The organism is Paractinoplanes rhizophilus (genome assembly GCF_042664765.1).
Taxonomy (GTDB): domain Bacteria; phylum Actinomycetota; class Actinomycetes; order Mycobacteriales; family Micromonosporaceae; genus Actinoplanes; species Actinoplanes rhizophilus.
On record NZ_JBHTBJ010000011.1, the window covers coordinates 169620 to 225595 of the forward strand.

At 72.2% G+C, this 55976-nt stretch carries 52 protein-coding genes (2 of these 52 cut by a window edge); 20 read left to right on the top strand and 32 right to left on the bottom strand.

Annotation, left to right across the window (positions count from 1 at the left end; genetic code table 11):
• The 5 genes from ACFQS1_RS17805 to ACFQS1_RS17825 form a co-directional block, all read right to left on the bottom strand.
• Positions 1-714: the 5' portion of an ABC transporter ATP-binding protein gene (locus tag ACFQS1_RS17805; RefSeq protein WP_378969420.1), read on the bottom strand. 330 nt of this gene lie to the left of the window's left edge; only the first 714 of its 1044 coding nucleotides appear in the window; the start codon lies at positions 712-714; its stop codon lies off the left edge, out of view.
• Positions 711-1922: an extracellular solute-binding protein gene (locus tag ACFQS1_RS17810; protein WP_378969423.1), complete on the bottom strand. Its 1212-nt coding sequence runs from the start codon at positions 1920-1922 to the stop codon at positions 711-713. Before ACFQS1_RS17810 ends, ACFQS1_RS17805 begins: the two co-directional genes overlap by 4 nt.
• A 66-nt stretch (positions 1923-1988) precedes the next feature.
• Positions 1989-2969, bottom strand: a complete 981-nt coding sequence (locus tag ACFQS1_RS17815; RefSeq protein WP_378969425.1) for a LacI family DNA-binding transcriptional regulator — start codon at positions 2967-2969, stop codon at positions 1989-1991.
• A 554-nt stretch (positions 2970-3523) separates the two neighbouring features.
• Positions 3524-3781, bottom strand: a complete 258-nt coding sequence (locus ACFQS1_RS17820; RefSeq protein ID WP_378969427.1) for a hypothetical protein — start codon at positions 3779-3781, stop codon at positions 3524-3526.
• Between the two features lie 839 nt (positions 3782-4620).
• Complete coding sequence (locus tag ACFQS1_RS17825) at positions 4621-4854, bottom strand: hypothetical protein (RefSeq protein ID WP_378969429.1); 234 nt, start codon at positions 4852-4854, stop codon at positions 4621-4623.
• Between the two features lie 355 nt (positions 4855-5209).
• On the opposite strand from ACFQS1_RS17825, the gene ACFQS1_RS17830 reads away from it, so the two are divergent.
• From ACFQS1_RS17830 to ACFQS1_RS17850, 5 genes are all read left to right on the top strand, one after another.
• Positions 5210-5617 (top strand): YbaB/EbfC family nucleoid-associated protein, encoded by a 408-nt coding sequence (locus ACFQS1_RS17830; protein WP_378969431.1) that lies wholly within the window; start codon positions 5210-5212, stop codon positions 5615-5617.
• A complete protein-coding gene (locus ACFQS1_RS17835; RefSeq protein ID WP_378969433.1) occupies positions 5614-5937 on the top strand; it encodes a type VII secretion target in 324 nt (107 codons plus the stop codon). The genes ACFQS1_RS17830 and ACFQS1_RS17835 overlap by 4 nt, the downstream gene beginning before the upstream one ends.
• Positions 5934-6815 carry a WXG100 family type VII secretion target gene (locus ACFQS1_RS17840; RefSeq protein WP_378969435.1) on the top strand — a complete coding sequence of 294 codons (882 nt, stop codon included), beginning with the start codon at positions 5934-5936 and terminating at the stop codon, positions 6813-6815. The genes ACFQS1_RS17835 and ACFQS1_RS17840 overlap by 4 nt, the downstream gene beginning before the upstream one ends.
• Before the next feature lie 40 nt (positions 6816-6855).
• Positions 6856-7455 carry a hypothetical protein gene (locus tag ACFQS1_RS17845; RefSeq protein ID WP_378969437.1) on the top strand — a complete coding sequence of 200 codons (600 nt, stop codon included), beginning with the start codon at positions 6856-6858 and terminating at the stop codon, positions 7453-7455.
• Between the two features lie 85 nt (positions 7456-7540).
• Positions 7541-7705 (top strand): hypothetical protein, encoded by a 165-nt coding sequence (locus tag ACFQS1_RS17850; protein ID WP_378969439.1) that lies wholly within the window; start codon positions 7541-7543, stop codon positions 7703-7705.
• A gap of 175 nt (positions 7706-7880) precedes the next feature.
• Here ACFQS1_RS17850 and ACFQS1_RS17855 read toward each other — a convergent pair whose 3' ends face one another.
• A complete protein-coding gene (locus tag ACFQS1_RS17855) occupies positions 7881-8849 on the bottom strand; it encodes an MBL fold metallo-hydrolase (protein ID WP_378969441.1) in 969 nt (322 codons plus the stop codon).
• 217 nt (positions 8850-9066) lie between these two features.
• Here ACFQS1_RS17855 and ACFQS1_RS17860 point away from each other — a divergent pair, with 217 nt between their 5' ends.
• Positions 9067-9945 carry a hypothetical protein gene (locus tag ACFQS1_RS17860; RefSeq protein ID WP_378969443.1) on the top strand — a complete coding sequence of 293 codons (879 nt, stop codon included), beginning with the start codon at positions 9067-9069 and terminating at the stop codon, positions 9943-9945.
• 26 nt (positions 9946-9971) lie between these two features.
• Here the strand turns inward: ACFQS1_RS17860 and ACFQS1_RS17865 are convergent, their stop codons facing one another.
• The 3 genes from ACFQS1_RS17865 to ACFQS1_RS17875 all read right to left on the bottom strand — a co-directional run bounded on the left by ACFQS1_RS17865 (position 9972) and on the right by ACFQS1_RS17875 (position 12707).
• Complete coding sequence (locus tag ACFQS1_RS17865) at positions 9972-11027, bottom strand: NAD(P)/FAD-dependent oxidoreductase (protein ID WP_378969446.1); 1056 nt, start codon at positions 11025-11027, stop codon at positions 9972-9974.
• A gap of 157 nt (positions 11028-11184) precedes the next feature.
• Positions 11185-11697 carry a carbohydrate-binding protein gene (locus tag ACFQS1_RS17870; protein ID WP_378969448.1) on the bottom strand — a complete coding sequence of 171 codons (513 nt, stop codon included), beginning with the start codon at positions 11695-11697 and terminating at the stop codon, positions 11185-11187.
• Positions 11698-11867: 170 nt separating this feature from the next.
• Positions 11868-12707 (bottom strand): NAD-dependent epimerase/dehydratase family protein, encoded by an 840-nt coding sequence (locus ACFQS1_RS17875; RefSeq protein WP_378969450.1) that lies wholly within the window; start codon positions 12705-12707, stop codon positions 11868-11870.
• Positions 12708-12806: 99 nt separating this feature from the next.
• Here ACFQS1_RS17875 and ACFQS1_RS17880 point away from each other — a divergent pair, with 99 nt between their 5' ends.
• Positions 12807-13595, top strand: coding sequence for an alpha/beta fold hydrolase (locus ACFQS1_RS17880; protein WP_378969452.1), 789 nt, complete (start codon positions 12807-12809; stop codon positions 13593-13595).
• A 7-nt stretch (positions 13596-13602) separates the two neighbouring features.
• Here the strand turns inward: ACFQS1_RS17880 and ACFQS1_RS17885 are convergent, their stop codons facing one another.
• Positions 13603-13818: a putative signal transducing protein gene (locus ACFQS1_RS17885; RefSeq protein ID WP_378969454.1), complete on the bottom strand. Its 216-nt coding sequence runs from the start codon at positions 13816-13818 to the stop codon at positions 13603-13605.
• Positions 13819-13942: 124 nt separating this feature from the next.
• On the opposite strand from ACFQS1_RS17885, the gene ACFQS1_RS17890 reads away from it, so the two are divergent.
• The gene (locus tag ACFQS1_RS17890) at positions 13943-14692 is read left to right on the top strand and encodes a GNAT family N-acetyltransferase (RefSeq protein ID WP_378969456.1); all 750 of its coding nucleotides are present in this window, start codon (positions 13943-13945) and stop codon (positions 14690-14692) included.
• Here ACFQS1_RS17890 and ACFQS1_RS17895 read toward each other — a convergent pair.
• The 10 genes from ACFQS1_RS17895 to ACFQS1_RS17940 form a co-directional block, all read right to left on the bottom strand.
• Positions 14673-15434, bottom strand: coding sequence for an ATP-binding cassette domain-containing protein (locus tag ACFQS1_RS17895; protein WP_378969458.1), 762 nt, complete (start codon positions 15432-15434; stop codon positions 14673-14675). The genes ACFQS1_RS17890 and ACFQS1_RS17895 overlap by 20 nt on opposite strands.
• Positions 15434-16468 carry an ABC transporter permease gene (locus tag ACFQS1_RS17900; protein WP_378969461.1) on the bottom strand — a complete coding sequence of 345 codons (1035 nt, stop codon included), beginning with the start codon at positions 16466-16468 and terminating at the stop codon, positions 15434-15436. The genes ACFQS1_RS17895 and ACFQS1_RS17900 overlap by 1 nt, the downstream gene beginning before the upstream one ends.
• A complete protein-coding gene (locus tag ACFQS1_RS17905; protein ID WP_378969463.1) occupies positions 16465-17595 on the bottom strand; it encodes a sugar ABC transporter substrate-binding protein in 1131 nt (376 codons plus the stop codon). The genes ACFQS1_RS17900 and ACFQS1_RS17905 overlap by 4 nt, the downstream gene beginning before the upstream one ends.
• Positions 17588-18784, bottom strand: a complete 1197-nt coding sequence (locus ACFQS1_RS17910) for an aldose epimerase family protein (RefSeq protein WP_378969465.1) — start codon at positions 18782-18784, stop codon at positions 17588-17590. Before ACFQS1_RS17910 ends, ACFQS1_RS17905 begins: the two co-directional genes overlap by 8 nt.
• Positions 18785-19107: 323 nt before the next feature.
• Positions 19108-19794 carry a DivIVA domain-containing protein gene (locus ACFQS1_RS17915; RefSeq protein ID WP_378969468.1) on the bottom strand — a complete coding sequence of 229 codons (687 nt, stop codon included), beginning with the start codon at positions 19792-19794 and terminating at the stop codon, positions 19108-19110.
• Positions 19795-19885: 91 nt separating this feature from the next.
• Positions 19886-20605, bottom strand: a complete 720-nt coding sequence (locus tag ACFQS1_RS17920) for a hypothetical protein (RefSeq protein WP_378969470.1) — start codon at positions 20603-20605, stop codon at positions 19886-19888.
• A 54-nt stretch (positions 20606-20659) separates the two neighbouring features.
• A complete protein-coding gene (locus ACFQS1_RS17925; RefSeq protein WP_378969472.1) occupies positions 20660-21265 on the bottom strand; it encodes a TetR/AcrR family transcriptional regulator in 606 nt (201 codons plus the stop codon).
• A complete protein-coding gene (locus tag ACFQS1_RS17930; RefSeq protein WP_378969474.1) occupies positions 21262-23172 on the bottom strand; it encodes an ATP-binding protein in 1911 nt (636 codons plus the stop codon). The genes ACFQS1_RS17925 and ACFQS1_RS17930 overlap by 4 nt, the downstream gene beginning before the upstream one ends.
• A 7-nt stretch (positions 23173-23179) precedes the next feature.
• Complete coding sequence (locus ACFQS1_RS17935) at positions 23180-24775, bottom strand: acyl-CoA carboxylase subunit beta (RefSeq protein ID WP_378969476.1); 1596 nt, start codon at positions 24773-24775, stop codon at positions 23180-23182.
• A complete protein-coding gene (locus ACFQS1_RS17940) occupies positions 24772-26475 on the bottom strand; it encodes an acyclic terpene utilization AtuA family protein (RefSeq protein WP_378969478.1) in 1704 nt (567 codons plus the stop codon). The genes ACFQS1_RS17935 and ACFQS1_RS17940 overlap by 4 nt, the downstream gene beginning before the upstream one ends.
• 77 nt (positions 26476-26552) lie before the next feature.
• On the opposite strand from ACFQS1_RS17940, the gene ACFQS1_RS17945 reads away from it, so the two are divergent.
• The 5 genes from ACFQS1_RS17945 (at position 26553) to ACFQS1_RS17965 (ending at position 30697) form a co-directional block, all read left to right on the top strand.
• Complete coding sequence (locus ACFQS1_RS17945; RefSeq protein ID WP_378969481.1) at positions 26553-27692, top strand: acyl-CoA dehydrogenase family protein; 1140 nt, start codon at positions 26553-26555, stop codon at positions 27690-27692.
• Positions 27693-27840: 148 nt separating this feature from the next.
• The gene (locus ACFQS1_RS17950; protein WP_378969483.1) at positions 27841-28188 is read left to right on the top strand and encodes a PadR family transcriptional regulator; all 348 of its coding nucleotides are present in this window, start codon (positions 27841-27843) and stop codon (positions 28186-28188) included.
• Positions 28185-29168 carry a permease prefix domain 1-containing protein gene (locus ACFQS1_RS17955; protein ID WP_378969486.1) on the top strand — a complete coding sequence of 328 codons (984 nt, stop codon included), beginning with the start codon at positions 28185-28187 and terminating at the stop codon, positions 29166-29168. The genes ACFQS1_RS17950 and ACFQS1_RS17955 overlap by 4 nt, the downstream gene beginning before the upstream one ends.
• Positions 29169-29310: 142 nt before the next feature.
• Positions 29311-30144 (top strand): alpha/beta fold hydrolase, encoded by an 834-nt coding sequence (locus ACFQS1_RS17960; protein ID WP_378969488.1) that lies wholly within the window; start codon positions 29311-29313, stop codon positions 30142-30144.
• Entirely contained in the window at positions 30137-30697 is a 561-nt protein-coding gene (locus tag ACFQS1_RS17965; RefSeq protein WP_378969490.1) for a TetR-like C-terminal domain-containing protein, read from the top strand. The genes ACFQS1_RS17960 and ACFQS1_RS17965 overlap by 8 nt, the downstream gene beginning before the upstream one ends.
• 90 nt (positions 30698-30787) lie before the next feature.
• Here ACFQS1_RS17965 and ACFQS1_RS17970 read toward each other — a convergent pair whose 3' ends face one another.
• Complete coding sequence (locus tag ACFQS1_RS17970) at positions 30788-31627, bottom strand: S1 family peptidase (protein ID WP_378969492.1); 840 nt, start codon at positions 31625-31627, stop codon at positions 30788-30790.
• Positions 31628-31739: 112 nt separating this feature from the next.
• On the opposite strand from ACFQS1_RS17970, the gene ACFQS1_RS17975 reads away from it, so the two are divergent.
• Together ACFQS1_RS17975 and ACFQS1_RS17980 are read left to right on the top strand one after the other, a co-directional pair.
• Positions 31740-32399, top strand: a complete 660-nt coding sequence (locus ACFQS1_RS17975; protein ID WP_378969495.1) for a response regulator transcription factor — start codon at positions 31740-31742, stop codon at positions 32397-32399.
• A 1-nt stretch (position 32400) separates the two neighbouring features.
• Complete coding sequence (locus tag ACFQS1_RS17980) at positions 32401-33480, top strand: sensor histidine kinase (protein ID WP_378969497.1); 1080 nt, start codon at positions 32401-32403, stop codon at positions 33478-33480.
• 6 nt (positions 33481-33486) lie between these two features.
• Here ACFQS1_RS17980 and ACFQS1_RS17985 read toward each other — a convergent pair whose 3' ends face one another.
• From ACFQS1_RS17985 to purU, 3 genes are all read right to left on the bottom strand, one after another.
• Positions 33487-34647: an LCP family protein gene (locus ACFQS1_RS17985; protein ID WP_378969500.1), complete on the bottom strand. Its 1161-nt coding sequence runs from the start codon at positions 34645-34647 to the stop codon at positions 33487-33489.
• A 373-nt stretch (positions 34648-35020) separates the two neighbouring features.
• Positions 35021-38998: an nSTAND1 domain-containing NTPase gene (locus ACFQS1_RS17990; RefSeq protein ID WP_378969502.1), complete on the bottom strand. Its 3978-nt coding sequence runs from the start codon at positions 38996-38998 to the stop codon at positions 35021-35023.
• A 56-nt stretch (positions 38999-39054) separates the two neighbouring features.
• Positions 39055-39960: a formyltetrahydrofolate deformylase gene (gene purU / locus ACFQS1_RS17995; protein ID WP_378969505.1), complete on the bottom strand. Its 906-nt coding sequence runs from the start codon at positions 39958-39960 to the stop codon at positions 39055-39057.
• A 358-nt stretch (positions 39961-40318) separates the two neighbouring features.
• Here purU and ACFQS1_RS18000 point away from each other — a divergent pair, with 358 nt between their 5' ends.
• On the top strand, positions 40319-42544 hold the full coding sequence (locus ACFQS1_RS18000) for a putative bifunctional diguanylate cyclase/phosphodiesterase (RefSeq protein ID WP_378969508.1): 2226 nt from the start codon (positions 40319-40321) through the stop codon (positions 42542-42544).
• A 42-nt stretch (positions 42545-42586) separates the two neighbouring features.
• On the opposite strand, the gene ACFQS1_RS18005 is transcribed toward ACFQS1_RS18000, so the two are convergent.
• The 3 genes from ACFQS1_RS18005 to ACFQS1_RS18015 form a co-directional block, all read right to left on the bottom strand.
• Complete coding sequence (locus tag ACFQS1_RS18005) at positions 42587-44392, bottom strand: diguanylate cyclase domain-containing protein (RefSeq protein WP_378969510.1); 1806 nt, start codon at positions 44390-44392, stop codon at positions 42587-42589.
• A gap of 62 nt (positions 44393-44454) precedes the next feature.
• Positions 44455-45219, bottom strand: coding sequence for a PIG-L deacetylase family protein (locus ACFQS1_RS18010; protein ID WP_378969512.1), 765 nt, complete (start codon positions 45217-45219; stop codon positions 44455-44457).
• 17 nt (positions 45220-45236) lie between these two features.
• A complete protein-coding gene (locus tag ACFQS1_RS18015; RefSeq protein ID WP_378969514.1) occupies positions 45237-46133 on the bottom strand; it encodes an SMP-30/gluconolactonase/LRE family protein in 897 nt (298 codons plus the stop codon).
• 106 nt (positions 46134-46239) lie between these two features.
• Between ACFQS1_RS18015 and ACFQS1_RS18020 the strand changes: the two genes are divergently transcribed.
• Both ACFQS1_RS18020 and ACFQS1_RS18025 read left to right on the top strand, forming a co-directional pair.
• The gene (locus tag ACFQS1_RS18020; RefSeq protein WP_378969517.1) at positions 46240-46560 is read left to right on the top strand and encodes a PadR family transcriptional regulator; all 321 of its coding nucleotides are present in this window, start codon (positions 46240-46242) and stop codon (positions 46558-46560) included.
• Complete coding sequence (locus tag ACFQS1_RS18025; protein WP_378969519.1) at positions 46557-47639, top strand: hypothetical protein; 1083 nt, start codon at positions 46557-46559, stop codon at positions 47637-47639. Before ACFQS1_RS18020 ends, ACFQS1_RS18025 begins: the two co-directional genes overlap by 4 nt.
• A gap of 35 nt (positions 47640-47674) precedes the next feature.
• On the opposite strand, the gene ACFQS1_RS18030 is transcribed toward ACFQS1_RS18025, so the two are convergent.
• Together ACFQS1_RS18030 and ACFQS1_RS18035 are read right to left on the bottom strand one after the other, a co-directional pair.
• Positions 47675-48667 carry an alpha/beta hydrolase fold domain-containing protein gene (locus ACFQS1_RS18030; protein ID WP_378969522.1) on the bottom strand — a complete coding sequence of 331 codons (993 nt, stop codon included), beginning with the start codon at positions 48665-48667 and terminating at the stop codon, positions 47675-47677.
• Between the two features lie 95 nt (positions 48668-48762).
• A complete protein-coding gene (locus ACFQS1_RS18035; RefSeq protein WP_378969524.1) occupies positions 48763-50688 on the bottom strand; it encodes a rhamnogalacturonan lyase in 1926 nt (641 codons plus the stop codon).
• A 106-nt stretch (positions 50689-50794) separates the two neighbouring features.
• Here ACFQS1_RS18035 and ACFQS1_RS18040 point away from each other — a divergent pair, with 106 nt between their 5' ends.
• Positions 50795-51496, top strand: coding sequence for a ThuA domain-containing protein (locus ACFQS1_RS18040; RefSeq protein WP_378969526.1), 702 nt, complete (start codon positions 50795-50797; stop codon positions 51494-51496).
• Entirely contained in the window at positions 51466-52566 is a 1101-nt protein-coding gene (locus ACFQS1_RS18045) for a Gfo/Idh/MocA family protein (RefSeq protein ID WP_378969528.1), read from the top strand. Before ACFQS1_RS18040 ends, ACFQS1_RS18045 begins: the two co-directional genes overlap by 31 nt.
• Here ACFQS1_RS18045 and helR read toward each other — a convergent pair.
• The 3 genes from helR to ACFQS1_RS18060 all read right to left on the bottom strand — a co-directional run.
• Positions 52546-54678 carry an RNA polymerase recycling motor ATPase HelR gene (helR, locus tag ACFQS1_RS18050; RefSeq protein ID WP_378969530.1) on the bottom strand — a complete coding sequence of 711 codons (2133 nt, stop codon included), beginning with the start codon at positions 54676-54678 and terminating at the stop codon, positions 52546-52548. The two genes, ACFQS1_RS18045 and helR, sit on opposite strands and share 21 nt — an antisense overlap.
• Before the next feature lie 441 nt (positions 54679-55119).
• Positions 55120-55602, bottom strand: coding sequence for a hypothetical protein (locus ACFQS1_RS18055; RefSeq protein WP_378969533.1), 483 nt, complete (start codon positions 55600-55602; stop codon positions 55120-55122).
• A 282-nt stretch (positions 55603-55884) separates the two neighbouring features.
• Positions 55885-55976, bottom strand: the end of a protein-coding gene (locus tag ACFQS1_RS18060) for an HNH endonuclease signature motif containing protein (protein WP_378969535.1). It continues 148 nt past the right edge of the window; 92 of the gene's 240 nt are visible here — the last part of the coding sequence; its start codon lies off the right edge, out of view; its stop codon occupies positions 55885-55887.

A 55976-nucleotide genomic window follows, 5' to 3' on the forward strand; every position in this document is an offset into this window, starting at 1 on the left:
GTTGCGATACCCCATGAAGTCGGCGACATGCCGGTTGGCCGGCCGGGTGTGCAGCTCCTCGGGCGTGCCGATCTGCTGCACCCGGCCGTCGCGCAGCACGACCAGGCGGTCGGCCATCGACAGCGCCTCCTCCTGGTCGTGCGTGACATAAACGGTGGTCAGGCCCAGCGACTGGTGCAGCCGGCGAATCTCGGTGCGCATCTCGAGACGAAGTTTCGCGTCGAGGTTGGAAAGTGGCTCGTCCATCAGCACCAGCGACGGCTCGAGGACGATCGCGCGGGCGATCGCGACGCGCTGCTGCTGGCCGCCGGACAATTGGCCCGGCAATTTCGTGGCGTGCTCGTCGAGGCGTACGAGCCGGATCGCCTCGTCGGTGCGCCGCCGGACCTCGGCCCGCGGCAATCGCCGCATCTGCAGCCCGAAGGCGATGTTCCGGCGCACCGAAAGGTGCGGGAACAGCGCGTAACTCTGGAACACCATGCCGAATCCACGGCGCTCCGGCGGCAGCGTGTCGATCCGCTTGTCGTCCTGCCAGATGCTGCCCCCGGAAAGCGGGAGCAGCCCGGCGAGACAGTTCAGCGCGGTCGACTTGCCGCAGCCGGACGGGCCGAGCAGGGCGATGAACTCGCCCTTCCCGATGCCCAGGCTCAGATCGCTCAGCGCGTCCTTGCCGCCGAAGCGCCGCGTGACCCCATCGAGGCGGAGCCAGCTCACTTCTTCACCTTCGCGCCGCCGATCTCGCGGTCCCATTTGTCGAACGCGGCCACCAGCGACTTGGCGTCCAGCGGCACCTCGAGCGGATTGTCGGCGATGAGCTTCTCGTACTCCGGCCGGCCGAATTCGCCGAGCGCCTGCTGGCTCTCCGGCGGCGCCATCGACAGCGGCACGTCCTTGACCGCCGGGCCGGGGTAGAAATAGCCCTTGTCGTAGGCCTTGGCCTGCTGGGCCGGGGTCAGCATGTCCTTGAGCAGGTTGAGGATCGCGGCCTGCTTGTCCACGTCGACGCCCTTGGGAATCACCGCGTAATGCGCGTCGGTCACCCAGTGGAAGCCGGCGAGCGTGCCGACGGCCGCCTCCTTGGGAACGGTGCCGAGAACGCGGGGGTTGATGTCCCAGCCGGTGGTGCTGGCGATGATTTTCGCCGAGCCGTTCGCGAGGTTCTTCATGGTCTCGCTGGTGCTCGACGGGTAGAGCGTCACGTATTTGTTGAGCTCCGCCAGGTAGGCCCAGGTCTTGGCCCACCCGTTGACCGGGTCCTTCGGATTCTCGTCCTTGAGCAGGTACGGCAGGCCCATGAGGAAGGTCCGGCCGGGGCCGGAGTTGCTGGGCCGCGCGTACTGGACGGCGCCGGGATTCGCCTTGGCGTAGGCGAGCAGTTCCTCGGCGGTCTTCGGCGGGGTCGGCACCTTGGCCGGGAGATACTCGATGAGCGGGCCGGAGGGGTAATAGGTGATGGTCACCCCGAAATCGCCGGCGAGCTTCTGCATGGCCGCGGCGCCCTCCAGGTAGTCGTTCATTCCGGGCACGCGATTCGCGTACGTCGGAAGAACCGGCACCCAGAGGCTCTGGTCGATGCCGGCGGCCAGGCCGTCGACGCCGGTGAGCACGAGGTCGATGTCGACGCGTCCCGCGTTCTGCTGAGCCTTCACCTTGCCGACCAGCTCGGGGGCGGTCGCCTTGGAGTAGGTGACTTTCTCGATCTGGTCTTTGTTCTTGCCGACGAACTCGTCGATCATGCCCTGGGTGAGCTGGAGGTTGCCGGCCACGTCGAGGATGTTGAGCGTCACCGCCTTGCTCGGCTTGTCCGGGACGGGGCCGTCGGTTTTCGCGTTGCTGGAGCCGGGCTTGTCGGGGGCGCCGCAGGAGGCGATGGCGAGTGCGGTAGCGGCGGCCGCCGCAATAAATCCGATTTTCCGGGACATTGGGGTATCCCTTCAGGTTTGGAGCGGTTTTTGGGGGGTTGGCGGGTGGTCTCTTCGGCGGTGTCGTCAAGCGGGGACGGGGCCGGTGGAGTGGCGGACCATGAGCTGGGTGGGCAGCTCACGCCGGGCCGCGGTGGAGCGGTCGGGGCCGGCCAGGAGTTGCAGGAGCAGATCGACGCCGGCGCGGCCGGACTGCTCCTTGGGCAGGGCAACCGTGGTGAGCGAGGGATGGACCATCGCGGCCAGCGGGATGTCGTCGAAACCGAGCAGGCTGATGTCGCCCGGCACCGCCACGCCGCGGGCCGTGAAGCGGTTGAGCAGACCGAGGGCGACCAGGTCGTTGTAACCGATCACCGCGGTCGCCCGGGACGCGAGCACCTGGTCGGCCGCGGCCACGCCACCCTCGAACTGCGGCATGACGTTGCCGATCTCGACGAGCTCGATCTCGGTGGCGGCCGCCTTCAGCGAGCGCAGCCGCTCCCGGTTGGCCCAGGAGGAGCGCGGGCCCGCCACGTACGCAATCCGGCGGTGACCCAACGCCGTGAGGTGGCTGACCGCCTGACGCATCGCATCCGGAAACTCCGGGGTCACCGACGGCACCCGGGCGATGCGCCGGTTGACCAGCACGACCGGAGTGTCGGCCACCAGCGTGCGCAACTCCTCGTCGGGCATCCGGGGTGAGCACAGCACGATGCCGTCCACCTGCTTGGACAGCCGCCGCACCAGCCCCGCCTCGGCCGCCGAGTCCTCATCGGTGTCGGCGAGGAAGACCGCGTAGTCGGCCTCGTGCGCGCGGCCCTGCACGCCCTTGACCACGCTGGGGAAGAACGGGTTGCCGAGATCCGGCACGAGCAGGCCGATGTTGCCGGTACGGCCGGTGCTCAGCCCCCGGGCCGCGCGGTTGGGGTGATACCCGAGACTCGCCGCCGTCCGGCGGACACGCTCACGCGTGTCCGGATGAACCAGTTCCGGCAGGGTGAGCGCCCGCGTGACAGTGGACGCCGAGACCCCGGCCGCCCGGGCCACGTCCTTGATCGTCACTGCCATGCCGCCCCCTGTCCGGAGTTAACGGCAAGTCTGAAATCCATTTCGGATCGATGTCAAGGCATTGACCATGTTCTCTTCAAGATCATGACCAACAGGCGATGATTCCCATGAAAACGTTGGCGATCTTGCTCCACCGACGTGGCTGGCCGCCGGTCCGCCGGTCCGCCCGGCTCGCCGGTCCGCCGGTCCGCCGGCTCGCCAGTCCGCCGGTCCGCCCAGCTCGCCAGTCCGCCGGTCCGCCCGGCTCGCCGGTCCGCCGGTCCGCCGGTCCACCCGGCTCGCCGGCCCGCCCGGCTCGCCAGTCCGCCGGTCCGCCGGTCCACCCGGCTCGCCGGCCCGCCCGGCTCGCCAGTCCGCCGGCCCGCCGGCTCGCCAGTCCGCCACGGCCGTTAGCACCTGCCCGGCCGCGAGTAGCGGCGCGAGCCCGGTGTCCGCGTTGCCCGCGTTGTGGGTCCGCCAAGCCCGCCGGCCGCCAAGCTCGCCGGCCGCCAAGCCGCTCAGGCCGGTGGGCCGGATCGGTTGCTCTACCCACGCGTTTCACCCGGATGTTTCCTTCACGCCGAAGCTGACGGAAAGGTCATCAAGGTATCAATAGTGTGCCGGATGAGAATGGCATGATCGAACAGGTGTTCGAGCTTACCTTCGCATTCCTGAGGTGGAATAATTCTGGTATGCGGCAGCTGGAGTTCTTCACCAAGTCTCAGATAGCAGGAATGCGTGACCGAACCCTTTCGCGCCGCTATTCGCCGACGGCGGAGGCGTTTCGCCGCGAGCATGAGCGGCATCGAGCGTGGGGTCTCGAGCAGCGCCACGCGCGCAAGTTGCGCCGGCCGCGTTCCGAGGCCGAGCCGGCACGGCCGCAGCCACCGGCGGCTGCGGCCGGAGCCGGCCGCACAAGTCAAGCGAGTGCCGGACAGCAGCCGACCGCACCGTCCGCGCCTGCTTCCGGGGCGCCGGTTACGTCTGCTTCCACGACCCCGGTAGCACCTGCTTACGCGCTGCTGGCAACTTCTAAGCCCGAGCCCGGGCCCGAGCCCGTGCTTGCGTCCGCGCCTGAGCCCGAGGCCGCGCCCGAGCCCGAGGCCGCGCCTGAGCCCGAGGCCGCGCCTGAGCCCGAGGCCGCGCCCGAGCCCGAGGCCGTGCCCGTGCCCGAGGCCGTGCCCGTGCCCGTGCCCGAGGCCGTGCCCGTGCCCGTGCCCGAGGCCGTGCCCGTGCCCGTGCCCGAGGCCGTGCCCGTGCCCGTGCCCGAGGCCGTGCCCGTGCCCGAGGCCGCGTCCGTGCCCGAGGCCGCGTCCGTGCCCGAGGCCGCGTCCGTGCCCGAGCCCGAGGCCGTGCCCGAGCCCGAGGCCGTGCCCGAGCCCGAGGCCGTGCCCGAGCCCAAGCCCGAGGCCGCGCCTGAGGCCGTGCCCGAGCTCGAGGCTGCCCCCGCGCTCGTGCCGTCCGTGCCCGAGCCGCCCGCACCCGCGCCGCCGCGCCATCCGAATTCCCGCGGTCCGCGTCTGCTCCCGCCCCGTGCCCGCCCGTGTCCGAGCCGGCGGCTGCGTTCCTCCGCGCGGGCCTGGCCGCGAACCGTGGAACGATATTCGATCGCCCGGCACGGCCAACAATTCGAGGCGTTGCCGACACCGGTTCGACTCGGCGGCCAACGCCATCACACGCCCGGGCCGCTCACGGCGAAGCGCGCGCATTCGGCCGGGTCGGCGACCGTATTCCTGACCGCATTTCCCGCGCGCGAAACCCGCCGGGAATTGCCAATGCCGGCGCCGCGGGAGAAGCCCGGCGGCGCTGTGGTCCGGTCCCGCACTACCAGGCCACAGCGCCGCTCCAACTGCGGGTCAGGCTTCAGGGGCACGACGTTAGTCTGCGCCGCATACTTGATCTTCATCTGCCCTGCCGGTCATGGCTGTCCGTCCGTCGGGTACGGGGTGGTCCGACCAGTCAGCTCCCGCGCAAGGCCGCCCAACTCCGGCGAAAGGCCGCGACCCCCGCCAGCAAGTGCGAAAAGTCGCCGGCACGTGCGAAGGCCGGACGGACGACATGCAAGAGGCCGGCGGGCAAGGGCGAGAGGTGGGCGAGCGCGAAAGGCGCCGCGGACCCGGCGATCGCCTCTCCCGGCCTGCTCGATGCCGTCATCCGGAAGATCCGGGCTCAGCGAGCGACCGCACGCCGCAGCTCAGTCGTCGCCACCGCCGGCGGTTCGGGTGGCTCCGCGCATTGATCTCGTCCGCTAAGGTGTTTCGATGCCTGGCGAAATGGGGGAGGGCAGCACGATGGTCGCCGAGTCGACGCAGGAGTGGTTCCGGGGGCTGGTGCGCGAGACGCAGCAGCGGTTCGGGGAGCTCAGCCGGCTGCAGGAGGAGCCCGAGCGGTTCCGCGCGCGGGTCGAGCGGGACGGCGTGATCGTGCACGTGGCGCCCGGCGGCAACCTTGTCGATCTGCGGCTGGAGCCGTCGGCCATGCGGCTGGGCGCCGAGGAGCTGGCGGCGGCGATCCTGCGGGCCCAGCGCGAGGGGCTGGCGGAAGCCAACCGGCTTTATGCGGCCGCCGTGGACGACGCGACCGGGCGGACGGTGGATGTGTCGGCGCTGGTGACGCAGCGGATCGACACGTCGGCGCTGCGCGACCACGCCGAGGAGCTCGACCGGTGAGCGATCACGTGCATGTCCAGGCCGAGCGGGTGCGCCGGAGCCGCGACTTCCAGCGCGAGCAGGCCGCCAAGGTCTCCGAGATCGCCTGCCGGGTGCGGACCACCGCCACCGTCGGCAACGCGTTCGGCAAGGTCGGGGCGATGGCCGGGCTCGAGTCCTCCTATCTGAGCTGGGTCGAGGGCGAGGCCTCGTCGCTGGAGGAGCTCACCCGCATGCTCACCGATCTCTCCGACGGGCTCGCGTTCACCGCCGACGACTACGACGGCGTCGACCAGTCCGCCGCCGAGCGGGTCGGTCGCTCCTACCGGGCCGGGTCATGAGCGGCACCGACATCGCCAGCGGCTACCAGAACGTCCGGGACACCGCCGGCGCGGTGCTGAACCCGATGGGCGAGGCGATCAACAGCGGCCTCGACTGGCTGCTCACCCCGATCGTGTGGCCGCTGCTGCAGATCTTCGAGCAGGCGGTCGGCGACCCCGACCAGCTGGATCACCACGCCGGCACGTGGAAAACCACGGCTCAGTCGCTGCGCGACCTCGCGTCGGCCCAGCGCGCCGACCTCGACTCATTGTCCGGGCAGTGGCAGGGCGCGGCGTTTGACGCGTACGCGGCGCGCATCCAAGCCCTGGTCCAGGGGTTGGAGGAGGCGGCCGACGAGATGGCGCGCACCGCCGACAGCCTCGGCGACAGCGCCATGGATCTGCGCAACGTCGAAGAGATGATCAAGACGATCATCCGTGAGCTGGTCGAATGGCTGGTCATCACGTGGCTGGCGGCGCAGGCGCTCGCGATCGTGACGGCCGGCGCGTCGGAGGCGGCGGCCGCGGCGGCGTCCGCGGCCGAGACCGGCATCGCGGTCAGCCGGGCCACCCGCCTGCTCGCCCAGCTGCACAAGGCGCTGGAGGCCTACAAGGCGTTCATGGAGGCGCTCAAGGCCCTGGGCACGATGGGCAAGATCGCCGCCTGGACGCTCAACAAGATGTACGGCCCCAAGCACTGGATCAAGGTGGGCATCAAGGCGACGACCGGCCTCGACGGCTCGATCGTCGGCGAGGGCCTGGAGTCGCTCGGCGACCTGGTGATGAGCTCGGCCGCCGACGAGTACGACGACCGCAAGGCCGGCACCGACGGCGACGGCTCGCGCTGGCGCCGCACGATCAGCGGCGTCGTCGACCCGATCGCGGACCGCGTGCCATGACCGCGCCAGAACGCCCGTCAGCCGTGCGGAAGGACAGGCCGTGACCGACGCGGTGGCGCAGAAGTATCGGGAACTGCAGGCCCGGGTGGGCGAGCACCTGCACCCCGGCGAGACGTTCCGCGGCGCCATCTGGGTCACCCGCGCCACGTCCCGCCCGTCGGCCGGGCAGGTCGCCCGCCAGGAGCTGGGCCCCAAGCGCCTGCTGGAGTCGATCGCGAGCGAGGCGATTGGCATCGACGAGGCGTCGACCGGCCCCGACGCGTACGGCGATGACCGTCGCGGCGTCCTCGACGGCCGCCCCGGAAGCGTCGCCGCCCAGCTCGACGCCCAGGTCCCACAGCCGACCGCGGCCCGTGCTCTCGCCCTGACCGACCACCGGCTGATCGTCTTCGAGAAGGCGCCGCCGGCGCCCGGCCCCAAGCGCTCGTGGCTCGCGAAGGCCGGCGATCTGATCCGCAACCAGCCGTCCGGCGAGCCGCTGCCGCCATTGGTCCACCGGTGGGAGGTGCCCCGCCGCGCGGTCGTCTCGGCGACGGTCGGCGGCGGACGTGTCCACCTCGCCTTCGGCGACGGCTCGCGCCTGAGCCTGGTCACCCCCGAGGTCCTCGCGCACCGGTTCGTGTCCGCTCTGGATCATTGACATCCGTCGACCTCTGCTGCCAGAGTCGGCCCCACGCCCGACCGCGACCGTGGGGAGAACCCGCACCCGAAACAAGGAGAAGAGCATGGCGAACGCCACCACCCCGAACTCGGCCGAGCGCGCTCCCGAGGCCGGACCCCGCCCGAAGCCGGTCAACTCGTGCTTCCACCCGGACGACGACCTCGCGGCCGGCCTGGCGCTGCCGCTGACCGCCGCCGAGGAGCGCGAACTGGTCGGCCTGGACCGCTGATCAGACCCGGCGGGGACCGAAAACGATCGGTCTCCGCCGAGGGCTCCCCGAGCCGGGCAGGCCTCAGCGCCGGAGGCGACGACCTGATCGGCCTGAGGGCTGGGCACGGCGATCGGGCCGGCCTGAGGGCGCGGTGCGGCGATCAGACCGGCCTCAGGGCAGCGCGGCGAGCGGGCTAAAGCTCGAACCGGCTGCCCACCGCGTTCGGGCGGAAGGCGCCGGGCAGGGCGGCGGCCAGCGCCTGCTGCGCCTGCCACGACGTGCAGTGGGCCGGCACCAGCACCCGCGGCGCCTCCTCGACCAGGGCGGCGACCGTCTCGGCGACCACCGGGCCGTCGCGCAGGTGGAATCCGCCCAGCAGGGCGTAGAGCCGGGAGACGCCGGTGAGGCGCTTCGCGTACCGGATGATGTTGATTATTCCGGAGTGGCCGCAGCCGGTGAGGATCACCAGGCCGCGGTCGCGGACGTGCAGCACCACCGCCTGGTCGTCGTGCACGGCCCGGTCGGGCGCCCACTCGCCGTCGCGGAAGGCCTGATGCCCGGCGGGCATGCCGGTCTCGAACGGGGTCGTGCGGTCGACCTCGCCGGTGACCAGGACGGCGTCGTCGAGCAGGAACGACGGTTGCCGCTCCTCGGCGATGGTGAAGCCGGCGCCCTCGATCGCCGAGCGGCTCGGCGTCGGCATCTCCAGCGTGCGGTCGGGCGAGACGATGCGCCGGCGCAGCCAGAAGTCGGGATGCAGGAGCACCGGCACGTGGGTGGGGCCGAGCCGGGCGGCCAGGCCGTTGAGTCCCATGGTGTGGTCGAAGTGGCCGTGGCTGAAGACGATCGCCTCGAAGCTGTCCGGCCGGATGGCCAGGCGGTCGAGGTTGCCGACCAGGCCGTCGCGGGTGATGCCGGTGTCGAAGAGGAGGCGGCGGCCGCCTGCCTCCAGCATGGCCGAGAACCCGTGCTCGGCGCGGAGGAAGTCGTAGCTCTGCTTCTCCTCCGCTAGCTCGGCCGGGATGACCGCCAGAGGGCTCGCCGTGCCGTTGAGTCCCCACCGGCGGACGAGACCCTCGTCGGGCAGGAGCGCGTCCGACGAGTTGTCCATCAGGGTCGTGATGTGCACGCCGTCGACCGGCGCAAGGCTGATCTGCTGCACCTCCCGGAGCCTACGCGTCTCGGTGGCCAGGACGCCCGGGCGAATTGATACAGACAAGTGTCGATCCGATGGCATGCTTGATCCGTATCTCCCCGTGAACGGACCGGAGGTGCCCATGCTCGACCGACTTTTCTCGCGCAGCGGACCGGAGGTGCCGCCGGACCTCATGGTTCCCCCGGCGGCCGAGGAGCCCGCCGCGACGGGAAGATTTCCGGCGATGGAAGCGACGGAAAAGCCGGCCGGGCATGAGCCCCCGGTCATCGACGAGCCCACGCAGAAGCTCAAGGTGCTGCCCACCGTCCCGCAGCGGGTGGCCGCCCGGGCGGTCATCGTCTACGAGCAGGCGCCGCGCCGGCCGTGGCGGCTCTGGGTCTTCACCGCCGTGCTCGTCGCGCTGACCATCGGGGTCGTGCTCGGGCAGGCGGAGGCGTTCCAGCCCAGCTCCCGTCGCCCGAGCGCGCAGGCCGCGGTGGTGCCGCCGATCGTGGCGGGCACGGTCCCGGCGCCGGCGCAGCCGCTCACCGCGCCGCTGGGAAAGGCGAAGGCGCTGGTCTTCGAGGTGACCGGGACGGCGACCGTGGTGCACGTCGCGAGCGCGGACCTGGGCGATCAGCTCTACAGCGTCATCGGGATCGGCGGGGGAGCGGCGCCGCGCGTCGTCGACTCGCCGCGCGGGCCGCGGCTCGAGCTGGCGCAGACCGGCGTGGAGGTCCGGCTCACCAGCAAGGTGGCCTGGACCGTACGCCTCCTCGCGCCCGCCACCGACCAGGACATCGACATGCGCGCGGGCGGCCTCGCCGGGATCGAGCTGGGCGGCGTCACCGCCCGGGCCGCGCTGACCCTGCCGAAGCCGAAGGGCACCGTCAAGGTGACCGCGACCAAGGCGGTGAGCGAGCTGCGCGTGGTGACGGTGGGCGCGGTCCCGGTGCGGCTGCGGCTCACCGCGGGCGCGGACGTCGCGGTGGTCGACGGCAAGACCCAACGCAAGGTCAAACCCCGCACGACCCTCACGCCGGGTGGGTGGAGATCTGCCAAGATTCGGTACGACGTGACGACCGCCGCCCGGGTCGGCTCGATCTCGACCGCGCGCATCTGACCGGCCGGCTCCGCCTCGGGTGTCGGTCAGGTGCGGAACCGCGCCACCGAGAGGTCGGCCGGCACGGGTTCGCCCGCGCCGGTCACCGCGCCGGCCGCCAGCCGGGCCAGGGCGGGCGCGATCTGAATGCCGTAGCCGCCCTGGCCCGCCACCCAGAACAGCCCGGGCGCGGCCGGGTCGGCGCCGGTCACCGGCTGGCGGTCGGGGGCGAAGGTGCGCAGGCCGGCCCAGGCCGTCCGTACCGAGCGCAGCCCCAGCGTGGTCGCCTCGTTGACCCGCTCGATGGCGCGGGCCACGTCCTCGTCGAGCGGCCGGGCGTCGCAGGGCTCGCTCGGCGTCTCGTCGGCCGGGGAGACCAGGACGCCGGCGCCCTCGGGCCGGAAGTAGAACGTCTCGCCGACGTCCCCGATGAGCGGCCACGAGCGGTCGACGTCGTCGGCGCGGGCCACGGCGGCGGTGCGGCGCATCGGTTGCAGCCCGATCGGCGGCGCCCCGAGCGCGGTCGCGACCCGGTCGGCCCAGGCGCCGGCCGCGTTGACCACTTTCCCGGCCGCGATCTGGCCGGCCGCGGTGTCCAGGAGCCATCGCCCGCCGTCGTGCCGGCCCTGGCCCACCGCGGCGCGGAGAAGCACCTGGACGCCGCGCCGGCGGCCGCCGCCCAGGTACCGCTGGTGCAGGCCGAGCACGTCGATCTCGAACGCGTCCGGCTCGAGCAGCGCGGCGGCGCACCAGCCCGGCCGGATCGCGGGGCAGTGCTCGGCCGGATCCGAGGCGATCAGGGTGGGCTGCGCCTTCGCCATCGCGTCGAGCCGGTCGAGCTGGCCGGGCGGGGCCACCCACAGCATCGGGCGCGGGGTGAGCAGCCCGTCGAAGTCCGGACGCGAGTCGGTGGTCAGCCGGCGGACCCGCGGGCTGCCGTAGCTCTCCAGGAACATGGCCGCCGAGCGGCCGGTGGTGTGATAGGCGGGCTGGTTCTCCTGCTCGAGCAGCACGACCGTGGCGCCGGCCGCCGCCAGCTCGTGGGCCACCGAGACGCCGGCCATCCCGGCGCCGATGACGGCTACGTCAGCTTCGATCTCCATGGCTCATTGAACCGCGCCGCCGGGCCGGGGCGAGCCCAACCTCGCCGCCGGGCCAGGGCGAGCCCAGCCGCGCCGCCGGGCCGGGGCGAGCCGGCCCGGCGGCTCCACCCGGTCGGGGACGGAAGGGCCGGTCGGGACGGAGCGAAGGCCGCGCCGGTCAGGGGATGGGCGGGAAGGTCTGCTTGATCAGCTGGAAGCTGTCGAAGCGATAGAACTCGCAGTGGCCTCCCGGGCGGGCCTGCAGGTAGAGCGTGTGCACGCCGGTCGGGTTGGTGGCCGGGCCCAGGCGCAGGCTCGACTGGTACCACTGGGCGCAGTCGCCGCCGGCCGGGGTGAACGTGAGGAACGGCGTGGCGGCCGGGCTGTCGAGCCGCAGGTCGATGGTGCCGGCCCCGGTCGCGCAGGAGCGCCAGGTGGCGAATCCGCTGGCGGTGCCGGGCGCGCCGAAGTCGACGCCGTCCAGGCGCAGCCAGTCGCCGCCGGAGAACGCCACGGCGCTGCCCCCGGAGGCGGCGTCGTCGGCGAGCACGCGGACGCCGTGGCCGGCATCGAAGCTCTCGGCCTCGATCAGCGATCCGAACGGGCGGGTGGTGGCGGCCGCGGCCGGGGTGGCGGCCAGCAGCGTGAGCAGGGCGGCGCCGACGACGGTGAACAGGGATTTGACGGTCATGACCCTCCTTCGGGGTGGGCGGTCCTCAGGCGACGGTGCAGGCGGTTCCGCTGAGGGTGAAGGCGGCGACGGTGACTGCGGCGATCGACGCTCATCGTTGCATGGGAGCGCTCCCAAGACAACGTTCACAGCCCCGCGGCGCGAATCGCGAACGAAGGGTTTGCCCCGCCTCAGACGTGCCGGCGCCAGCTGTGCTGCGGCTCGTACCCGAGAAGCCTTCTGGCCTTGTCGATCGACAGCATGGTTTCGTGCTCGCCCAGCTCCTTGCGCACCTCGACGCCCGGGAAGACCTCGGCCGCCAGGCTCGCGGAGGAGCGGCTCATCACGGTGTCGGCGTTGGCGATGATGAAGATCTCGACCCCGGTCGCCTGGTAGTCGAGGGCCTTGCGCACCGCCTGCGCGCCGTCGCGGGCGTCGATGTAGCCCCACAGGTTCCACCTGCGCAGCCGCGGGTCGGCGTCGAACGACGGGAACTCGGCGTAGTCCTCGACGTCCATGACATTGGAGAACCGCAGGCCGATCATCTTGAGCGAAGGGTTCCAGCGGCAGAACTGCGCCGCCATCGTCTCCTCCAGGTGCTTGGCGAGCGAGTAGCGCGACTCGGGGCGGGCCGGATATTCCTCGTCGACCGGGATGTACGGCGGCGGGGTGTCGAACGGCAGGCCGAGCACGGTTTCGCTGGACGCCCACACCACGTTCGTGATGCCGACGGCCTTCGCGGCGGCGAAAACGTTGTACGTCGCGATGATGTTGTTCTGGAAAGTTGCCGCGTTGCCGGTGATGCCGGGTGCGGGAATTGCCGCCAGGTGCACCACCGCGTCGATCCGGTCGTACCGGTCGTCGATCCCGCTGAGCGCCTCGAACGCCTGGCCGTAGTCGGTGAGGTCGATCCGGATGTCCGGGCGTTGCGCCGCCGCATCCAGGTTGATCACCTCGTCGCCCGTCTCCCGGAGATGGGCGACCACGGCCCGGCCGAGCTTGCCGGTGCCGCCGGTGACCGCGATCCGCATGGCGCCTCCCCAAAAAATAACGATCTCCGGACGAGCCTAGCGATGAGTTTCCGGCCCCGGCGCGGTCTGTACCGGCAAGTTTCGAGCAAGGAGCGAAAGATGAGCTACGCCGACGTCAACGGCATCAACCTCTACTACGAGACCTACGGCGAGGGCCGCCCGCTGGTGCTTCTGCACGGCGGCCTCGGCTCGGGCGAGATGTTCACCCCGATCCTGCCCGCGTTCGCCCAGAACCGGCAGGTCATCGTGCCCGACCTGCAGGGTCACGGCCGCACCGCCGACGTGGACCGGCCCCTCGACGTACGCGTCATGGGCGACGACATCGCGGCGCTCATCGACCACCTGGGTCTCGACCGGCCGGATGTGGTGGGTTATTCGCTCGGCGGCGGGGTCGCCATGCAGGTGGCCTTCCACCACCCCGAGAAGATCGGGCGCCTGGTCGCCGCGTCGGCCGGCATCCGGCGCGACGCGACCTACCCGGAGATCCTCGAGCAGCAGGGCCAGGTGAGCGCGGCCGCGGCCGAGTTCATGACGGAAACCCCGATGTACGAGCTGTACCAGCGGGTGGCGCCGCGCCCGGAGGACTTCCCGCGCCTGCTCGACAAGATCGGCGCGGCCATGGCGAAGGACTTCGACTTCACCGAGCAGGTCCGCGCGCTCGCGGTCCCCACGATGATCGTCGCGGGCGACGCGGACATGTTCCCGCCGAGCCACTTCGCCGAGGTCTTCAAGCTGCTCGACGGCGGCCTGCGCGACGGCGGCTGGCAGGGCGAGGGCCGGTCGGCGGGCGGGCACGCGCTGGCCATCCTGCCCGGCGTGACCCACTACAACCTGTTCGTGTCGCCGCTCTTCCCGGCGGTCGTGCACGAGTTCCTCAAGGAGAAATGATCCGTCGTCAGGACGGCGGGCCGGCCAGGATCTGCCGGGCCCGCGCCGCGTCGTCCGGCGCGACCAGCACCTGCACGCCCTCCAGCTGGAGGGAGCCGAGCGCACCGCCGGCGTCGTCGGCGGTGACTCGGGCGTCTATGCCCTCGCTCTGCAGCAGGCCGGTCACGATGTCGGCCTCGGCTCGGCTGGACACGCTGGCCACGGGCACCGTCTGGTTGGTCACGAGCTCCGACCCTACTGGCCGCGCGGGAATTGCGACACCCGCAAGCAGCGGGGCGGCCCCGATCGCGCCCGCCCGGAGTAACGTCCATTCGCGACCGTCGACGTTCCGACCGGGGGTATCCGTCATGACCACCCGTGACCAGGCCCGCCGGGCCGCCACCGAGCTGTCCGCGCTGCTCGCCGCCGAGCGCGGCGCCGGGCTGGCCTGGCAGCAGCGCATGTGGCAGATAACCGCCTGCCTCTGCGCCGACGCCAGCGACGACGAGGCCCTGCGCACGGCCCGCGCCCGCTTCGAGGCCGTGTATCCGGGGCTCCGCGACTTCCGCCTCTCGCCGCGCGCCGACCCGTCCGCCCACGAGCGGCTGGCCACCCTGACCGCCCGCCTGCACGACCTGCTGCACATGCCGCCCATCACGCTGCGCCGCGCCCGCGCCGCCGACGCCGCGCGGGTCGCCGAGATCTGGCACACCGGCTGGCGCGACGGCCACCTGGGCAACGTCCCCGACGAGCTGGTCGCGGCCCGCACCCCGGAGTCGTTCCGGGAGAGGGCGGCCGCACGCGTCCCGGACACCACGGTGGCCGAGGTCGGCGGCGTCGTGGCCGGCTTCGTGATGGTGGTGGCCGACGAGGTCGAGCAGGTCTACCTGGACGCCGCCTTCCGCGGCGGCGGCGTGGCCGGCGTGCTGCTGACCGAGGCCGAGCGCCTGGTCGCGGCGCACGGTCACGGGGCCGCGTGGCTGGCGGTCGCGCCGGGCAACGCCCGGGCGCGGCGCTTCTACGAGCGGTCCGGCTGGAAGGACGACGGCGATTTCGCGTACGTGGCCACCGGCATCACGGTGCCGTGCCGGCGCTACGTCAAGCAGCTGGACCGCTAGTTCCCCGGCGGCGGGCGCGATACTCCGCGACCACCAGCTCGGTCAGCTCGTCCAGGGTCACCTCGGCGGTGGGCTTGTCGAAGGTGATAGCGCCGTGCTGGAGCAGGTTCACCCGGTCGCAGACGTCCAGCACCTGGGCGTAGTTGTGGGCGATGATGATGACCGACACGTCGCCGCGGGCCTTGAGCTCGCGGATCAGGTCGAGGATCAGGGCGCCCTCCTTCGCGCCCATCGCGGCCAGCGGCTCGTCGAGCAGCAGGATCTTCGCGTCCGAGTAGACGGCCCGGGCCACCGCGACGGCCTGGCGCTGGCCGCCGGAGAGCTTGGCGACCTCGGCGCTCACGTTGGGGATGTTGACGCCCATGTCCTCCAGGTGGGCGCGGGCCAGCCGCCGCATCGCGCGGTTGTTGAGCAGCGGGCCGATGCGCAGCTCCCGGTTGAGGAACATGTTGTGGTACACCGAGAGCTCGTTGATCAGCGCCAGTCCCTGGTAGACGGTGTCGATGCCGAGCGCGCGGGCGTGATCGACGCTGCGCAGCTCGACCTCCTTGCCGTTGACCACGAGGCGGCCGGCGTCGGGCCGGTGGTACCCGCAGATGATCTTGATGAGGGTGGACTTGCCGGCGCCGTTGTCGCCGATCAGGCCGAGCACCTCGCCCTGTTCGAGCCGCAGGCTGACGTCGCGCAGCGCGGTCAGTGCCCCGAAGCGCTTGGCGAGATGCTCGGCGACCAGAACGGACATCAGGTGCCTCCCGTCCGCCGCAGCCGCGACAGGTACTGGTTCGCGATCATCGACAGCAGGATCGCCGAGCCGAGGATGATGTTGAACGGGTTCGCGCTGATCCCGATCAGGTTGAAGCCGTTCTGCAGCTCGGCCAGGATCAGCGCGCCGAGCAGCGCCCCGATCACCGTGCCGGAGCCGCCGGCCAGCGCGGTGCCGCCGATGACCGCGGCCGAGATCGCGGTGAACGTCAGCGCGGTGCCGCCGCCGATGTTCGGGTCGATGCTGTTGATCCGGAACGCCTCGAGGATGCCGGCCAGGGCGCCGAGCATGGAGGCCATCATGAAGTTCCCGATCTTGATGCGGTTCACCCGGATGCCGGCCTCGGTCGCGCCGATCAGGTTGCCGCCGACCGAGATGGTGTGCAGACCCCAGCGGGTACGGGTGAGCACCACGTGATACACCGCGACCACGCCGAGGCACCAGATCAGCGACGACCAGTCCCCGGCCCCGAAGATGGTCTGGATCTTGCCCTGCGCCTCCTCGGGGATCTGCGCGGGGTAGGCGTGCGAGGTGGTCAGCAGGATGCCGAGCAGCAGGTAGTACGAGCCGAGCGTGGCCACCAGCGACGGCACCTTGAGCTTGGTGACGATGAAGCCGTTGCAGAACCCGATGAACGCCGAGATGGCGAACGCGATCAGGAACGCCGGGATCACCGGGATGCCGTACAGGTCGACGGCGTAGTGCACCAGGAACGGCGCCAGCGCCGCCACCACGCCCACCGACAGGTCGATCTCGCCGGAGACGAGCAGCAGCACGACGCCCACCGCGACGATCGCGGCCGGCGCGGTGGCCTGGGCGATGTTGCGCAGGTTGTCGTGGGTGAGGAAGACGTCGTTGGCGGCCCGGAAGTAGATCGCCATGGCGATGGCGACGATCAGGACGCTGGCCTCGCGCCAGCGCACGAGCACGGTGCCGCCGCGGCGCAGCAGCGTCAGGAGACGCCGGTCCTGCTGGGCCGGCGTCTCCTGCTGCCTCGGTAGGGTCCCGGTCATGCGTGTGCGATGGGTCCGGACCGCTCCACGAGCTTGACGTCCGTGGACGAGCCCTCGAAGCGGGTTTGGGTGTTCTGGTACTGGGCGACGTTGTCCTTGGTGACGAACAGCAGCCCGGTGTTGGTCTGCGGCGGCGAGATGAGGCCTCCGGAGACCTTGAACAGGTAGAGGTACAGCACCGGCAGGAAGCCCTGCAGGTACGGCTGCTGGTCGATGGTGTAGTCGAGGTCGCCGGACTTGATCGAGGCCAGCGTCTCCGGGATCAGGTCGAAGCCCCCGGCGACCTTGAGCCCCTTGGTGCGCATGTTGTACTTCTTCACCGTCTGGCCGACGGCCTGGGTCGAGCCGGCGTCCACCGCGAGCATGCCGGCCAGGTTCGGGTGACCCTGGGCGTACGCGTCGATGATGGACAGTCCCTTGGTGACGTCGGCGTTGGTCGCGACCGCCGTGAACTTCACCGCGCCGCCGGCGTCGGTGAACGCCTGCTGCGCGCCGTCGATCCGCGGCTGGATGTTCAGCTGCCCCGGCGTGGCGATGAAGCCGACCACCTCGCCGGACTGCACCTGGGTCAGCGCCCGCTGCCCCAGCGCGTAGCCGGAGTCGAACAGGCCCTGGCCGACGTACGTGAGCCGGTTGGTGCCCGGGTCGTCGCGCGCGCCGTCGGCGTTGTACGACACCACCGGGATCCCGGCGTCGAGCGCCTGGTCCACCGGCCCCTTGAACGCCGACTTGTCGACGACCGCGATCGCCAGCCCGTCGGCCTTGCCGCTGATCGCCGTGTTGGTGGCGTTGACCATCTCGGCCACCACCGAGTTCTGCGAGCCGGTCCACTGGTACGAGCAGCCGAGCAGCTTGCACGCGTCCTCGGCGCCGTACTGGGTGGGGGTGAAGAACGGGTTGGTGGTGACGTGGTTGACGAAGACGAACTTCCAGTTCGGCGTCTTCGGGAAGTTACCGATGGCGTCCGAGCTGGACTTGGTGTCGTCCTGGCTGCACGCGGAGAGTAGCCCCGTTGCCGCGAGCGACGCGCTGGCCAGGCCGGTGCCGGCGAGCAGCCGGCGGCGGGTCACCCCGCGTGGATCGAGTCTCTCGGCCGCTTCCTCGACGACCCTGGGCACGTCAGCCATGTCGCGCCACGCCCAACTGATAGATGGTGGTGGTCCGGTACGTCTGCCCGGGCCGCAGGACCGTCGACGGGAAGTTCGCGTGGTTGGGCGAGTCCGGGAAGTGCTGGGTCTCCAGCGCGAACCCGTCGCCCTGCCGGTACATCCGGCCGCTCGTGCCGACCAGCGTGCCGTCCAGGAAGTTGCCGCCGTAGAACTGGATGCCCGGCTCGGTCGTGTAGATCGTCAGCTGCCGGCCGCTCGCCGGGTCGGTGGCCCGGGCCGCGAGCTCGAGCTTGCGGAACGTCGGGTCCTTGCGGTCGAGCACCCAGTTGTGGTCGTAGCCGCGGCCGATCACGAGTTGCGGGAAGCCCTCGCGGTTGCGGGCGCCGATCGCCGTGGCCTTGCGGAAGTCCATCGGGGTGCCGGCCACCCGGTCGATCGCTCCGGTCGGGATCAACGTCGGGTCGACCGGGGTGTAGTGGCTCGCGTTGAGCTGGAGTTTGGTGGTGTCGATGGTGCCGGTGCCCTCGCCGGCCAGGTTCCAGTAGGCGTGGTTGGTGAGGTTGACGACCGTCGGCTTGTTCGTGGTGGCCAGGTAGTCCATCCGGATGCCGTGGTCGCGGGTCAGCGTGTAGGTGACCGTGGCCCGCAGCTCGCCCGGGTAGCCCTGGTCGCCGTCGGCGCTGGTCAGCTGGAGCTTGAGCGCCACGCTGTGGTGGCCGCGGATCGGGGTGGCGGTCCAGACCCGCTTGTCGAAGCCGACCGTGCCGCCGTGCAGGCTGTTCGGGTCGTTGTTGATCGGCAGGTGGTAGGTGACGCCGTCCAGGGTGAACATGCCCTTGGCGATCCGGTTGCCGTACCGGCCGATCAGCGCTCCGAAGTAGGGGCTGCTGGTCTCGTAGTCGGCGAGGTTGTCGAAGCCGAGCGCCACGTTCGTGGTACGGCCGCGCCGATCCGGCATCTCGATCGACTGGAGAATGCCGCCGTACGTCAGGATCTTGACTCGGATGCCGTTGTTGGTGAGCGTGTAGAGGTCGACGTTCTCGCCGCCGGCCGTCGTGCCCCACGCGCGTTTCGTGATGGTCGCGGATCCGCCGGCGTACGAGGTGGACGCGGACACCACGCCCACGCCACCGATCATCAGCAGCACCGCGCCGAGCCGGACGGCGGTCCGGCCCAGCGAAATCCGACCCAGAGATATCTTGTGCATCGTGCCTCGCCTCTCTCAGCGGCGCCACGCCCTTCGCGTGGCAGGGCAGCGTGCAATGAGGGCGACCACGGGGAGGGGGAGTCAGCACCCCGAGGCGGGGAGAGGAGCGTTTCGCCCGGGCCGACGGGATAACGGGCCGGTGACAGGGGCGAAACCAAGAGCGCGGACTCGACGCTACAATTCGCTCTCCGGCAATGTCAACAGCGGTATTTGTCGATCTTTTGAATTGCGGTTTTGGTGCCTTTCCGCTTTTAAAGAATCGATACTTTCGTACGACGAAGGCCGCCCCCCTTCCGGTGGGCGGCCTTCGTTTGCACGGGGTCCTAGGCTTGCGCGTCGGGTGCGCTGTTGAGCTCCTGCAGCTGCTGGTTGACGTGGTTGCTCAGGGCCTGGTGGTAGCTCTGCGCGAGCTGGCCCAGCCGCTCGATCTCGTCGAGCAGCGCGGCCCGCTTGGCGCCGATCTGGCTCATCGCCTCGGTGTGGTTGCGCCGGGCGTCGCTCTCGATGGTCGCGGCCTTGAGCTGGGCCTCGCTGGTGATCTGCTCGGCCTTCGACTGGGCGCTGGTGATCAGCGACTCGGTCTCCCGCTGGGCGTCGCGCATGTGCTCGTCGGCGGTGCGCTGCGCCATCATCAGCACCCGCGCGTTCCGGTCGTCGTCGCCCACCTGGGCGAATCCGCCGGACGGCGTGGCCGCGCGGGCCCGCTCGAGCTGGGCCTGCATGCTGCGCGCGTTCTGCTCGGCGCGGGCGCGGGCCTCCTCGAGGCGCTCGAGCTGGGCCGACAGCTCGGCCAGCTCCGAGCTCATCACCATGGTCGACGCCGCGCTCGGGGGCGGGCCGCCGGGACGCTGCATCTGGTCCCGCAGAGCGCCGTTCTCCTCGAGCAGGCGGATGAGCTCCTGCTCGACCTCGTCGAGGAAGGCGTCGACCTCTTCCTCGTCGTATCCACGCTTGCCGATCGGCGGCTTCTTGAAGGCAACGTTGTGGATGTCAGCTGGAGTGAGCGGCATCGTGCTCCTCGGGTTTCGTTCGTCACGGTGGTGCAGCGCAACATCGTACGCACCGCACCTGTGAGTCCGCCCGTCGGCGTGATCGATAGCGCTACTTTGTGGCGTTTTGGAGCAGTTGGATGATCTTCAGGGTGACCTCGGGCTTGTCGGCCTGGCCGCACGCGGTGTAGTGGACCAGCATCTTCCCGGCCGTGAGCACGTACACGAACGCGTCGCTGCACCGGCCCAGCCCGGTGGCCCGCTTGCCCTCGCCCGCCAGCCGCGGGTCGGCGAGCAGCTTGGCCAACTGGGCCCGCTCGTCGCCGGTGAGCCTGCCGGTGGAGGTGGTGTTGCCGTCGACGGCGCGCCGCCAGGAGCCGTCCGGCGCGACCTCGATGCTCTGGTCGATCCCGGCGATGCCGCCCTGCTTGACCAGCTTGACGCCGGTGAGCGCGGCGGTGGGCCGCGGGCCGCCGCCGGGGGAGCCGGTGCCGCCGGTCGAGCCGATGCTGGTCGGGCCGATGCTGGGCACGGAGGTCGCGGCCGTGGGCGGGGTGGCCGGCGAGGGCTCGGCGCCGGCCGACACCGGCGGGGCGGCGGTCGGCTCGGGCGCGGCGGGGCCGTCGCTGCCGCACGCCGCGGCGGTGAGCAGGAGCAGGGCGGCAGCGCCCCAGAGCGCTACTTGGCGGCGCGGATCCAGGCGGCGCGGATCTAGGCGGCGCGGACCGTGGTGGCGCGGATCGTGGCGGCGTCCAGCATCGCGGCGCGCATCCTGGCGGCGCGCGATGGGGCGGCCCGCGTCATTGCGAAGCCGCGCAACATCGAGAAGCATCGTCACTCCCGGTCGATGGGGGCCGAACTTATGCGTACGCGCCGATGCTGTCAATCATGCCGCGGACAGCGCCGCCGCCAGCTGGCCCGACCACGCGCGCACCACCCGGGCCCGCCGCCGGGAGTCGTCGGTGAGCACGTCGGCCAGCGCGAGGCCGCGGGCCATGTCGAGCGTCGCCTGGATCAGGGCGCGGACCGACGGGTCGCTGTCGTCGGCGCCGAGCAGCCGTACGGCCCGCCGGTGGACGCCCCGGGCGAAGCGCCTCTCCAGCGGGAGCACGGCCAGGCGCAGGGCCGGATCGGCGGCGGCGACGGTCCAGACCTGCAGGGCGGCGCGGAACAGGTCGCCGCCGATGATCGCCTCGACCAGGCCGCGCACCACGGCGTGCACCCGCTCGGGGCCGTCCTGTGCGGGCTCGGGCAGGGCGTCGAGCAACGCGGCCCGCTCCTCGAACATGTGCTCCAGCGCCGCGAGGATGAGTGCTTCCCGCGTACGGAAATGGTGTTGCACCGCTCCCCGGCTGATGCCGGCCTCGCCGGCGATGAAGCCGACCGTCGAGACTTCCCAGCCGTGCGTGGCGAGGCAGCGGATCGTGGTCTCCAGCAGCCGGCGCCGGGTGGCGCGGCTGCGGTCCTGCTTGGGGCCGGCGAGCTCGGTCATGCCGGCGCCAGGACCGCGAGCGGGGTGCCCTGGGTGACCTGCTGGCCGACGACGACCGGCAGCGCGGCCAGGACGCCGTCGGCGGGCGCGTGCACGGCGTGCTCCATCTTCATCGCCTCCAGCCAGACCAGCGGCTGCCCGGCCACGACCGGCTCGCCCTCCGCGGCGCCCACCCGCACGACCGTGCCGGGCATCGGGGCGATCAGCGCGCCGGCCGGGATCCGGGCCGCGGGGTCGGGGAAGCGCGGCACCCGGCGCAGCTCGACCGAGCCCAGCGGGCCGTCGACCACCAGGCACACGTCGTCGTCCGCGCCGAAACGGCCCACCGACCAGGCGCGCCGCACGCCGTCGACGTCGAGGACCACGCGGTCGGGACCGGCCTCGACGAGCGTGACCGCCAGGCCGTCGACCTCGAGGCCGTCGCGTCCGAACCGGTAGCGCACCTCGATCTCGTCGTCGCGGTGGCGGTACGAGCGGCTGCGGTAGCCGACCGGGATGTTGCGGAAGCCGCTGCGGGCCTTGCGGTCCGCGGCGGCGTCGGCCAGGGCCGCGACCACGGCGGCGAGGCGGGGATCGGGCCCGGCGTCGCGCACCGGCGGGTGGTCGGCGTAGAAGCTGGTGCTCGCCGTGCCGTCCAGGAACGACGGGTGGAGCAGGCTGGCCACCAGGAGGTCGCGGTTGGTGGTGACGCCGTGGATGCGGGCGCGGCGAAGGGTCGCGGCGAGCCGGCGGGCCACGGTCTCGCGGTCGTCCCCGTACGCGATCACCTTGGCCAGCATGGCGTCGTAGTGGGTGCTCACCACGCTGCCGCTCTCGACGCCGGAGTCGAGCCGGATGCCGTCGGTGGCGGGGATGTCGAAGGTGACCAGGGTTCCGGTCTGTGGCCGCCAGTCCGCGGCGGGATCCTCGGCGTAGAGGCGCGCCTCGATCGCGTACCCGTGCACGGCCGGCGCCGGACCGCTCAGCTTGCGCCCCGCCGCGACGTCGAGTTGCAGGCCGACCAGGTCGACGCCGGTCACGCACTCGGTGACCGGGTGCTCCACCTGGAGGCGGGTGTTCATCTCGAGGAACCAGAAGCCGCCGGACTCGTCGGCGAGGAACTCGACCGTGCCGGCGCCGCGGTAGCCGACGGCGGCCGCGGCGTCCCGGCCGGCCTTGAGCAGGCGGGCGCGCAGGTCGCCGCCGATCCGGTCGACCAGCGGCGCGGGCGCCTCCTCGATGACCTTCTGGTGGCGGCGCTGCAGCGAGCACTCGCGCTCGCCCAGCGTCCAGATCGTGCCGTGCTCGTCCGCCATGATCTGGACCTCGACGTGGTGGCCGTTCTCGAGGTAGCGCTCGCAGAAGACGGTCGGGTCGCCGAAGGCGGCGGCCGCCTCGCGGGCGGCGGAGGTCACCGCCTCGGGCAGCTCGTCCAGCGTGCGGACCACGCGCATGCCCCGGCCGCCCCCGCCGGCCGACGCCTTGACCAGCACCGGGAGGTCGCCGGCGGTGAGGGTCGCGACGTCCAGCCGGTCGAGCACGGGGACGCCGGCCACGGCCATCCGGCGCTTCGACTCGATCTTCGAGCCCATGACCTCGATGGCGCTGGGAGTCGGGCCGATCCAGGTGAGGCCGGCGCGTTCCACCGCGCGGGCGAAATCCGGGTTTTCCGACAAAAAGCCATATCCGGGGTGGATGGCGTCGGCACCGGTTTTTCGCGCGGCCTCGATGATCAGGTCGGCGCGCAGATAGGTGTCCTGCGCGGAGCTTCCCGGCAGCCGGACGGCACAGTCCGCCTCGCGCACATGCGGGGAGTCGGCGTCGGCGTCGGCGAAGACGGCGACCGTGGCCAGGCCACGCCGGCGGCAGGTGGCGAAGATCCGGCGGGCGATCTCGCCGCGATTGGCCACCAGGACACTCGTGATCATCGGTGCCTCACATCCGGAAGACGCCGTAGGACTCGGCGCCGATGATCGGGGCCGAATGGATGGCGGACAACGCGACGCCGAGCACGTCGCGGGTGTCGCGGGGATCGATGATGCCGTCGTCGTAGACCAGGCCGGAGAGCACCAGCGGCATCGACTCGGCGGTGATCTGCTGCTCGATCATCTGCCGCACGACCTGCGCGCCGTCCTCGTCGAAGGGCCGGCCGCGGGACAGCGCCGACGCCTTGGACACCAGGTAGGTGACGTCGGCGAGCTGCTGGGCGCCCATCACGGCCGAGCGGGCGCTGGGCCAGGAGAAGACGAAGCGGGGGTCGTACGCGCGGCCGCACATGCCGTAGTGGCCGGCGCCGTACGAGTTGCCGATCAGCACCGAGATGTGCGGGACCCGCGAGTTCGAGACCGCGTTGATCATCATGGCGCCGTGCTTGATGATGCCGCCCTGCTCGTACTCCCGGCCGACCATGTAGCCGGTGGTGTTGTGCAGGAACAGCAGGGGCGTGCGCGACCGGTTGGCGAGCTGGATGAACTGGGCCGCCTTCTGGGCCTCGGCGCTGAACAGGACGCCGTTGGCGTTGGCGAGGATGCCGATCGGGTAGCCGTGCAGCCGGGCCCAGCCGGTCACCAGGCTCGTTCCGTACAGCGGCTTGACCTCGTCGAAGTCGCTGTCGTCCACGATGCGCGCGATGATCTCGCGGGGGTCGAAGGCGGTTTTCAGGTCCGGTGGCACGATGTCGAGAAGCTCTTCGCCGGGATGCCGCGGTCTTATCGTCCGGTCCGGCTGGTTGCCGCTCTTTTCCCAGTTCAGCCGCGCCACGATCCGGCGCCCGATCCGGATCGCGTCCCGCTCGTCCACCGCGTAGTGATCCGCCAGGCCGGACACCCGGGCGTGCATCTCGGCGCCGCCGAGCGACTCGTCGTCCGACTCCTCCCCGGTGGCCGCCTTGACCAGCGGCGGTCCGGCCAGGAACACCTTCGACCGCTTCTCGATCATCACGACGTGGTCGCACATCCCCGGCAGGTAGGCCCCGCCGGCGGTCGAGTTGCCGAACACCAGCGCGACCGTCGGGATCCCCGCCGCCGACAGCCGGGTCAGATCGCGGAACACCGCCCCGCCCGGGATGAACACGTCCTTCTGCGTCGGCAGGTCCGCCCCGCCCGACTCCACCAGCGCGATCAGCGGCAGCCGGTTGGCCAGCGCGATCTCGTGCATCCGCAGCGTCTTGCGCAGCGACCACGGATTGCTGGACCCGCCCTTGACTGTCGGATCGTTCGCGACCAGCAGGCACTCCACCCCGCTGACCACGCCGATCCCCGCGACCACGCTGCCGCCCACATTGAACTGCGAGCCGTAGCCCGCCAGCGCGGCCAGCTCCAGGAACGGCGAGTCCAGATCCAGCAGCAGCTCGATGCGCTCCCGGGCGGTCATCTTCCCGCGCGCGTGATGCCGGGCCACGGCCTGCTCGCCGCCGCCGGCCACCGCCTTCGCGGTCTCCGCGCCGATCTCCGCCAGCGCCGCGAGCATGGCCTCGCGGGCCGCCCGCGCCTCGGCCGTCGATGTGTCGAGCATGGACCGCAGGACGGTCACGGCGCCTCCTCCAGGAGCGAGAGCGGGATGTCGACGTGCCGCGAGCGCAGCCACTCCGCGAGCCCCTTGGCCTGCGGGTCGAACCGGGCGTTGTCGGCCACGCCCGCGCCGAGCAGCCCTTCCACCACGACGTTGACCGCATTGAGGTTGGGCAGGCGGGTGATGCGCAGCGGCAATGCGGCGGTCTCCGGGAGCAGCTCCCGCACCCGCTCCGCGGAAATCAAATTCACCAGCCACGCGTACGCCGCCGGGCTGCGCACCCAGACGCCGATGTTGGCGTCGCCGCCCTTGTCGCCCGAGCGCGCCCCGGCGATCGTCCCGAGCGGCAGCCGGCGCGTGGTGGACAACGGCGCGGAATTGTCGTACCCCCGTGCTCCACTCGTCCCCGCCCAGGACAGGGTGGGGGAGGCTTGCGGACCGGGCAGTGGATCAAGAAATTGACAAGCGGGCGGCGGCGGGATGCGCTCGACCGCGCCGTCCGGGAGCACGACCTCGTGCACGGGCACCTCCTGCGGCACGAAGCCGGCGGTGAAGACGCCGTAGGGACGCGCCCCGCCCGGCGGCGTGGTGGCGAAAAAGCCCGGATAGGACCCCAGCGCCACCTCGACCGCGGCGTTGCTGAAGGCGCGGTCGGCGTTGCGCCGGTCGGGGTCGCGGGCGACGACCGTGAGCAGGGCCGATGCCTGCCGCTGGGTGGGCGCGTCGGGCACGTCGAGCCGGTCCAGCGTCCACGTCAGCGACGCGGGCCGCCGGGTCAGCCCGGCCTCGAACTGCTGCCGGAACAGGGCGGCCTTCGCCTCGATGTCCAGGCCGGTGAGCACGACCGTCATCTCGTTGCGGAAGCCGCCGGGCCGCGTGCGGGAGACCTTCAGATCCGGCGGGGGCGGCTCACCGCGTACGCGGGAGATCGCCACCCGGTCGGGGGCCTCCTGCCGCAACGTCACGCTGTCCAGGCGGGTGGTCACGTCGGGACCGGCGTAGCGGGCGTCCTGCACCTCGTACACCAATTGGGCGGTGACCGTGCCGACGGTGACCGCGCCGCCGGTGCCGGGGTGTTTGGTGATGATGCTGGAGCCGTCCTCGAAGATCTCCGCGACCGGAAACCCCGGGTGCAGCAGGTCGCCTATTTCGGTGAAGAACGAAAAGTTTCCGCCGGTTGCCTGCGTCCCGCACTCGATCACGTGCCCCGCCACGGTCGCCCCGGCGAGTTGGTCGAAGGAGTCGCGGGACCACCCGAAGCGCGCGATCGCCGGCCCGATCGCCAGCGAGGCGTCGGTGACCCGCCCGGTGACCACGATGTCCGCTTCCATGGCGCGCGCTATCCCGAATGCGCCGAGATACGCGTGCGCGCCCGGCCCCAGCGAGTCGCCGCGCACCAGCGCGATCGAGGGGGAGAGGCCCTGCCCGGCCGCCAGCTCGCGGATGGCGGCCACGAGCGCGGGCGGATTCACCCCGCCGGCGTTGGTCACGATGCGCACCCGCCGGTCGAGCGCCAGCCGCAGGCAGTCGCGCAGCTGGTTGAGGAACGTCCGGGCGTACCCGGCTCGCGGGTCCGCGCGCTGGTCGCCGGCGAGGATCAGCATGGTGAGCTCGGCGAGGTAGTCGCCGGTGAGCACGTCGAGGTCGCCGCCCTCGAGCATCTCCCGCATCGCGGAGAGCCGGTCCCCGTAGAAGCCGGAGCAGTTGCCGATGCGGATCATCCGCCGAGGCTCGCACAGCCGGCAAAAACAAGCAAGCGCGCTTGTTTTTGGGCGGCCCGGAAAGCTACCGTGCGGTAATGCGGCTCAACGAGGACCACAGCGCGTTCCGGGACAGCGTCCGCCGGTTCGTCGACACCGAGGTCAACCCGCACGTCGACGCGTGGGAGGCGGCCGGCCGCGCGCCGCTGCACGACCTGTTCCCCAAGGCCGCGGCCCTCGGCCTGCTGGGCCTCGAGTACGACCCGGAGTACGGCGGCGAGGGCGCCGACCCGAGCTTCCAGCTGGTCGCCGCCGAGGAGTACGGGCGCATGCACGCCGGCGGCGTCGGCATGGCCATCGGGGTCCAGGCGATGATGGCGACTCCCTCGCTGCACGAGTTCGGCTCGCCTTCGTTGAAGGAGGAGTTTCTGCGGCCCGCGATCGCCGGCACCGCCGTCGCCGCGATCGCGGTCACCGAGCCCGATACCGGCTCCGACGTCTCCCGCCTGCGCACTCGCGCGGTCCGCGACGGCGACGACTGGGTGATCACCGGCCGGAAGGTGTTCATCACCAACGGCGCCCAGGCCGACTGGCTGTGCCTGCTCGCCCGCACCTCCGACGAGGGCGGCTACCGCGGCATGTCGCAGATCGTGGTGCCCACCGCGGACGTGCGGGTGGCGCGCACCTTCGACAAGCTCGGCAACCGCTGCTCCGACACCGCCGAGCTCGTCCTCGACGAGGTGCGCGTGCCGGTGGCCAACACCATCGGCGCCGTCGGCCGCGGCTTCCAGCAGCAGATGCGCCAGTTCGTCACCGAGCGGATGTTCGCCGCCTACACCACGGCCGGCCAGTGCCAGTACGCCCTCGACCGCACGCGCGAGTTCGTGCACCAGCGGTCCGTTTTCGGGCGGCCGCTGGCGGACCGGCAGTACGTGGCGTTCCGCCTCACCGAGCTGCAGGCCGAGGTCGACCTGCTGCGCAGCCACAACCTGCAGACGTGCGAGGCGCTGATGGCCGGCGAGGACATCACCCGCATGGCCACGGTGGCGAAGCTCAAGGCGGGCCGCCTGATCCGCGAGGTGGCGGACTGGTGCTTGCAGTTCCACGGCGGCGCCGGCTATCTCGAGGAGACGTGGACCGCCCGCATGCTGCGCGATGTTCGCCTCACTTCGATCGGCGCGGGCGCCGACGAGGTGATGCTGCAGGTCCTCGCCCGCCTGGACGGCCTCCCGGCCTGACCGCCCCGCCCGGTGCGGCGGGCCGGATCTTCATGAAGTGCCGTTTGCCGCGAGCGCCAACTCATCAAGGCGTCGCCGCGCGATCGATGCTGCCGCGCATTGCTGTAGTGGGTTGTCATAGTGTGCGAGACACAGTATCGTGTTGGGCATGACAATGGATGCGACGCTCTCGGGGCACCTCCAAGAGTTGCGGCGCGGCACGGTTGTCGTGGCGAGTCTGACCGTGCTGCGGGAGCCGGGTTATGGATATTCGCTGCTCGAGACGCTGAGCGCGGCCGGCTTCGAGGTGGAGGCCAACACGCTCTATCCGCTGCTGCGCCGGCTCGAGGCGCAGGGGCTGCTGACCAGCGAGTGGAACACCGATGAGGCGCGGCCGCGCAAGTTCTACCGCACCACCGCGCAGGGCGACGCGATCGCCACCGCGCTGCGCGAGGAGTGGGCACGCCTCGACAAGGCGATCACCGATCTCGATCCGACCACGGGGAGCAGGAAATGACCAATCTCGTCGACCGTTACGTCTACACCGCCCTTCGTCGCGTCCCCGAGCGGCAGCGGGCCGACATCGACCGCGAGCTGCGCGCCTCCATCGAGGACGCGGTGGACGCCCGCGTCGAGGCCGGCGAGTCGCGTGACGCCGCCGTCGAGGCGGCGCTCACCGAGCTCGGCGACCCCGATCGGCTGGCCGACAGCTACGCCGGCCGGCCCAACTATCTGATCGGCCCGGCGCTCTACACGCCCTGGCGCAAGCTGACCATCACGCTGTTGTCCACGGTGCTGCCGATCGTGGTGGCGGTGGTCGTGATCGTCCAGCTGTTCGACGACCCCGACATCGGCAAGGTCATCGGCGGCGCGGTCACCGCGATCCTCAACGTCGGCATCCAGATGGTGTTCTGGACCACGCTGGTCTTCGTCATCATCGACCGCTCCGGCGCGGCCAAGGCGAGTCTGCGTCCCACCTGGTCGGTCAAGGATCTGCCGCGCTATCAGCCCGGCGGCATGACCACCCCCGAGATGGCCCTCGGCATCGCGTGGCCGGTCATGCTGATCGCCGCGCTGATCCTGCAGCAGTTCACGTTCACCGACGTCCCGGTGCTCGACCCGGCCAACTGGTCCTTCTGGTGGCCGTTCCTGATCGTCGCGTTCGCCCTGCGCGGCGTCTACGCGGTCTGGGTGTGGCGCCTCGGCACGTGGAACCGCCGGGTCTCGGTCGTCAACGCCGTGGTGACGCTGCTGTCGACGGTGCCGCTGGTGTGGTTGCTCGCCGCCGACCGGTTCTTCAACCCGGAGTTCCAGCAGTTCGCCGACCTCGGCCCGGCCGCCGACGTGCGGGGCTGGCTGTCGGCGGGCATCATCGCGCTGCTGGTGCTCGGCACGGCCTGGGACATCGTCGAGGTGGCGCTGCGCGGCGAGCGGGCCCGCAAGGGCCTGCCCACCAAGGTCCCCGGCACCGGAGGGTCGTACAACTACGGCTCGTGAACCCCGATTCGCCCACGCCGCCCGGCTTTCCGCCGGGCGGCGTTTCTTTTCATCCGTACGGCAACCCGGCCGAGCCGGTGACTTGACGGCGGCGGCTAATCGTATTAGCTTTTAGCTAACGACATTAGCCATGGAGGCTGACATGACCGAGTTCCTCGCCGTCGACGGCGGCACGATCGCTTATGAGGTCAGCGGGTCCGGGCCGCTGGTCGTCCTCGCGCACGGCATGGGCGACAGCCGCGCGGCCTACCGTTTCGTGGTCCCGCAGCTGGTCGCGGCGGGTTATCGGGTCGCCGCCACCGACCTGCGCGGCACCGGCGAGTCGAGCGCCGACTGGCCGTCGTACACCCGCACCGACATCGCCGGCGATCTGCTCGCGCTGGTACGGCACCTCGGCGGGCCGGCCGTGCTGGTCGGGCACTCGATCTCGGGCGGCGCGGTCACCATCGCCGCGGCCCGGGCGCCCGAGCTGGTCGAGGGCGTCGTCGAGCTGGCGCCGTTCACCCGCAAGCAGTCGATCCGCCTCGGCGACCTGCGGGTCCGGCGATACCGCACCGGCATGACGCGGCTGATGATGACCGGCATCCTGGGCAGCGCGCGGTGGTGGCTCAAATACCTCGACGTCGCGGTGCCGGGCCGCCGCCCGGCCGACTGGGCCGACCAGCTGCGCGGCATGGCGGCCATGCTCGGCGAGCCGGGCCGGATGAGGGCGATGCAGCGCATGGGGCAGTCCACCCCGGCCGACGCGGGGGAGCAGCTCGGCAACGTCCGCGTCCCGGCGCTGATCGTCGAGGGCACGCTCGACCCGGACTGGGCCGACCCGCGCGCCGAGGGCGAGGCGATCGTGGCGGCGATGCCGGCCGGCGTCGGCACGCTCGAGATGATCGAGGGCGCCGGGCACTACCCGCACACCCAGTTCCCCGACGAGACGGTGGCGCTGCTGCTGCCGTTCCTCAAGGCGTACGCGCGTGCCTAGGGCCGGGCTCGACCCGGCGGCCGTGGTCGCCGCCGCCGCCGGGCTGGCCGACGAGATCGGCCTGGCCAACGTGACGATGGGCGCGCTGGCCGAGCGCCTCGGCGTGCGCGCGCCGTCGCTCTACAAGCACGTCGCCGGCCAGGCCGACCTCAACCACCGGATCGCCGCGCTCGCGCTCACCGAGCTGGGCGACGCGCTGCGGGACGCGCTGCAGGGCCGGGCCGGCCGCGACGCGCTCGGGGCCGCGGCCCGCGCGATGCGCGCCTTCGTGGTGGAGCATCCCGGGCGCTACGCGGCCACGCTGCCGCTCAACGCCACCGGGCCGGACGACCCGGTCGCCGTGGCGGGCGCGCGCGTGCTCGACTCGCTGGCCGCCGTCCTCACCGGGTACCCGCTGGACCCGGCCGACACCGTGCACGCGCTGCGCCTGCTGCGCAGCCTGTTCGTCGGCTTCGCGGCGATCGAGTCGGCCGGCGGCTTCGAGATGGACACCAGCACCGACGAGAGCTTCGAGTGGCTGATCGCGTTCGTCGATCGCGGCTTGCGCGCCTGACGCCGTCGCCGCCCGCGGTCTGCGGGCCTGCGGATTGGACGCCGTCGCCGACCGCGGCTCGGCGGCTCCGCGCACCCGGCGATCGGCGGCTCAGCGCGGGCGCGATCCGCGCCGGAGCACGAGCGTGAGCGCCAGCACCGCGGCCAGCGCGACCACCACGCCGGCGATGAGCGGCCAGCGCGCATAACCCGGCCGAGCCCGCGTGGTGTCGGCGATCCAGTCGCCGAGCTGGTCGGTGCGCGCGGCGAAGTCGGCGCCGGCGTGCGGGCAGTCCGGGCCGGTGCTGACCACCGCCCGCAGGATCGCCGTGCCGTCCTTCGCCTCGGAGAAGTACGGCCCGCCGGAGTCGTGCAGGCACGCGCTGGTGTCGCGGCGGGGCCGGTTGCCCGACACGTCGAGCAGCGAGTCCCGCACCTGGCCCACGACGAACAGCCCGGTGCGCAGGCCGGGCGAACCGGCCGACTCGTCCCCGTCGGTCAGGCCGTAGCCGATCAGCCGCAGCACGTCGCCGGCCTTCGGGGGCGTGTCGCCGATCCGGATCGGCTCGATGCCGGTGACCGGCGCGGCAAGTTCGGCGAGGGCCACGTCGTCGTGGTGCGGCGCCTGGACGGCCGCCACGACCTCCACCTGCCGGCCGTCGAAGAGCGCCGTCGTCCGGTCGGCCACCGTGCGGCTGACCCGCTTGCCGGCGGCGTCCCGGAAGCAGTGCCCGGCGGTGATCACCCAGCGCGGGGCCACGAGCGCCCCGGAGCACCAGCTGTCCCGGGTGCCGCCGCCGGACGTCGGGATGCCGGTCATGGTCAGCTTGGTGGCGAACCGGTACCGGCCGGCCGGGACGTGGTCGCCGTGCGCGATCGCGGCCGCGGGTTGCGCGGGCACGACCACCATTGCGGCGGCTGCCAGGACGAGGACGAGGTAGTTTCGGGACACGGTGAGGATGCTGCCGCGACGGCCGTCGGGCGGGCGTCAGCGCAGCGTTTACGAAACCTTTATCCGCGCCGTGCGAGCCTTGCTGATCCGGTGACGAGTGGGGGATGGGCGAGTGCGGGTGCTGCTGGCCGACGACGAGCGGATGCTCGCCGACACGGTGGCCGAGGGGTTGCGGCAGCGGGCGATGGCGGTCGACGTCGTGTACGACGGGGACAGCGCCCTGGAACGGCTGGACCTCAACCGGTACGACGTGGCCGTCCTCGACCGCGACATGCCCGGTCACACCGGGGACGAGGTGTGCCGCCGCATCGTCGACTCCGGCGCGACCACCCGGGTGCTGCTGCTCACCGCCGCGGCCGGGATCCGCGACCGGGTCGAGGGCCTCGGCCTGGGCGCCGACGACTATCTGACCAAGCCGTTCGCGTTCGCCGAGCTGGTGGCCCGCCTGCTGGCGCTGTCCCGGCGCTCGGCCCCGGCGCTGCCGCCGGTGCTGGAGCGCGACGGCGTGACCCTGGACACCACCCGGCACACCGCGGCCCGGGACGGCCTGGTGCTCTCGCTCTCGCCCAAGGAGTTCGCCGTCCTCGAGGTGCTGCTGCGGGCCGGCGGCCAGGTGGTCAGCGCCGAGGACCTGCTCGAGCAGGCGTGGGACGAGAACGCCGACCCGTTCACCAACTCGGTCCGGGTCACCATCATGACCCTGCGCCGGAAGCTGGGCGACCCGCCGGTGATCCACACCGTGCCCCGGGTCGGCTACCGGCTGGGCACATGAGGTGACGAACCGCTCCCCGGCCCGGCGGATGCTGCTGGTCTGCGCCGTCCTGCTGGTCGCCGCCCCGTTCGTGCCGCGCGTCGCCGACGCGTTGCTCGACCTGTGGAGCGACTTCGTGCCGTCGCCGTGTCGCGGCGCCCCGGACGCGAACACCTCCTACTTCTGCACCCAGTTGTTCCGGCATCCCAGCATCGTCCCGCTCGCGGCCCGCGTACTCGTGCTCGGTCTTTTGCTCGTGGCTTGCCTCGCCGCGATCCGCTGGTGCCTGCAGCCGGTCCGCGACCTGATCCCGATGATCGCCGACGTCGGCCCGCAGAACCTCGGCCACCGCCTGCGGCCCGGCCCGGGCCGCGGCGAGCTCGCCGCGCTCGGCCGCACCATCGACGAGATGATGGACCGCATCGCGGTCGGCTACGACGCGCAGCGCCGGTTCGCCGCCGACGCCTCGCACGAGTTGCGCACCCCGCTCGCCGTGCAGCGCACGCTGATCGAGGTCGGCATGGCCCGCGACCTCAAGCCCGACCAGATCGAGCTGCTCGCCGCCCAGCTGCTGGAGACCAACCAGCGCAACGAGCGGCTGATCGAGGGCCTGCTGGTGCTGGCCGAGAGCGACCGGGGCCTGGTGTCCCGCGCGCCGGTGCGCCTCGACGAGGTCACCCGGCAGGTGCTCGACGCGCACGAGGCGCGGGCCGCCGAGGCCGGCGTCACCGTCACCAGCGACCTGCGGCCCCGGGTGGTGACGGGCGAGCGGGTGCTGCTCGAACGCCTGGTGACCAACCTCGTGCAGAACTCGATCAAATACAACCGCCCCGGCGGCGCCGTCGAGGTGCGGGTCGGCGGCAACCCCGCCCTGGTGGTGGCGAACACCGGCGACGACGTGCCGCCCGAGGAGGTCGGCGGGCTGTTCGAGCCGTTCCACCGCCTCGCCGGCACCCGGATCGACCACAGCGGCGGCGCCGGGCTGGGGCTGTCGATCGCCCGCTCGATCACCCGCGCCCACGAGGGCACGATCGCGGCTCAGTCGACCGGCCGCGACGGGCTCCGGGTGCAGGTGTCCTTCCCGGACGCCGCGCCGGCCTGAGATCGGCTACTTGTCGGAGCCGTCGCTGATCAGCATCTCCGGGTGCTGGCCCAGGAAGTCGCGCAGCTTGTCGTCGGCGGTCGCCTTGAACAGGTCCCGGGTGTCCTGGGTGACGCCCTCGCCGGTGCCGTCGGACGACTTGGCGAACGTGCCGCCGTTGGTCTTGATCGGGATCAGGTCGGCGGCGGCCAGGCCCTTGAGGCCGAAGATGAAGTCGGAGACCTCGACGCCGTGGGTGTCCATCTTGAGCGACGAGCCGGCCGCCTTCAGGATGTTCGCCACCTTGGTCGGGTTGGTGATGATGCCGGCGCTGGTCGCCTTCTTGGCCATGGCCCGCAGCAGCTGCTGCTGGTGACGCTGCCGGTCGTAGTCGCCGTTGGAGGAGTGCCGGATCCGGGAGAACTCGAGCGCCTCCCACGGCTGCATGTTGCGGCAGCCCTTCTTGAACCAGAGCGCGTTGCGGGGCGCGGTCTGCGGGTCGGCGCCCGAGTTGTACCGCACCTGGCCGTTGACGACGATGTAGTGGCTCGACCAGACGTCCTTGTCGACGCACATGTGCACGCCGCCCATCGCCTCGAGCATGCCCTTGAAGCCCTCGAAGTCGATGACCACGACGCCGTCGAAGTTGATCCCGGTCAGCTCGTGCACGGTCTTGGTGGCCAGCTTCGCGCCGCCGGTCCAGCCGCGCTTGTTCTCCGAGCCGATCGCGTACGCGCCGTTGATCTTGCCGGTCTGGGCGTTGGTGCCCAGCGCCTTGTCGGCCGGGATGTTCACGATCATGTCGCGCGGGATCGAGATCATGTACGCCTGGTCGTGCGCCGCGGTGATGTGCAGGATCATCATCGTGTCGGAGCGGGAGCTCTCGCCCCGCGCCTCCCAGCCCGCCCGGGTGTCGAGGCCGAGCATCAGCAGGTTCATCGCGCCGTCCGGGAGCTTGCCGCTCGCCGTGACGTTGCTGCCGCTCTCGCCGTCGAGCACGCTCGAGGTGGTCTGGATGTCGTGGGTGAGCTGACCCATGAAGTACTTGACGCCCACCACGCCGCTCAGGCTGAGGACCGCCAGGAACGCACCGAGCGTGGTGACCGCTTTGGCCCAGAAAGGCGACTTCTGTTTCTTGCCTTTGAGGGCGGGCACCTTGCCGTTGGGGCGTGCGGGCTGTCCCGGCATGCGTCAACTCCTCCGGACACACGAAAGACACACGGACGAGCGCTGCCGGGCGCCGACATCGCAGAGAAACAGATATATCTTCACCTTGCGATAGTCAATCGGCCATAGGGGCGCAACGGGGCCGGTGTGACCGCTTGTGATCCTTTAGTTCCGGAACGGGATCTTATCGACGGGACTCGATTCGACCGGTCGGCTTCCCGTGATGGTCACCAACTGCGGCCAAAGGGGACGAAGGGTCACCGGTTCGGGCGCCGTACCCGTCCCGCCGACCGCATCGTGGTCGCTCCGGCACTCCCCGCGCTCCTCGCTGTGGTTCGTGCCACACCCGGCCGCGCCGGACCGCCGGACCGCCTGCCGCGCCCGCGATCGAGGGTCAGGAGCGGCAGAGGGCCGGCGGTTCCCCGCCGCCGGCCCGGGCGGGCGGCCCGGCCACGGCGCAGAGCCGGCGCACCGCCTCGCCGGGATCCAGCCGCCAGATGCCGACCGTCCAGTCGTTGAGGCCGGCGAACAGCGTGCGGCCCCCGGCGGCGAAGCGGATCTGGCCCCAATTGTTGCTGTTGCCGCGCACCTCGGCGACGGGCGCGCCGGACCCGGCGTCCCACAGCTTGATCCGCCCGTCGGTGGTGTCGGTGGCGGTGGCGATCGTGGCGCCGTCCGGCGACCAGACCACCCGGGTCACCGGCGCCGGATGACCGCCGATCGTGCGCAGCGGGGCGAGTCCGTCCACGCTGAGCACCGCGGCGCGGCTGCCGGCCGCGACCGCCAGCGCGGCGGAGTCGGGGCTGACCGTGATCTCGTCGACCTCGTCGGGCAGCTCCCGCGAGTCGACCACGGTCAGGCCGGACGTGCGGAAGCGCCAGACGGCGCCGGCCTGGCCGCCGCTGACCACGTGGTTGCTCGTCACCAGCAGGTATTTTCCGTCCGGGGTGAAGGTCGGCTGCATGGCGAGGTGCCCGGGCAGCCTCAGCTCGGCGACCTTCGCGTACGTGCGGGTGTCCCACACAATCACATCGACGTCGTCGCGCTTCTGCACCTCGGCCTCGGGCTGCGTGAGGTTGGCGCGCGGGTTGGTCACGACGGCCAGCAGAGCACCGCCGGGCGACCAGGCCAGGTTTCCCGGATACAGCGCGGGGTCGAAGGTGAGCGCCTTCCGCGGCCGTAGCTGACGGTCGTAGAGCAGCACCTGGTTGCCCTGGTTGAAGACGGCGGCCAGCACCCCGTCCGGGCCGTACGCGAGGCCGAGCGGCCCGTCGTCGGCGCGCACCGGGATCGTCGAGCGCAGCCGCCCGGTGCGCGGGTCCCAGATGCGGATCGCCGGGTCGGCGGAGCCGGTGGCGAGCCAGCCGCCGGACGGGTCGACCGCCAGGCGCGTGACGACCTGCGGATGGGGGAGCGCCGGGCCGCCGATCCGCACCAGCGTCGGCGGGTCCTGCGCGCCGGCCACGGCGAGCACCTGCCCGTCGCCGGAGAGCCCGTACTCGCGGGGCAGATTGGTCAGATAGCCCAGGTCGGCGAGCACGCCGCCGGTGGTCAGCTGCATCGTCTGGCCGATCCTGCTGCTCGGGATCAGCATCCGGCCGTCCGGCGTGACCTCGAATCGCCAACTGCGGTCCTCCGGCTGCGGCCCCGCCCCGCCCGGGTCGGTCAGGTGCTCGACCCGCCAGCCGGTCGACGGGCGCCGGGCCTCCGGCGGGCTGCCGGGGCGGCGCCCCCGGCTGAACAGCGTGTCGTCGGCCGCGAAACCCACCCCGGCGGCGTCCGGGATCCGGGCCAGCACGGTCCCCTCGGCGCGGTCGAGCAGCGCGCCGCCGTCGGGCCCGCCGACGGCCAGGTAGTCGCCGCCGGCGCTGACCGCCAGTCCGATGCCGGGTGGCACCGGCGCCGGCGTCGACCGCAGCAGGGCGCCGGTTGCCGGGCTCCACTCGCCGATCGCGAGCGCCGCGCGGAAATGCGCCGCTAGCACGGCCGAGGAATCGGGCAGCCAGGCGACCGCGCCGAAGGCGTCCAGCCGGCGCAGCAGCTTGCCGGTCGCGACGTCCCAGAGGGCGACGCCCTTCTTCTCGGTCGCGCTCGACGCCAGGAATTTGCCGTCCGGCGAGAAGGCGAGCCATTGCATGTTGGTGGTCTCGGGATCGTCCTTGTCGGTCGGGTGGCGCATCGGCGGGCCGGCCCGGGTGAGCGCGGCGGCGTCCCAGAGCTCGATCTCGCCGTTGGGGTAGCCGGCCGCGACGAGCCGGCCATCGGCGCTCACCGCCACGTCCGCCGCCCCGGCGCGCTTGCCCAGCCGGCCGATCAGCATGGCCTGCTGTGCGTAAATCAGCGCGCCGCGGGCCTCGAGGGTCGGCGCGGCCTCCCACGCGCGCAGCGCCTTGTCCACCGAGGACAGCGGATCGGCATAGTGCTCGGTTTGCGACTCGGCGGCCAGCTGCCGGGAGCGGGCCACCTGCCCGTTGGCCCGCGCCTCGCGGCTCTGGCCGAGCGCGACCAGACCGCCGGCCACGACCAGCAGCAGCGCGACCGCGAGCCCGGCCACCAGCCGGCGCAGCCGCCGGGTGGTGCGCCGCTCGGCCAGCGCCCGCTGCTCGGCCGCCGCGGCCGAGGCGGCGAGAAAGCGGCGTTGCGCCTCGGGAAGCTCGGCCCGCATCTCGGCTGCCGCGGCCAGCCGGGCGCCCCGGTAGAGCAGGTCGGGATCCTCGCCGGCCGCCTGCCAGTCCCGCGCCGCCTGCGCCAGCCGCTGGCGCAGCAGGATCTCCTCGCGGGCGTCGGCGAGCCAGCCGGCGAGCCGGGGCCACCCGTCCAGCAGCGCCTCGTGGCTGATCTCGACGGTGTCGTCGCCGGCCGTCACCAGGCGCGCGGCGACGAGCGGGCGCAGCACCGGCATGGTCACCTCGGACAGGGCCGCCCGCCGCCGCACCGCCAGGCCGTCCACGATCGTCACGAGGCCCAGCAGCTCCGCGCGCAGCGCTTCGCGGGCGGGTTCGGTCAGGGCGCCGTACACGTGCTCGGCGCTGGCCGCGACGGCCCGCCGGATGCCGCCGGTCGCGTGATAGCCGGCCACCGTGAGGGTGTCGCCCTCGCGCCGCTCCCAGGTGGCCCGCAGCGCGTGCGCGAGCAGCGGCAGCGCGCCCGGCTCGTGGTCGCGCAGCAGCACCTCGACCAGGCCCGGCTCGATGGTGAGTCCGGCGTCGCGGGCCGGGGAGGCGATGGCGCGCCGCAGCTCGTCGTCGGTCATCGGCCCCACCACGACCTGGCCGGGGCCGAGCAGGGCGGCCATCGGCGGCAGCTCGGTGCACTGCTGATAGAAATCGGCGCGCACGGCAATGATCAAAAGCGTTTCCGGTACGGCGGTGAGCGCCGCCACGAAGGCCGCGCGCCGCGCCGGATCGGGGCACTGGGTGAACAGCTCCTCGAACTGGTCGACCAGGATGATCCGGCGGCCCCCGGGCGGCAGGCCGGCGCGCAGGGTCTCGAGGGGCGTCGCGCCGGGCGTCATGATCAGCCAGGGCCAGGCGCCGCTGCCCGCACCGAGGCCGTCCGCGGCGACCAGGGGGAGCAGACCGGCCCGCAGCAGCGAGGACTTCCCGGCGCCGGATGCGCCGACGACGACCAGCGGCGGGCCGCCGAGCAGGTGCTCGTCGAGGCGGCCGAGCAGCAGCCGGACGAGCTGCTCGCGGCCGTGGAAGAACGGCGCGTCCTCGATGTCGAAGCTGGCCAGCCCGGGGTACGGACTCGCGGTCGCGGTGTTCCGGACGGCCGGGGCCGCCGGCGCGGGATCTCGCAGCGCGCGGATCAGCGAAGTCGTGGCGGCCAGGGCGCCCAGCACCCGGGTGGTGTCCCGGCGGTGCTCCTCGATCTGCTGGCTGAGCCCGAGCCGGATCTCGTCGAGCACCCGCCGGTTGTCGGCGGTCAGGGCGTGCAGGCTCTCGAAGGCGGCGGCGAACTGCTGCCTGTTCTCGGCGTCCGCGGCCAGCAGCGCGGCCTCGACGGCGCCGACCGCGTGCAGCAGGCCGGTGAGCTCGTCGCGCAGGCCGGTGTCGCCGGCCTCGAGGCGGGCCAGCAGCTCGGCGGCGACCGCGTCCCGCCAGTCCCGCTCCGCGGCCGGCGCCCGCGCGGCCGTGGCCGCCAGCGCGTCGGCGAGATAGTTGCTGCCCATCCCGCCGAGCTGGTCGAGCGCCGCGGAGTACTCGGCGGGGGCGCCCAGCGCCGCGCCGGCGATCGGGGCGACCGCCGACGCGGACAGGAAGGCGAGGATCGCGTACGGGGTGGCGCGGCGCACCCCGGAGCCGGTCGCGCGAACCCAGGAGCGGATGCCGTTACGGGCCCGCTCGGCGGGGGAGGGCTTCGTGCTCATCGACGCTCATGGTGTCACGCAGCGTCCATTGTGTCCGGCGCCCGGTTGCCGGCGCCTCACGCGAAGACGATGGTGTGGTTCTCGTGCCGGATCACCCGGTCCTCGCTGTGCCACAGCACCGCCCGGGACAGCACGTCGCGCTCCACGTCCGCTCCGCGGCGGCGCAGGTCGGCGACGGTGTGCGCGTGGCTGACCCGCACCACGTCCTGCTCGATGATCGGCCCCTCGTCCAGGTCCTCGGTGACGTAGTGCGCGGTCGCGCCGACCAGCTTGACGCCGCGCTCCTTGGCCCGCGCGTACGGCCCGGCGCCGATGAACGCCGGCAGGAACGAGTGGTGGATGTTGATGATCGGCACGCCCACCTCGGCGATGAAGCCGCCGGAGAGGATCTGCATGTAGCGGGCCAGCACGATGAAGTCGACGTTGCCCTTGAGCAGTGCCAGGTGCTGGGCCTCGGCGGCCGACTTGTCCGGGCCCGCCGACGGCACGTGGAAGAACGGGATGCCGAACGCGCGCACCTCGCCGGCGGTGTCCGGGTGGTTCGAGATCACCATGGCGACGGTGATCGGCAGCTCGCCCCGCCGGTGCCGCCACAACAGGTCGAGCAGGCAGTGGTCGGCCTTCGAGGCGAAGATCGCCACGCGGTGCGGGATGGACAGATCGCGGAGCCGGAACTCGAGCTCGAATCCCGTGCCGAGCCGCGCCTTCAGGTCGTCGTCGATGTGTGGCAGCGCCGCCTTGAGGTTGTCGAGGCCGAACACCGTACGCTGGAAGAACGCCCCGCCGTGCGGGTTGTCGCTGTATTGGTCCAGCGACACGATGTTCGCCTCGTGCTTGCTGAGCACCGAGCCGACGGCCGCGACGATGCCGGTGCGGTCGCGGCCGTGCACGATCAGCGAGGCCTGGTTGTGGGTTGGTGTCCGCGACGGCGCCTGCAAGGGTGCTTCCTGGGTGATCGTCACGTCCGCCCTCCTCTCCGGTGGTCGGTGATCCGGCCCGGCCCCGGCGCCGGACGTGGCGAAGTGCGGCCCGGCCTCGCGGGGCGGGCCCGGTGGTGGTCGGTGGCGAGGGTACGCAGCGAGCGGCCGGGGCCCGTCGCGCGGGCCGCCCACTGCGCATTGTCCGAGATCTCGGGGAGGCCCTCCGGAGATTCCGGGATGCTCACTCGACCGCGGCGGGGACGCTCGCCGCCGCCCGGGTGCGCAGCGCGGGCATCGCGGCGGCGGCCAGCATCGCGGCCGGTTAGGTGCAAATCACAGTCAACTTGGTTCCGTTCCTGCCGATCTTGTATCGAAGAGAGCTGCGGGACGAGGGGGCGAGGTGCACAACCGCTGGTTCGTGCGGGGCGCCCTGACGCTGGCCCTGGCGGATATCCTGCTGATCGCGCTCGGCGTGCGCGCCGGCTTCCCGAAGCTGATGGTGTGGCTGCCGGCGGTCGGTGGCCCGGTCCTCGCGGTCGCCGCCTTCCGGGGCGCGGCGGCGCTGACCGAGGGCGCGCTGCGCACGTTCTGGCGGCGCGTGTCGTACGGCATGGGCGCCGTGGCGGCCGCGGCGGTGAGCCAGACCGTCGACGTCGGCACCACCGAATACTCCGGGATGCCGCCGATCGGGGCGCGAACCCTGCTGCTCTACGTCATCGGCACGATCCTCGCGATCTCCGCGATGCTGCGGCTGCCCGGCGGCGGGCGCAGCTGGCGGCAGCTGACCACGGCCGTGCTGGATGTGGCGGTGGTGGCGGTCGCGGCCGGGATCGCGTCCTCCCAGTACGTGGGCTGGTTCATCGACCGGTTCGGGGTCACCGCGTCGGCGTGGTGGCTGAACATCGCCATGATGGCGATCGCGGTGGCCGGCGTGGTGGTGGTCGTCAAGATCATGGCCGCGAGCCGGAGCCCGGTGCCGCGCGCGGCGCTGTGGTGGCTGGCGCCGGTGGGACTGTGCGGGCCGCTTTCCACGGTTCTGATGTCGGTGCTGAGCCCATGGCCGCATCTGAACGGGAGCGCCGCGGTGCTCCCGTTCGTCGGGTTGTTCGGAGTGCTCGCCGCTCGGGCGCAGGTGCGGCACCTGGGCGTTCTGCCCCGTTCCCGGCGGGCGGCCGCTTCCCGGCGGGGCACCGCCATTCCGCTGGTCGCCACCGGCCTGACCAGCCTGCTGCTGGTGACCGTCTTCGTGCGCACCGGGCACCTGACCGTGGTGCAGGTCGGCGGGACCACGCTGTTGCTGCTGCTGGTGGTGGCCCGGCAGGCGGTGGCGCTCGCCGAGAACGCCGCGCTGCTGGACACGGTCGCGAACCAGGCGATGCACGACGACCTGACCGGGCTGGCCAACCGCCGCTTCTTCGCGGATGCCGTCGCGGGGGCGCGCACCGTCGTCCTGATCGACCTGAAGGAGTTCCGGGCGCTCAACGACGGGCTCGGGCCGGACGTGGGGGACGCGCTGCTGGTGGCGTACGGGGCGCGGCTCTCGGCGCTGGCGCGGTCCGCCGACGAGCGGGCGGTGGTGGCCCGGCTGGGCGGCGACGAGTTCGGGGTGCTGCTTTCCGCGGAGCCCGATGCGGGCCAGGGGGATTTCGCCGGCCGGCTTCTGGCGGCGGCGGACGAGCCGCTGCAGGCGGCCGGGCACGAGGTGCTGGTCGACGTCTTCGTCGGCGTCGCCGAGGGGGACTTCGCCGACCTGTACCGTCGGGCCGAGCTCGCCCTGCGCGCCGCGGTGGCGTCCGGCGGGCGGCTGGTCCGCTACGACGCCTCGCTCGAGCGCCGGCTCAGCCGCCGGGCCACGATCGCCGCCGACCTGCGCCGCGCGCTGACCGCCGGCGAGTTCCACATGCTGTACCAGCCGATCGTCGAGCTGCCGCACGGCCGGATGGTCGCCGTCGAATCGCTGATCCGCTGGACCCGCTCGGACGGCACGGTCGTCCCGCCGGCCGATTTCGTCCCGGTGGCCGAGGACACCGGGCTGATCGTCGAGCTCGGCGCCTGGATCATCGACACGGTCTGCGCCCAGGCCGCCGCCTGGCGGCGCGCGCACGGCCCCGACGCCCTGCGGTCGGTGGCCGTCAACGTGTCGGCGCGCCAGCTGCTCGACCCCGGGCTGCCGGACCTGGTCGCGGCCGCGCTCGCCCGGCACGGCGTGCCCGCGTCCCAGTTGACCGTCGAGATCACCGAAACCGCCGTCTTCGGCGGCGGCCGGGCGCTGGCCACCGTGACCGCCCTGTCGGAGCTGGGCGTCGCCATCGCCCTCGACGACTTCGGCACCGGGCACTCGTCGCTCGGCCTGCTGCGCACCTGCCCGGTCGACGCCATCAAGGTCGACAAGTCGTTCGTCGACGGGCTCGGCGGCACCCCGCAGCAGGAGGCCATCGTGACCGCCCTGACCGGGATAGCCGAGACGATGGGCTTGCGCACGGTGGCCGAGGGCGTCGAGACGGCGGCGCAGGCGCGGCGGTTGTACGAGCTGGGATACCGGCACGCGCAGGGCTTCCTGTTCGCGCGGCCGCTGCCGGCCGGCGAGATCGACGCGATGCTGGACCGGCTGCACCTGGCCGCCTGACCGCGCCGGGCGCTCCGAGCCTCGAGCCGTGCGCTCCGAGTCTCAGGCTGCGGCGCGGCGGGACTGCTTGGTGCGGTACATGGCCTCGTCCGCGTCGCGGAGCAGGCCGTCGGCGTCGGCCGGGGTGCCGCAGGCCACGCCCACGCTGGCGCCCACCGTCACCACCGTGCCGGACAGCGGGATCGGCTCGCACACCGCCGCGGTGATCAGGTCGGCCAGCATCCGGGCCCGGCTCGGGGCGGCCGCGGGCAGCAGCACCGCGAACTCGTCGCCGCCCAGGCGGGCCACCGTGCCGGCCCGGCCCAGCAGGGCGGTGATCCGGCGGGCCACCGTGACCAGGACCTCGTCGCCGGCGTGGTGGCCGTGTGAGTCGTTGACCTGTTTGAAGCCGTCCAGGTCGATCAGCAGCACGCAGATCTGGCGGTCCGGCGGCGTCTCGTGCACCCGCTGCTGGAGCAGCACGCGGTTGGCCAGGCCGGTCAGGGCGTCGTGGGTGGCCTGGTGGCGCAGCTCGTCCTGCAGCCGGCGGGCGTCGGTGATGTCGCGGCCGTTCCAGACGATGCCGCGCACGCTCGGGTTGGCGCGCAGGTCGGTGGCGATGACGTGCAGCCAGCGGTGGCTGCCGTCGTCCTGGAGCATGCGCAGGTCGGCCTCGGCGGTGCCGCCGGTGAGCCGCTCGGTGAGCGCCCGCAGGACGGTCCGGTCGTCGGGATGCACGCGACCGCCGAGGGTCGCCTCGGCGCGCTGGCCGGCCCGGGCGCCGAGCACGCGTTCGGCGGCCGGGCTCACGTACTGGATGATGTCGCCCTGATTGACGACCGTGAGGTCGGACGCCTGCTGGACCAGGGCGCTGAACCATTCGCGGCTCGCGCTGATCTCGGTGACCAGCCGCTCGTTGTCGTGGAACGCGGCCTGCTGGCGGACCAGGACCAGCGCGGTGCTGACCAGCACGCCGGCGGCGACGCCCCAGAGCCGCATGTCCGGTTCGACGGCGGCCAGCGCCACCACCAGCAGCAGCTGGGTGCCGGCCACCGCCGCGTACGGCAGACGGGAGAACCCCCGGCCCGGCGCCGCGACCGTGCCCGCGGCGCGGCGGCGGTTCAGAACCTCCTGCATGCGCAGGCTGAACGGCATCAGCAGGCAGGGGATCAGCTGCGCCAGGAAGATCAGGCGGGCCTCCGAATGGCCGGTCAGCACGGCGGCCACCGGGGCGCCGACGGCCGTTCCGGCCACGCCGAGGATGCCCACGATGCCGGCGTTGCGGTGGAACGGCGCGGCGTCGCTGAGGATCAGTTTGATCAGGCCGAAGGTCACCAGCAACATCACGGCGGCGGTGGCGGCGGCCGGGAGACGGTCGGCGACCCGGCCGGCGAGCAGGAAGTACCAGAGGACGGCCGCCACGGAGGTGAGCATGGTGGCCGCGTCGAGCCAGAGCCGCAGCCGTTGCCGGCCGCTGCCGCCGAGCGGATGGAACAGCATGGTGACCACCACGAGGACCATGCCGGCCACGACGAGGCCGGTCTGCACGGGGCTCGCCCCGCCGGTCTGGCGCCCGGTCGCCACCAGGATCGTCTGGTACGTGTCGCCGACCGCGCTGAGCGCCGTGGCGGCGGTGACCGCGGCCCAGAACCGGCGGGCGGGCTTGCCGATCCCGGGCATGCGGTAGAGGCGCGCGCCGATCGTGGCGGTGAGCACGTCGATGCCGGACTGGATCAACCAGGTGGAGAGCGTGCCGCCCGGCCCGAGCAGGAACCACGGCACCAGCAGCACACCGGCGACCGCCAGTGCGCGCAGGACAGGGTCGCCGGGCAGGCCCCGGGAGGAGGGCAGGCCGCTGAGTTGCCGCATCCAGTCAGTACAGGCACGCCCGGTTGCCGACCAGGTGCACGCCGAGCGCGCCTGTGTAGCGGTCAGAAGAGCATGAGCTTGAACACCTCGACGCTGGTGGCGTACTTGGTGCCCAGCCGGGTGCCGGTCTGCCGGGAGAAGCCTTCCAGGAACTCCTCGGGGTCGAAGTCACCGGTGCCGAGCCCGCGCAGGTAGGCGGCGTGCGCCTCCAGCGACCGCACCCCCAGCTCGAACGTGTCGGTGGTGTCCACGGCGTGCCGGGACCGGGGGGATCCGGCCGCCCACACCTCGCGGACGCCGCCCCATTTCTCCAGGCCCTCCTCCTCGATCTGCGCGCGGAACACCCACCTGTTGCCGGCGTCGCGGGCGGCGTCGAGCACCGCCCGCCCGGTCACGATGTGATCGGACATGTTGAGGGCGTTGCCGTCCTCGTCCCAGCTGTCCCGGAAGTTGTTGGTGATGACGATCTCGGGCCGATGACGCCGGATCACCCCGGCCAGGGTCCTTCGAAGATCAACACCATATTCGAGTACGCCGTCCGGCAGCCCCAGGAACACGACCTCGCCGACCCCCACGATCCGGGCCGACTCGCGTTGCTCCGCTTCCCGGGTCACCTTGGCCTCGGCCGGGTCCATCCCGTCGATCCCGGCCTCGCCGCTGGTCAGAAGGACGTACGTGATCTGCTTGCCCTGCCCGGTCCAGCGGGCGATGGCGGCCGCGGCGCCGAACTCGAGGTCGTCCGGATGGGCGACGATGGCGAGGGCGCGCTGCCAGCTCTCGTCGACGGGCTGCAGCGGGTTGGGCACCGTGGGAGCGTCACCAGTCATGGGCCCATCTTGCCGCGTCAGCGCGGATACCGGACGCCGTTGACGTTCACCTTGAGGGCGTAGACCGACGACGTGGCGGTGATGAACAGGAAGTTCCGGCGCGGGCCGCCGAAGACCAGGTTCGAGGTGACCTCGGGGACGTGGAGCTTGCCCAGCAGGGTGGCGTCCGGGGCGAAGCAGTGCAGACCGTCGTGGGCGGCGGCCCAGATCCGGCCCTCGGTGTCCAGGCGCAGGCCGTCGAAGGTGCCGGCGTCGCAGGAGGCGAAGACCTCGCCGCCGGAGAGGGCCCGGCCGCCGGTGACGGTGAACCGCCGGATGTGCTTGCGGCGCGAGTCGCCGATGTAGAGCGTGCCCTCGTCGGCGCTGAAGGCCAGGCCGTTCGGGCGCTCGAAGTCGTCGGCGACGCGCTCGACGTCGCCGCCCGGGTCGATCCGGTAGACGTGGCAGCCGTCCAGCTCGGGGTCGGCGCGGTTGCCCTCGTAGTCGCTGTCGATGCCGTAGCTCGGGTCGGTGAACCAGATGCTGCCGTCCGAGTGCTCCACCACGTCGTTGGGGCTGTTGAAACGGCCGCCCCGGTAGCGGTCGGCCAGCACGGTCAGCGACCCGTCGTGCTCGACCCGGGTGACGCGGCGGGTGCCCTGCTCGCAGTTGACCAGCCGGCCGAGGCGGTCGAGGGTGCGCCCGTTGGCGTAGTCGGCCGGCTGGCGCAGGACGCCGACGGCGCCGGTCGTCTCGTCCCAGCGCAGCACCCGGTCGTTGGGGATGTCGCTGAACACCAGATACCGCCCGGCCGGCACGTAGGCGGGGCCCTCGGTCCAGCGCCCGTCCGCGAAGACGCGCTCCATCCAGTCGTCGCCGCCGACCCGCGCGAAGCGCTCGTCGAGGACCTCGAACCGCGCCCTGACCTTCTCCACAGCCACCTGCTCCTCCCGCCGGACGGCACCGTTGCCAGGCAGCGATCCTATTGCCCTGGCCCATATACCGATTGACGGTATATACCGGCGAGGATAGTGTGCGGTCATGCAGGAGCCGACGTTCTTGATCCTCACCGCCCTCGCGGCGGAACCCGCTCATGGGTACGGCGTGATCCGCGCCGTCGAGCAGCTGTCGGAGGGCGAGGTGGTGCTGCGGCCGGGCACGCTCTACGGCGCGCTCGACCGGCTCACCGAGCAGGGGCTGGTCGAGGTGGAGCGGGAGGAGGCGGTCGACGGCCGGCTGCGCCGGTACTACCGGCTGACCGACTCCGGGGCGGCGGCCCTGGCGGCGCAAGTGCACCGGCTGCGCCGCAACGCCGACGCGGCGGCGGCCCGGTTGCGCCTCTCGTTCGGGGGCGCCCGATGAGCTACCGCCGGCTTCTCTGGGCATATCCGCGGGCCTACCGGCAGCGCCACGGCGCCGAGATCGTCACCACCCTGCTCGATCTCGCCGAGGCGGGGCGCCGGCCGGGCCTGGGCCTGCGGGCCCACCTGGTGCTCTGCGGCCTGCGGCAGCGGTTCCGGCTGCCCGCCCGGCGGCCCCTCGCGTGGGTCGCCGCGCTGCTGGCGGCGGTGGCACTGGGCGCGTTCGGCGCCGCGGCGGGCACCTGGCTGGGCTGGCGGACGGCCGCGGCGATCCCGTCCGACGGCGAGTTGCGGGCGCTCAACGCCGCGATGACCGGGATGCCGGCGCCGGCCGCCGTCTACCGCGAGCGGTCCGCGATGAAGGGGCCGGGCGTGCTGGTCCGGGCCGACGGCACCAGCGACTACTCGGCTGCGCGCGTCCGGGCCGCCCTGCTGGCCGACGGCTGGCACATCACCGCGCTGGAGGAGAGCGACAGCGCCACCCTCGCCAACCCGCCCGGCGGTCGCGCCGAGGGCACCCCGGCCATCGTCGCGTTCGAGAACCTGGTGCCCGTCCCCACCAAGACGGTCCGCTACACGGCGCGCAAGGGCGAGCTGAAGCTCGAGGGCAGCGGCGACATCCTCGTCGGCGGCGCCGAGCTGGGCGTGGCCGGGCAGGCGAGGTACGGCACCGAGGTATGGCCGGAAGAGGCGGCGGCCGTGCGCCCCTCGACGGTCGCTGGGGCGGTCGTGGGCGCGATCGCGGGGTGGCTGCTGGCGGCGGCGGCCGCCTATCGGCTGCGCGGCGGCGAGCGCGGCCGGCGCCGGCTGGCGGCGGTGCTGGCGGCGGCCGGGTTCGCGGCCCTGGCCGGTCCCGTGTCCGAGCTGTACCGCGACGCCTATCAGGTGCTGACCTACGCGCACGGCTCGCCGTATCCGTACATCGTCGACGGCCCGGACGACGGCCGGGTGACCCTGTTCTGCACCATCGTCGGCCTGCTCGCCATCGTCACCGCGGTTGTCGCCGCGCGCCCGGCGGGGGAGTGGCCGGGGCCGGGAGCCGAGCGCCCGGCGCGTGCGGGGCCGGAGGTCAGCGCTTGAGGTCAGCGTTTGAGGTCAGCGTTTGAGGCCGGCGGTCAGAGTTCGAGCGCCCGGCGCAGGAAGCGCTCGATCGTCTCCAGCGTGGGGCGGCCAGTGGCCGGGCCTGGGGTGACGGTCGCCGGCGGCTGCGCGGCCGACACGATGCCCTTGCTGTGGCCCACGCCGGGGGTCACGTACAGCGTCGCGGGGACGCCGGCCGCCGACAGCGCGGCGAACAGCAGCTCGCTCTGCTGGACCGGCACCAGCCGGTCCCGGTCGCCGTGGGCGATCAAAAACGGCGGTGCGGTGCTCGAGACGTACGCGATCGGATTTGCTCTTCGCACCTGGGCCGGACAGGTGGCGATGGGACAGCCGAGGAGCGCCGATTCCGGCGAACGCGGGTCGGCATGGCACGACGTGAGCCCGAAGGCCCGGTTGAACGACGCGCACGCGCCGGGGATCATGTGTGCGTCCATCTGCAGGAAGTCGATGGGAGCGTAGAGGTCGACCACCGCCTGGACGTCGCTGGGATATCCGGCGACGCCGACGCGGCCCTCCAGCGCGCGATCGTTTCCGGTCACGCCGGCCATGACGGCGGTCCAGCCACCGGACGAGTCGCCCATCACCGCGAGCCGGCGGCGGTCGATGCCGAACGCGCCGGCGTGGGCGCGCAGCCACCGGATCGCCGCCTTCAGGTCGTGGAGCTGAGCGGGGAAGCGGGCCTGGCGGCTCGAGCGCGTGGAGACCCCGGCGACCACGAAACCGGCGGCGGTGAAGAAGGGCGCCAGGTCTTTCGCGTACGCCTTGCCGTTGTCCCCGTACCAGCCGCTGCCGCCCATGACGATCAGCAGGGGACGCGCCGCACCGGGCGAGCGGTCGGGAACGTAGAGGTCCAGCAGATGACCTCGGGACGCGGCGGGCTGCGCGGACGCGTACGCGATGTCGGTGTAGGTCCGGAAACCGCCGCCGGATCGCGCGGGCGCGGGATCGGCGGCGGCGAGCAGGGCGAGGACGGCCACCAGGCCGAAACAAAGCTTGTAACGCGCCATGACGGGTCCCCCTTTGACCGATCATGACTGGCCGGCGCAACGGCGCGCCCGGCGGCGGGCGGCCGATCCCGTACGGCCGCCCGCGCTGGAAGGCGTCAGTTGCTCAGCGCGAAGGACGGGTGCGGGGGCTGGTTGTACGCGGTGTTCTGCCAGGCCACCGCCTCCCGGTACATCCGGTCCTGCATCAGCGACACGTGCGAGATGCTGGTCGCGTCGGTGGTGCTGTAGATGCGCAGCCTGGTGTTGTCGGTGGTGGGCCAGATGACCTCCTCGCGCCAGTCACCGAGAATGTCGGCCTGCAGCGACGGGGTGGACTTGGTGCCGTTGTTGGAGTGGACGCCGCTCGCGGTGAGCAGTCGGGTGTCCCCGCCGGTGCCGTACTTGTCGATGTGGGTGCCGTCCAGCAGCTCGCGCTGGGCGTCGCCGTCCCACCAGATGACGAAGTTGGCGCTGGACGGCTTGCGCCCGATGTTGCGGCCGGTGCTGCTGTAGAGGCCGGAGACCGCCGACGACCAGGACTCGGCGCCGGGGCTGCCGGCGTAGATGTCGTCGGAGACGCCGCGGCCGTTGTCGCAGCCGCAGGACGGGTTCGACCAGATGATGGCGCCGGTGCGGGCGTCGGCCATCCAGGCGGCGAGGCTGCCGGTGTTCTCGTCGACCTTGAACATCTCCAGGCCGGGGCGGGATGGGATCAGGTCGCCGACGTGCAGGGCGTCGCCGTGGCCCTGGCCGTTGACCCAGAGGCCGGCGCTGTTGTCGTCGATCGCCATCGCGCCGTAGATGATCTCGTCGCGGCCGTCGCCGTCGACGTCGGCGATCGACAGCTGGTGGTTGCCCTGGCCGGTCCACTTGGAGCCGTTGGTGGAGGAGTTGCTGTCGAAGGTCCACTTGCGGGTCAGCGTGCCGTTGCGGAAGTCCCAGGCACTGACGGTGCTGCGGGTGTAGTAGCCGCGGGCGGTGATGAGGCTGGGGTACGAGCCGTTGAGATACGCGGTGCCGGCCAGGAAACGGTCGACTCGGTTGCCGTACGAATCGCCCCACGCCGAGACGCTGCCGCGGGCCACGACGTAGTCGACCGTCGACATGGCCCGGCCGGTCTGGCCGTTGAAGACGGTGAGGAACTCGGGGCCGGACAGAACGTAGCCGGCGGAGTTCCGGTAGTCGGCGGACGAGCTGCCGATGACGGCCCCGGCGCCGTCCCTGGTGCCGTCGGCGGTCTTCATGGCGACCTCGGCCCGGCCGTCGCCGTCGTAGTCGAACACCTGGAACTGGGTGTAGTGCGCGCCGGCCCGGATGTTCCGGCCGAGGTCGATGCGCCAGAGCCGGGTGCCGTTGAGCTTGTACGCGTCGACGTACACGTTGCCCGTGTAGCCGGACTGCGAGTTGTCCTTGGCGTTGGACGGGTCCCACTTGAGGACGATCTCGTAGGCGCCGTCGCCGTCCAGGTCGCCGACGGAGGCGTCGTTCGCGGAGTACGTGTACGACACGCCGTCGGGGGTGGTGCCGCCGGGCGGGATCTGGATGGGGACGTCCATCGAGCTCGCGGCCAGTGTCGCGGTGGGCGGGGCGCTCGGGGCGGTGGCCGCCAGGGTGGCGGCGCCGGAGGGCACGACGCGGTAGGAGGCGGAGGCGGGCGCCCCGGTGTCGGTGAAGTTGGTTCGCGATGTCGTCGTCAGCTTGTGCGAACCGCGGTAGACATCGAACGTCAGGCCGGCCGGGTCGGACTTGAGCGACCGCCAGGACAGAAAGTTGCCGCCGGTGGTCCGCATGCTGATGAGGCCGCGGTCGAGGTTCTCGGTCGTCGACGTGGGGTCGACGGCCGCGCCGGCGGCTCTTGCGGCGGCGGCCTTTGCGGCGGCGGCTTTTGTGGCGGCGGCTTTTGCGGCTCGGGCCGAGCCCTTTGTGGTGGCGGAGCCGGTGGTGGTCGAGCCGGCCGCGGGGGAGGTCGAGGCGGCGACGACGGCGGTGGAGCCGGCCGTGGCGAGGACGGCCGCGGCGGCGAGGATGCTGACACGTTTCATCTTCTCGCGTTCCCCTGCTCGGTGGGTGATGGGCAAGCGCTTTCCCGGCAAGGTATCCCGTGCATCGAGAAATGTCTATGTCTGAAAGATCTGGTAGGCAGGAGGGGTGAAAGCTCTCGTGGTGCGCGGCGGATGGGAGGGGCATCGGCCGGTCGAGGCGACCGAGCTGTACGTGCCCTTCCTCAAGAACAACGGCTATGACGTACGGATCGAGGAATCCCCGGCGATCTACGCCGACCAAGCCGAGATGTCCGAAACCGATCTGATCGTGCAGTGCATGACCATGTCCACGATCGAGCGCGACCAGCTCGCCGGATTGCGGGAGGCGGTGCGGACGGGGACCGGATTCACCGGCTGGCACGGCGGCATAGCCGACTCCTACCGGGCGTCGGCCGACTATCTGCAGCTCGTCGGCGGCCAGTTCGCCACCCATCCGAGCAAGGAGCCGGCGCTGTGCGGCGGCACCGAGGACGACAACTTTCTGCCCTACACCGTCACGATGACCGAGCTGGGCCAGGGCCACCCGATCACCGCCGGCATCGGCGACTTCGAGCTGGAGACCGAGCAGTACTGGGTCCTGCACGACGACCTCATCGACGTGCTCGCCACCACCACCCACCCGGTCCGGCCGTGGCACCCGTGGCACCGCCCGATCACCTCGCCCGCGATCTGGACCCGCCGGTGGGGCGACGGCCGCATCGTGGTCACCACCCCCGGCCACAGCCTCGACGTCCTCGAGAACCCGAACGTCCGCACGATCATCGAGAGGGGCATCCTGTGGGCGACCCGCACCGCGTCGGGATCATAGGCGTCGGGTTCATCTCCCAGGCGTACGTGCGGACGCTGGCCCACCACCCTCGCGTGCGCATCACCGCGGTGGCCGATCTGGATCCCAGCCGGTCGGCGGCCCTGGCCGCCACCCTGCCCTCGGCGCGCGCCGTGCCGGTGGAAAAGTTTCTGGAAAGCGGCATCGAGACGGTGCTCAACCTGACCATTCCCGCCGCGCACGCGCCGGTGGCGCTGGATGCCATCGGTCACGGTTTGCACGTGTACGGCGAAAAGCCGCTCGCCATGTCGCCGGCCGACGCGTCCACCATCCTCGAGACGGCGACCGCCGCCGGGCTGACCGTCGGATGCGCCCCCGACACCGTCCTGGGCACCGGAATCCAGACCGCGCGGGCCTTCATCGACGGCGGCGGCATCGGGCGCCCGGTCGCCGCGTCGGCCGTCATGGTGACGCCCGGTCACGAGCGCTGGCACCCGCAACCCGACTTCTACTACCGGCCCGGCGGCGGCCCGCTGCTGGACATGGGCCCCTACTACCTCTCGGCCCTGGTCCACCTGCTGGGCCCGATCCGGTCGGTGACCGGCGCCGCGAGCCGGCCCCGCGACGCCCGCATCATCCAGACCGGCCCGCGGGCGGGCGAGCGCATCCCGGTCGAGGTGCCGACGCACGTCACCGGCGTGCTCGAACACGCCGGCGGCGCGCTCTCCACGGTCACCACCAGCTTCGAGGCGGTCCGCACCACCGCCGCGCCCATCGAGATCCACGGCGAGACCGGCACCCTCGCCGTCCCCGACCCCAACCGGTTCGACGGGGACGTTCGCGTGTTCCCGCTGGGCGCCTCGGCCTGGCAGCCGGTTCCGATCGCGGCCGGCTATGTCGGAGCGGCCCGGGGCATCGGCCTGATCGACCAGATCAGCTCGGGCGTGCCCCGGGCCTCGGGCGCCCTCGCCCTGCACGTGCTCGACGCGATGACCGCGCTGCTCCGCTCGGCCGAGGAGGGCCGCCGCATCGCGTTGACCACGACGGCCGAACGCCCGGAGCCGGTGCCGTTGCTGACCGCCGAAGATTGGTCAGCTGGTCAGGATCACTAGCCGCTGGGTGGCGCGCGTCATCGCGACGTACTGGTCGACCGCGCTCCACCGCTGCGGATCTACGAGAACGACGAGGTCGAACTCGAGCCCCTTGGCCAGCTCGGGCGTCAGCGACCGCACCCGATCGGTCCCCGGGAAAGTTTCGGCCCCGATGACGCAAGCGACGCCTTCGCCTTCGGCGTGCTCGGAAAGCCACGAATCCACGATTTTCTGCAAGGCAACGACACTTTCGCGTACGACCGGCAGGCCGCTCCGCCGGATCGACACCGGCACGTTGGCATCCGGCAGGACGGCCCGGATCACCGGCTCGGCCTCGGCCATGACCTCCTCGGGCGTCCGGTAGTTGATGGTCAGCGAGGCCAGGGTGACCCGGTCGAGACCGGCGCGCCCGAGGCGTTCCCGCCACGACTCGGCGAAGCCGTGCCGGGCCTGCGCGCGGTCCCCGACGATGGTGAAGCTGCGCGACGGGCAGCGCAGCAGCAGCATCTGCCACTCGGCATCGGTCAGCTCCTGCGCCTCGTCGACGACGATGTGCGCGAACGGGCCGGCCAGCCGGTCGGGCTCGGCGCGGGGAAGCACGGTGTCGTCATCGAGGGAGTTGCGCATGTCCTCGCCGCGCAGCATCGTCCAGAGGCCCTCGCCGTCGTCGTACGCGTTGGCCTCGAGCAGGTCGTCGATGACCCGGGCCATGCCCTCGCGGTGCTGCCGGGCCGCGGCGTCCTGCCGCTGCCGGCGGCGCGACGACTCCGGGTCGCCGAGGCGGTGCCGGGCCGCGTCGAGCAGGGGCAGATCCGAGACCGTCCAGGCGCGCGGGTCGGGGCGCTGGAGCGTACGGATCTCGTCGTTGCTCAGCCAGGGGGCGCACTTGCGCAGGTAAGCCGGCACCGACCACAGATCCGCGACGATGTCCTCGGGATCGAGCACCGGCCACGCCCGGTTGAAGGCGACGGCCAATTCCCGGTTTCGCGCGAGCTCAGCGCGTACGAAATCGGGGTTTTCCTCGCCCTCGTAGCGGTCGGTGAGGACGGCGAGCAACCCCTCCCAAACCTCGTCGCGGGCCTCGTTGTGGGGCGTTCCCGGGCCGGGGACGTCGAACGCCTCGGCCCAGTCGGCGGCGCTCAGGCGAAGATCGGCGTCGCCGGCCGTGACCGTCAGGGGCTTTGCCGGGGGCTCCTCGTAGAAGCGGACGGCGGCCTCGATCGCGCCGACCAGCCGGGCTTCGGACTTGAGCCGTTTCGCCGCGGGATCCGGCTCCTCGGTCGCTGTGGCGCCCTCGGGGACCAGATCGCGCAGCGTGCAGGTCTGGACGTCCTCCTCGCCGAGGCTGGGGAGGACATCGGACACGTAGGCCAGATAGGGCTGGTGGGGACCGACGAAGAGCAGGCCGCCGTGGCGCTCGCCGAGACGTGGGTCGGAGTAGAGGAGGTACGCGGTGCGGTGCAGGGCCACGACGGTCTTGCCGGTGCCCGGGCCGCCGTCGACGACCAGCGCGCCGCTCGAGCCGGCCCGGATGATCGCGTCCTGGTCGGCCTGAATGGTGCCGAGGACGTCGCGCATCCGGCCCGAGCGGTTGACGCCGAGGCTGGCGATGAAGGCGGACTGGTCGTCGAGGGCGGCGCTGGTGCGCAGGCCCTCGGCGGTGAAAACCTCGTCCCAGTAGTCGGTGATGCGGCCGCGGCTCCAGCGGTACCGGCGGCGGCCGGCCAGGCCCATCGGGTTGGCGTGGGTGGCGCCGAAGAACGGCTCGGCAGCCGGGGAGCGCCAGTCGACCAGCAGACGGCCGCCGTCGCTGTCGGTGAGGCCCAGGCGGCCGATGTAGATGGGGTCGCTGCCGTCCGCCGGGTCCATCCGGCCCAGGCAGAGATCGAGGCTGTAGCGACTCAGCGTGCGCAGGCGGGTGGCCAGGCGGCGGACCTCCTGGTCGCGGTCGAGGGCGCGCCGGCCGATGCCGCCGGGCGCCTTCCGCTCGGTGTCGAGGCGCTCGGTGAGATCGGCGATCGACCGCTCGAGGCTGGCGGCGATCGCCGCGAAGTGTTTCTCGTCCGCGGCGGTGAGTGCGGGGTCCGCCTTGGCGGCGAGGCGTGCGGGTAGATCGAAGACGCTGGTGGTCATTTGCGGTCGCACTACGCGAAGCCCCCATTTCCGCAGGTTTGCTGCTCAGGGGGACGAGTGTGCGCCCTGACCGGGGTCTTGCCGCAAGCCCCGGGTTGCGATATACGTTAGTAGTGGCGGGGAGCTGGGCTCCGCGCTTTTTTGTTGCCTAGGCCTTTGCCTAGCCTCCTAGGACGCCGCCGGAAGGCCATCGCCGCGACTATTGGGCGAGCACGTCTGGCACCGCTCCCGGCTGGGCGTGCCCGTCGACGTGACCTGATCGACGGGTGGGCCGTCTCCGAGCGCGTGATCGAGGAGGGCTGGTCGTCCACGGCCAGGATCCGACCGCGCCGGCCGAGTCTGGCGAACAGTATCCGCAGCCCGGTCTCGGTGTTCGACAGCGCCGGGTCGTGCAGCCGATTGCGTCGGTGGCATTGTGGCGTGCTGGTTCGGCTGGCCTGGTCAGGCGCTGTCTCGGCGGGCCTGGCGGCGGGCGTTGGTGGCGCGAGTCGAAGCTCGGCGCTTCTTGAGGTCGGGGGACTTCGGGCGCGTGGTCGAGCGCTGCGGGACGAGGCGGGGCGGCTGCGGGGGAGGCGGTGCCGCGAGGGCCTGCTCCTCGGCGACACGTTCGGCGTGCAGGGCGTCGGCGCTGGCTTGGGCCACCACCGCCAGCTGACGGCTGACGCCGGCGAGGACGTTCTCGAAGAGCTCGGCCTTCGCGCGGGCCCGGGCGTTGCGCGCATGCGCCTTGCCGCGGCCGCCGGCGTCCTTGATGCTCTTGGCAGCTTGGCGTCGGTACTGCTTGACGTACTTGTCGCGCTGGCGACGTGCCCGCGCGTGCAGGTCGATCAGCTCGTCCTCGTCCATGCTGGTCAGCCGGTCGGGGCGCAGCTCCCGGACCACCGCCAGCTCGTTCTCGGCCAGCGTCCCCAGCAGTGCGTCCATGCCGTCTCCCTCGCGGTAGATCCGGATTGGAACGCCCAGTCTTGTTCCGCCTCGCCGCGCCCACCTCCTTCGGAGCGGGTGAAACGCGGGCCGGCGGTGATAAGTGGGTCGGGCCTACGACCCGTAGCAGGGAGGGACCGGGCCGCGGGCGCGGAGAGTGGTTCCCGATCGGCTGCGGAACCGATCGCCGAGATCGCTCAACGGCGGGCGCAGACGTCGGGGCCGACGCTTGCGGGCCGAATGACCCGTGCGGTCGTCGCAGTGACTGGTGTTGGGGTTGGTTTATTGGCGTTGGTGGTAGAGGTTGCGGCGGGGTCGTTGCTGGGGGTCGAGGTGGGCCGGCGGAATGAACTCCGGTCGTTGGTCGGTGCCGA

Bases quoted from the DNA above. Each gene is read 5' to 3' on its own strand.
- ACFQS1_RS17810 (WP_378969423.1), bottom strand. From the start codon at position 1,922: ATGTCCCGGAAAATCGGATTTATTGCGGCGGCCGCCGCTACCGCACTC.
- ACFQS1_RS17815 (WP_378969425.1), bottom strand. From the start codon at position 2,969: ATGGCAGTGACGATCAAGGACGTGGCCCGGGCGGCCGGGGTCTCGGCG.
- ACFQS1_RS17825 (WP_378969429.1), bottom strand. From the start codon at position 4,854: ATGAAGATCAAGTATGCGGCGCAGACTAACGTCGTGCCCCTGAAGCCT.
- ACFQS1_RS17830 (WP_378969431.1), top strand. From the start codon at position 5,210: ATGCCTGGCGAAATGGGGGAGGGCAGCACGATGGTCGCCGAGTCGACG.
- ACFQS1_RS17840 (WP_378969435.1), top strand. From the start codon at position 5,934: ATGAGCGGCACCGACATCGCCAGCGGCTACCAGAACGTCCGGGACACC.
- ACFQS1_RS17850 (WP_378969439.1), top strand. From the start codon at position 7,541: ATGGCGAACGCCACCACCCCGAACTCGGCCGAGCGCGCTCCCGAGGCC.
- ACFQS1_RS17860 (WP_378969443.1), top strand. From the start codon at position 9,067: ATGGAAGCGACGGAAAAGCCGGCCGGGCATGAGCCCCCGGTCATCGAC.
- ACFQS1_RS17865 (WP_378969446.1), bottom strand. From the start codon at position 11,027: ATGGAGATCGAAGCTGACGTAGCCGTCATCGGCGCCGGGATGGCCGGC.
- ACFQS1_RS17870 (WP_378969448.1), bottom strand. From the start codon at position 11,697: ATGACCGTCAAATCCCTGTTCACCGTCGTCGGCGCCGCCCTGCTCACG.
- ACFQS1_RS17875 (WP_378969450.1), bottom strand. From the start codon at position 12,707: ATGCGGATCGCGGTCACCGGCGGCACCGGCAAGCTCGGCCGGGCCGTG.
- ACFQS1_RS17880 (WP_378969452.1), top strand. From the start codon at position 12,807: ATGAGCTACGCCGACGTCAACGGCATCAACCTCTACTACGAGACCTAC.
- ACFQS1_RS17890 (WP_378969456.1), top strand. From the start codon at position 13,943: ATGACCACCCGTGACCAGGCCCGCCGGGCCGCCACCGAGCTGTCCGCG.
- ACFQS1_RS17895 (WP_378969458.1), bottom strand. From the start codon at position 15,434: ATGTCCGTTCTGGTCGCCGAGCATCTCGCCAAGCGCTTCGGGGCACTG.
- ACFQS1_RS17900 (WP_378969461.1), bottom strand. From the start codon at position 16,468: ATGACCGGGACCCTACCGAGGCAGCAGGAGACGCCGGCCCAGCAGGAC.
- ACFQS1_RS17905 (WP_378969463.1), bottom strand. From the start codon at position 17,595: ATGGCTGACGTGCCCAGGGTCGTCGAGGAAGCGGCCGAGAGACTCGAT.
- ACFQS1_RS17910 (WP_378969465.1), bottom strand. From the start codon at position 18,784: ATGCACAAGATATCTCTGGGTCGGATTTCGCTGGGCCGGACCGCCGTC.
- ACFQS1_RS17915 (WP_378969468.1), bottom strand. From the start codon at position 19,794: ATGCCGCTCACTCCAGCTGACATCCACAACGTTGCCTTCAAGAAGCCG.
- ACFQS1_RS17920 (WP_378969470.1), bottom strand. From the start codon at position 20,605: ATGCTTCTCGATGTTGCGCGGCTTCGCAATGACGCGGGCCGCCCCATC.
- ACFQS1_RS17925 (WP_378969472.1), bottom strand. From the start codon at position 21,265: ATGACCGAGCTCGCCGGCCCCAAGCAGGACCGCAGCCGCGCCACCCGG.
- ACFQS1_RS17930 (WP_378969474.1), bottom strand. From the start codon at position 23,172: ATGATCACGAGTGTCCTGGTGGCCAATCGCGGCGAGATCGCCCGCCGG.
- ACFQS1_RS17940 (WP_378969478.1), bottom strand. From the start codon at position 26,475: ATGATCCGCATCGGCAACTGCTCCGGCTTCTACGGGGACCGGCTCTCC.
- ACFQS1_RS17945 (WP_378969481.1), top strand. From the start codon at position 26,553: ATGCGGCTCAACGAGGACCACAGCGCGTTCCGGGACAGCGTCCGCCGG.
- ACFQS1_RS17950 (WP_378969483.1), top strand. From the start codon at position 27,841: ATGACAATGGATGCGACGCTCTCGGGGCACCTCCAAGAGTTGCGGCGC.
- ACFQS1_RS17955 (WP_378969486.1), top strand. From the start codon at position 28,185: ATGACCAATCTCGTCGACCGTTACGTCTACACCGCCCTTCGTCGCGTC.
- ACFQS1_RS17960 (WP_378969488.1), top strand. From the start codon at position 29,311: ATGACCGAGTTCCTCGCCGTCGACGGCGGCACGATCGCTTATGAGGTC.
- ACFQS1_RS17985 (WP_378969500.1), bottom strand. From the start codon at position 34,647: ATGCCGGGACAGCCCGCACGCCCCAACGGCAAGGTGCCCGCCCTCAAA.
- ACFQS1_RS17990 (WP_378969502.1), bottom strand. From the start codon at position 38,998: ATGAGCACGAAGCCCTCCCCCGCCGAGCGGGCCCGTAACGGCATCCGC.
- ACFQS1_RS18005 (WP_378969510.1), bottom strand. From the start codon at position 44,392: ATGCGGCAACTCAGCGGCCTGCCCTCCTCCCGGGGCCTGCCCGGCGAC.
- ACFQS1_RS18010 (WP_378969512.1), bottom strand. From the start codon at position 45,219: ATGACTGGTGACGCTCCCACGGTGCCCAACCCGCTGCAGCCCGTCGAC.
- ACFQS1_RS18020 (WP_378969517.1), top strand. From the start codon at position 46,240: ATGCAGGAGCCGACGTTCTTGATCCTCACCGCCCTCGCGGCGGAACCC.
- ACFQS1_RS18025 (WP_378969519.1), top strand. From the start codon at position 46,557: ATGAGCTACCGCCGGCTTCTCTGGGCATATCCGCGGGCCTACCGGCAG.
- ACFQS1_RS18030 (WP_378969522.1), bottom strand. From the start codon at position 48,667: ATGGCGCGTTACAAGCTTTGTTTCGGCCTGGTGGCCGTCCTCGCCCTG.
- ACFQS1_RS18035 (WP_378969524.1), bottom strand. From the start codon at position 50,688: ATGAAACGTGTCAGCATCCTCGCCGCCGCGGCCGTCCTCGCCACGGCC.
- helR (WP_378969530.1), bottom strand. From the start codon at position 54,678: ATGACCACCAGCGTCTTCGATCTACCCGCACGCCTCGCCGCCAAGGCG.
- ACFQS1_RS18055 (WP_378969533.1), bottom strand. From the start codon at position 55,602: ATGGACGCACTGCTGGGGACGCTGGCCGAGAACGAGCTGGCGGTGGTC.